Annotated in this window: 48 protein-coding genes and 1 pseudogene (1 of these 49 only partly in view); 28 read left to right on the top strand and 21 right to left on the bottom strand. The window is 65.7% G+C overall.

The genetic code is table 11. The features are described from left to right. Positions 1-51: 51 nt before the first annotated feature. The 10 genes from P3H15_RS13525 to P3H15_RS13480 all read right to left on the bottom strand — a co-directional run bounded on the left by P3H15_RS13525 (position 52) and on the right by P3H15_RS13480 (position 11,070). The gene (locus tag P3H15_RS13525) at positions 52-1,035 is read right to left on the bottom strand and encodes an MDR family oxidoreductase (RefSeq protein WP_276137705.1); all 984 of its coding nucleotides are present in this window, start codon (positions 1,033-1,035) and stop codon (positions 52-54) included. Positions 1,036-1,123: 88 nt separating this feature from the next. Then, a complete protein-coding gene (locus P3H15_RS13520) occupies positions 1,124-2,194 on the bottom strand; it encodes an L-idonate 5-dehydrogenase (protein WP_276137704.1) in 1,071 nt (356 codons plus the stop codon). Positions 2,195-2,229: 35 nt separating this feature from the next. Continuing rightward, on the bottom strand, positions 2,230-3,168 hold the full coding sequence (locus P3H15_RS13515; RefSeq protein WP_276137703.1) for a sugar kinase: 939 nt from the start codon (positions 3,166-3,168) through the stop codon (positions 2,230-2,232). Beyond that, positions 3,168-3,782: a bifunctional 4-hydroxy-2-oxoglutarate aldolase/2-dehydro-3-deoxy-phosphogluconate aldolase gene (locus P3H15_RS13510; protein WP_276137702.1), complete on the bottom strand. Its 615-nt coding sequence runs from the start codon at positions 3,780-3,782 to the stop codon at positions 3,168-3,170. The genes P3H15_RS13515 and P3H15_RS13510 overlap by 1 nt, the downstream gene beginning before the upstream one ends. Beyond that, the gene (locus P3H15_RS13505) at positions 3,779-5,158 is read right to left on the bottom strand and encodes an MFS transporter (RefSeq protein WP_276137701.1); all 1,380 of its coding nucleotides are present in this window, start codon (positions 5,156-5,158) and stop codon (positions 3,779-3,781) included. The genes P3H15_RS13510 and P3H15_RS13505 overlap by 4 nt, the downstream gene beginning before the upstream one ends. Positions 5,159-5,208: 50 nt before the next feature. Continuing rightward, entirely contained in the window at positions 5,209-6,741 is a 1,533-nt protein-coding gene (locus P3H15_RS13500; protein ID WP_276137700.1) for a mannitol dehydrogenase family protein, read from the bottom strand. Between the two features lie 5 nt (positions 6,742-6,746). Continuing rightward, positions 6,747-7,964: a D-mannonate dehydratase ManD gene (gene manD, locus P3H15_RS13495; RefSeq protein ID WP_276137699.1), complete on the bottom strand. Its 1,218-nt coding sequence runs from the start codon at positions 7,962-7,964 to the stop codon at positions 6,747-6,749. Continuing rightward, a complete protein-coding gene (locus P3H15_RS13490) occupies positions 7,961-8,965 on the bottom strand; it encodes a 2-hydroxyacid dehydrogenase (protein WP_276137698.1) in 1,005 nt (334 codons plus the stop codon). The genes manD and P3H15_RS13490 overlap by 4 nt, the downstream gene beginning before the upstream one ends. Continuing rightward, positions 8,966-9,982: a LacI family DNA-binding transcriptional regulator gene (locus P3H15_RS13485; RefSeq protein WP_072937191.1), complete on the bottom strand. Its 1,017-nt coding sequence runs from the start codon at positions 9,980-9,982 to the stop codon at positions 8,966-8,968. A 113-nt stretch (positions 9,983-10,095) separates the two neighbouring features. Continuing rightward, positions 10,096-11,070 carry an LLM class flavin-dependent oxidoreductase gene (locus tag P3H15_RS13480; protein WP_276137697.1) on the bottom strand — a complete coding sequence of 325 codons (975 nt, stop codon included), beginning with the start codon at positions 11,068-11,070 and terminating at the stop codon, positions 10,096-10,098. Positions 11,071-11,211: 141 nt separating this feature from the next. Here P3H15_RS13480 and P3H15_RS13475 point away from each other — a divergent pair, with 141 nt between their 5' ends. Continuing rightward, positions 11,212-12,336, top strand: a complete 1,125-nt coding sequence (locus P3H15_RS13475) for a nitric oxide synthase oxygenase (RefSeq protein WP_276137696.1) — start codon at positions 11,212-11,214, stop codon at positions 12,334-12,336. 24 nt (positions 12,337-12,360) lie between these two features. On the opposite strand, the gene P3H15_RS13470 is transcribed toward P3H15_RS13475, so the two are convergent. Beyond that, the gene (locus P3H15_RS13470; protein WP_276137695.1) at positions 12,361-12,831 is read right to left on the bottom strand and encodes a group II truncated hemoglobin; all 471 of its coding nucleotides are present in this window, start codon (positions 12,829-12,831) and stop codon (positions 12,361-12,363) included. 70 nt (positions 12,832-12,901) lie between these two features. On the opposite strand from P3H15_RS13470, the gene P3H15_RS13465 reads away from it, so the two are divergent. Beyond that, positions 12,902-13,480, top strand: a complete 579-nt coding sequence (locus P3H15_RS13465) for a TetR/AcrR family transcriptional regulator (protein WP_276137694.1) — start codon at positions 12,902-12,904, stop codon at positions 13,478-13,480. 8 nt (positions 13,481-13,488) lie between these two features. On the opposite strand, the gene P3H15_RS13460 is transcribed toward P3H15_RS13465, so the two are convergent. Together P3H15_RS13460 and P3H15_RS13455 are read right to left on the bottom strand one after the other, a co-directional pair. Continuing rightward, complete coding sequence (locus P3H15_RS13460) at positions 13,489-14,901, bottom strand: MFS transporter (RefSeq protein WP_276137693.1); 1,413 nt, start codon at positions 14,899-14,901, stop codon at positions 13,489-13,491. Then, positions 14,898-15,353, bottom strand: a complete 456-nt coding sequence (locus tag P3H15_RS13455; RefSeq protein ID WP_276137692.1) for a MarR family winged helix-turn-helix transcriptional regulator — start codon at positions 15,351-15,353, stop codon at positions 14,898-14,900. Before P3H15_RS13455 ends, P3H15_RS13460 begins: the two co-directional genes overlap by 4 nt. Positions 15,354-15,602: 249 nt before the next feature. On the opposite strand from P3H15_RS13455, the gene P3H15_RS13450 reads away from it, so the two are divergent. The 3 genes from P3H15_RS13450 (at position 15,603) to P3H15_RS13440 (ending at position 20,268) form a co-directional block, all read left to right on the top strand. Next, positions 15,603-16,799 (top strand): Ig-like domain-containing protein, encoded by a 1,197-nt coding sequence (locus P3H15_RS13450; protein ID WP_206016015.1) that lies wholly within the window; start codon positions 15,603-15,605, stop codon positions 16,797-16,799. A 9-nt stretch (positions 16,800-16,808) separates the two neighbouring features. Further along, positions 16,809-18,218 (top strand): FAD-binding oxidoreductase, encoded by a 1,410-nt coding sequence (locus tag P3H15_RS13445; protein WP_276137691.1) that lies wholly within the window; start codon positions 16,809-16,811, stop codon positions 18,216-18,218. A 505-nt stretch (positions 18,219-18,723) separates the two neighbouring features. Beyond that, positions 18,724-20,268 (top strand): CdaR family transcriptional regulator, encoded by a 1,545-nt coding sequence (locus tag P3H15_RS13440; protein WP_276137690.1) that lies wholly within the window; start codon positions 18,724-18,726, stop codon positions 20,266-20,268. On the opposite strand, the gene P3H15_RS13435 is transcribed toward P3H15_RS13440, so the two are convergent. Further along, the gene (locus P3H15_RS13435; RefSeq protein WP_276137709.1) at positions 20,212-21,387 is read right to left on the bottom strand and encodes an IS701 family transposase; all 1,176 of its coding nucleotides are present in this window, start codon (positions 21,385-21,387) and stop codon (positions 20,212-20,214) included. The genes P3H15_RS13440 and P3H15_RS13435 overlap by 57 nt on opposite strands. Before the next feature lie 402 nt (positions 21,388-21,789). Between P3H15_RS13435 and P3H15_RS13430 the strand changes: the two genes are divergently transcribed. The 5 genes from P3H15_RS13430 (at position 21,790) to P3H15_RS13410 (ending at position 27,798) form a co-directional block, all read left to right on the top strand. Then, positions 21,790-23,202, top strand: coding sequence for an MFS transporter (locus P3H15_RS13430; protein ID WP_276137689.1), 1,413 nt, complete (start codon positions 21,790-21,792; stop codon positions 23,200-23,202). A gap of 47 nt (positions 23,203-23,249) precedes the next feature. Beyond that, positions 23,250-24,239, top strand: a complete 990-nt coding sequence (locus P3H15_RS13425) for a hypothetical protein (RefSeq protein ID WP_276137688.1) — start codon at positions 23,250-23,252, stop codon at positions 24,237-24,239. 11 nt (positions 24,240-24,250) lie between these two features. Then, positions 24,251-25,471, top strand: a complete 1,221-nt coding sequence (locus P3H15_RS13420) for a phosphotransferase family protein (RefSeq protein ID WP_276137687.1) — start codon at positions 24,251-24,253, stop codon at positions 25,469-25,471. After that, the gene (locus P3H15_RS13415) at positions 25,471-26,013 is read left to right on the top strand and encodes a hypothetical protein (RefSeq protein WP_276137686.1); all 543 of its coding nucleotides are present in this window, start codon (positions 25,471-25,473) and stop codon (positions 26,011-26,013) included. Before P3H15_RS13420 ends, P3H15_RS13415 begins: the two co-directional genes overlap by 1 nt. A 327-nt stretch (positions 26,014-26,340) precedes the next feature. Beyond that, a complete protein-coding gene (locus P3H15_RS13410) occupies positions 26,341-27,798 on the top strand; it encodes an aldehyde dehydrogenase (RefSeq protein ID WP_276137685.1) in 1,458 nt (485 codons plus the stop codon). A gap of 75 nt (positions 27,799-27,873) precedes the next feature. Here P3H15_RS13410 and P3H15_RS13405 read toward each other — a convergent pair whose 3' ends face one another. After that, the gene (locus P3H15_RS13405; protein ID WP_276137684.1) at positions 27,874-28,095 is read right to left on the bottom strand and encodes a hypothetical protein; all 222 of its coding nucleotides are present in this window, start codon (positions 28,093-28,095) and stop codon (positions 27,874-27,876) included. A 405-nt stretch (positions 28,096-28,500) separates the two neighbouring features. On the opposite strand from P3H15_RS13405, the gene P3H15_RS13400 reads away from it, so the two are divergent. Both P3H15_RS13400 and P3H15_RS13395 read left to right on the top strand, forming a co-directional pair. Further along, positions 28,501-28,986, top strand: coding sequence for a helix-turn-helix transcriptional regulator (locus P3H15_RS13400; RefSeq protein WP_276137683.1), 486 nt, complete (start codon positions 28,501-28,503; stop codon positions 28,984-28,986). Positions 28,987-28,996: 10 nt separating this feature from the next. Next, positions 28,997-29,872: a helix-turn-helix transcriptional regulator gene (locus tag P3H15_RS13395; protein WP_276137682.1), complete on the top strand. Its 876-nt coding sequence runs from the start codon at positions 28,997-28,999 to the stop codon at positions 29,870-29,872. Positions 29,873-30,019: 147 nt separating this feature from the next. Here P3H15_RS13395 and P3H15_RS13390 read toward each other — a convergent pair whose 3' ends face one another. The 5 genes from P3H15_RS13390 to P3H15_RS13370 form a co-directional block, all read right to left on the bottom strand. Further along, positions 30,020-30,505, bottom strand: coding sequence for a hypothetical protein (locus P3H15_RS13390; protein ID WP_276137681.1), 486 nt, complete (start codon positions 30,503-30,505; stop codon positions 30,020-30,022). Positions 30,506-30,525: 20 nt separating this feature from the next. Further along, on the bottom strand, positions 30,526-31,557 hold the full coding sequence (locus P3H15_RS13385; RefSeq protein ID WP_276137680.1) for a phosphotransferase family protein: 1,032 nt from the start codon (positions 31,555-31,557) through the stop codon (positions 30,526-30,528). 137 nt (positions 31,558-31,694) lie between these two features. Further along, on the bottom strand, positions 31,695-32,846 hold the full coding sequence (locus tag P3H15_RS13380) for an NAD(P)-dependent alcohol dehydrogenase (protein ID WP_276137679.1): 1,152 nt from the start codon (positions 32,844-32,846) through the stop codon (positions 31,695-31,697). An 83-nt stretch (positions 32,847-32,929) separates the two neighbouring features. Further along, the gene (locus P3H15_RS13375) at positions 32,930-33,862 is read right to left on the bottom strand and encodes a hypothetical protein (protein WP_276137678.1); all 933 of its coding nucleotides are present in this window, start codon (positions 33,860-33,862) and stop codon (positions 32,930-32,932) included. Positions 33,863-34,318: 456 nt separating this feature from the next. Next, complete coding sequence (locus tag P3H15_RS13370) at positions 34,319-35,542, bottom strand: lipase family protein (protein ID WP_276137677.1); 1,224 nt, start codon at positions 35,540-35,542, stop codon at positions 34,319-34,321. A gap of 45 nt (positions 35,543-35,587) precedes the next feature. Between P3H15_RS13370 and P3H15_RS13365 the strand changes: the two genes are divergently transcribed. The 7 genes from P3H15_RS13365 to P3H15_RS13335 all read left to right on the top strand — a co-directional run bounded on the left by P3H15_RS13365 (position 35,588) and on the right by P3H15_RS13335 (position 41,646). Continuing rightward, entirely contained in the window at positions 35,588-36,568 is a 981-nt protein-coding gene (locus tag P3H15_RS13365) for a zinc-binding dehydrogenase (protein ID WP_276137676.1), read from the top strand. A gap of 54 nt (positions 36,569-36,622) precedes the next feature. Continuing rightward, on the top strand, positions 36,623-37,153 hold the full coding sequence (locus P3H15_RS13360; RefSeq protein ID WP_276137675.1) for a MarR family winged helix-turn-helix transcriptional regulator: 531 nt from the start codon (positions 36,623-36,625) through the stop codon (positions 37,151-37,153). Positions 37,154-37,376: 223 nt separating this feature from the next. Then, positions 37,377-38,531, top strand: coding sequence for an acyl-CoA dehydrogenase family protein (locus P3H15_RS13355; RefSeq protein WP_276137674.1), 1,155 nt, complete (start codon positions 37,377-37,379; stop codon positions 38,529-38,531). Between the two features lie 24 nt (positions 38,532-38,555). Next, on the top strand, positions 38,556-39,353 hold the full coding sequence (locus P3H15_RS13350; RefSeq protein ID WP_276137673.1) for an SDR family NAD(P)-dependent oxidoreductase: 798 nt from the start codon (positions 38,556-38,558) through the stop codon (positions 39,351-39,353). Positions 39,354-39,506: 153 nt separating this feature from the next. Then, positions 39,507-40,829 (top strand): cytochrome P450, encoded by a 1,323-nt coding sequence (locus tag P3H15_RS13345; protein ID WP_276137672.1) that lies wholly within the window; start codon positions 39,507-39,509, stop codon positions 40,827-40,829. A gap of 69 nt (positions 40,830-40,898) precedes the next feature. Next, positions 40,899-41,216, top strand: a complete 318-nt coding sequence (locus P3H15_RS13340) for a 2Fe-2S iron-sulfur cluster-binding protein (RefSeq protein WP_276137671.1) — start codon at positions 40,899-40,901, stop codon at positions 41,214-41,216. Between the two features lie 4 nt (positions 41,217-41,220). After that, a complete protein-coding gene (locus tag P3H15_RS13335; protein ID WP_276137670.1) occupies positions 41,221-41,646 on the top strand; it encodes a DUF2834 domain-containing protein in 426 nt (141 codons plus the stop codon). Here the strand turns inward: P3H15_RS13335 and P3H15_RS13330 are convergent. Further along, positions 41,617-42,068: pseudogene (locus P3H15_RS13330) on the bottom strand (NlpC/P60 family protein); the annotation flags it as partial. The gene P3H15_RS13335 and the pseudogene P3H15_RS13330 overlap by 30 nt on opposite strands. A 224-nt stretch (positions 42,069-42,292) precedes the next feature. On the opposite strand from P3H15_RS13330, the gene P3H15_RS13325 reads away from it, so the two are divergent. The 9 genes from P3H15_RS13325 to P3H15_RS13285 all read left to right on the top strand — a co-directional run. Beyond that, on the top strand, positions 42,293-43,399 hold the full coding sequence (locus P3H15_RS13325) for an NAD(P)-dependent alcohol dehydrogenase (protein WP_276137669.1): 1,107 nt from the start codon (positions 42,293-42,295) through the stop codon (positions 43,397-43,399). 49 nt (positions 43,400-43,448) lie between these two features. Further along, positions 43,449-44,243 carry an ABC transporter permease gene (locus P3H15_RS13320; RefSeq protein WP_276137668.1) on the top strand — a complete coding sequence of 265 codons (795 nt, stop codon included), beginning with the start codon at positions 43,449-43,451 and terminating at the stop codon, positions 44,241-44,243. 141 nt (positions 44,244-44,384) lie between these two features. Beyond that, positions 44,385-45,161, top strand: coding sequence for an ABC transporter permease (locus tag P3H15_RS13315; RefSeq protein ID WP_276137708.1), 777 nt, complete (start codon positions 44,385-44,387; stop codon positions 45,159-45,161). Position 45,162: 1 nt separating this feature from the next. Further along, the gene (locus P3H15_RS13310; protein WP_276137667.1) at positions 45,163-46,326 is read left to right on the top strand and encodes an MCE family protein; all 1,164 of its coding nucleotides are present in this window, start codon (positions 45,163-45,165) and stop codon (positions 46,324-46,326) included. Then, entirely contained in the window at positions 46,326-47,327 is a 1,002-nt protein-coding gene (locus tag P3H15_RS13305; protein ID WP_276137666.1) for an MCE family protein, read from the top strand. Before P3H15_RS13310 ends, P3H15_RS13305 begins: the two co-directional genes overlap by 1 nt. After that, the gene (locus tag P3H15_RS13300) at positions 47,327-48,328 is read left to right on the top strand and encodes an MCE family protein (protein ID WP_276137665.1); all 1,002 of its coding nucleotides are present in this window, start codon (positions 47,327-47,329) and stop codon (positions 48,326-48,328) included. Before P3H15_RS13305 ends, P3H15_RS13300 begins: the two co-directional genes overlap by 1 nt. After that, positions 48,328-49,536: an MCE family protein gene (locus P3H15_RS13295; protein ID WP_276137664.1), complete on the top strand. Its 1,209-nt coding sequence runs from the start codon at positions 48,328-48,330 to the stop codon at positions 49,534-49,536. Before P3H15_RS13300 ends, P3H15_RS13295 begins: the two co-directional genes overlap by 1 nt. After that, entirely contained in the window at positions 49,533-50,672 is a 1,140-nt protein-coding gene (locus P3H15_RS13290) for an MCE family protein (protein ID WP_276137663.1), read from the top strand. Before P3H15_RS13295 ends, P3H15_RS13290 begins: the two co-directional genes overlap by 4 nt. Beyond that, positions 50,672-50,766: the beginning of an MCE family protein gene (locus P3H15_RS13285; protein ID WP_276137662.1), read on the top strand. It continues 1,393 nt past the right edge of the window; 95 of the gene's 1,488 nt are visible here — the first part of the coding sequence; its start codon is at positions 50,672-50,674; its stop codon lies beyond the right edge, outside the window. The genes P3H15_RS13290 and P3H15_RS13285 overlap by 1 nt, the downstream gene beginning before the upstream one ends.

Below are 50,766 nucleotides of genomic sequence, written 5' to 3'. Positions count from 1 at the left end.
GCGGCTCCGCCGCCCGTGAGTACTTGTTAACCGCCGGACGTTAACAAGTACTCACAGGCGCGTCAGCGCACGACCCGACCACGTACCCGCCCGCACCTGATCGATCACCGAGACGACGTCGGCAATCGGGACCTCGTGCGTGATCGACTCGAGGCGGCTGGGTGCGAGGTCGGACGCGAGACGGCCCCACAGTCGGCGCCGCTGGTCGATCGGGTACTGCACCGAGTCGATGCCGAGCAGGCTGACCCCGCGCAGGATGAACGGCAGGACCGTGGTCTCCAACTTCGGTCCGCCGGTCAGTCCACTGGCCGCCACGGCACCGCCGTATTCGATGGTGCTGAGCACGTGGGCGAGGGTGGCGCCGCCGACGCAGTCGACCGCGGCAGCCCACTGCGCCTTGCCGAGGGGACGCGGTTTCGTGTCGGGTTCGGGGAGGCGTCCGATCACCTTGCTCGCGCCCAGCTGGGTGAGCAGTTCCGCCTTCTCCGGCTTTCCGCTCGACGCGACCACCTCGAAGCCGGCCGCTGACAGCAGGTCGACGGCGACGGTGCCGACTCCGCCGCTCGCCCCGGTCACCAGCACCGGACCGTGGCCCGGCTCGACGCCGCGAGACTGCAGTGCCTCCACACTCATCGCGGCCGTGAAACCGGCGGTCCCGATCGCGGCGGCGGTTCGGGTGGACATGCCGTCGAGTTTCACCACCCAGTCGGCCGGGACGCGGGCGAACTGCGCGTACCCGCCGTGCCGGGCGGTTCCGATGTCGTAACCATGGGCGACGACCTTGTCACCGACCGCGAACTCCGGCGACTGCGACTCGGCGACGATGCCCGCGACGTCGATGCCGGGCACGATGGGATATTCGCGCACCACTCCGCCCTTCGGCGTGAGCGCCAGCGCATCCTTGAAGTTCACGCTGGAGTATTCGACCCGGATCGTGACCTCGCCCTGTGGCAGGAACGATTCGTCGACCGTCTCCGCGGAGAGGCCGATGGCGCCCTCGTTCTCGCGAGCGATCCAGGCGGTGAATTCCTTCATCAGCTTGCTCTCCTGACCTCGGGGGTGCGTCGAGACCATCATGCGACAACTGCGCCGCGTCGACGATGCCGGGGCGAGGATCCCGGGATCAGAACCTGAGGAGAACCTTGCTCGACGACGACGCGTCCTTGGCCGACGCGAACGCGGTGAGCGCGTCGGCTACGTCGTACTCGGCCGTGATGATCGGATCGACCGCCAGCGAGCCGTCGGCGAGAGCGGCCACGACCTCGTCGATCTCGTCGTTGAAGCGGAACGAACCGATCAGGTCCAGTTCCCGGGTGATCGCGATCGAGACGGGTATCGGCTGATCACCGGAGGGGAGCAGCCCGACCATCACGACCCGGCCGCCGCGCGCGGTCCCGTGGATCGCCGACGACAGACCGCGGTGGTTGCCGGAGCATTCGATGGCCACGTCTGCTCCGACCGCCGAGACCGCGCCGGCGTCGGTGGCCGTGAGGGTCACGTCCGCGCCCACGTCGCGCGCGATCTTCAGTGGGTACTCGTGCATGTCCACGGCCATGATCTTCCCGGCGCCCGCTCGCTTCAGTACCGCCACGACGAGCGCGCCGATCGGCCCGGCACCGATGACCAGGACCGATCGGCCCGCCACGTCCCCGGCCCGCGCGACCGCGTGCCACGCCACGCTCGCCGGCTCGGCCAAGGAGGCGAGCCGCAGATCGAGCCCGGACGGGAGGACCCGCAGCATGCGGGTCGGGACGGCGACGTGGCTGACGAACAACCCGTCCGCGTGCGGAAAGTGCGCCGCACTGCCCAGGTACGTGCATCCGGGGGAAATGTTGGGGCGGTCGGCCGGATACGTCGCGCTGTCGCCGCCGGGTGTCGCGGGGTGGATGGTGACGGGTGCGCCGGGACGGGGACCGCTGCCGTCCGCCGCGCCGATCAGCACCGTTCCCGACGCCTCGTGCCCGAGCCGCATCGGTGCGCGGAGGATCGACTCGCCCGCGGCGCCGTGCTGCCAGTAGTGGAGGTCGGATCCGCAGATTCCGCCGTAGGCGATGCGGATCACCGCCTCGTCCGGCTTCGGTGCGGCGATCGGCACGTCCTCGACGCGCAGGTCGTTCGCGCCGTGGGCGACGACCGCCTGCGCATGCGTCGGAACCTCGATCGTTTCCGTGCCGATGGTCTCGGTGGTGTTCATCGGTGAAGTCCAGTTCTGTCGGAGGTGGGAGCTTGTCATCTGGTGACGGGTTCCGCGGTGGTGAGGAGTCCGAGTTCGTCCCTGCGCGGCATGCCCTCCCAGTCGCCGGACACGGTGCACGCGAAGGCCCCCACGGTCACAGCGGTCCTCAGTCGGTCGCCGGGTGACTCCCCCGCGAGGCGGTCCGCGATATATCCGGCGACGAAACCGTCTCCGGCCCCGACGGAGTCGACGACGGTCACCGGCACCGCCGGCAGGGAGAGCGTCTCGCCGTCGACCATCGCCAGGCACCCCTGGTCTCCCAGTTTCAGGATGCTTTCGCGGGGCCCCAGGTCGCGGACACGCGCGACGAGTTCTGCGGGGTCGCCGTCGCCCACCGCGATCGCGGCCTCGTCCTCACCGGCGAAGACGATGTCCGACAACGCGATCAGCTCGCGGAAGACGGGACCCGCTTCTTCCGGCGACCACAGCGCACGGCGGTAGTTGAGATCGAACGACACCGGAATGCCCAGTGCGCGTGCCCGTTCGACGCAGGACAGAGTGGTCTTCCTGGCGCTGTCGGACAGGGCCGGGGTGATGCCGGTGACATGCAGCAGCGACGCCGACTCGAGGCGGTCGTCCGCGATGTCCGACATCGTGAGCCGCGACCCTGCGCTGCCGGTCCGGTAGTACCAGACGCGGGTGGCGGTGGCGGTTCGCCGCTCCTTCACCATCAGTCCGGTCGGGGCGTCCGGATCGCGGATGACGTCGGCGGTGATTCCCTCGGCCCGGAGTTCACGCTCGACCAGGTCACCCAGGCTGTCCTGGCCGACGCGCCCGATCCAGGCGACGTCCACGCCGAGCCGTCGTAGCGCGATCGCGAAGTTCGTTTCGGCCCCGCCGATTCCCAGGTGCAGCGTCGAGGTGTGGGCGAGTGCACCGGTGTCCGCCGCTCGGGTGAGTGCCATGGTTTCGCCGAAGGTCAGTACCGTCATCACGCGACCGCCGGTTCTGCGACGACGCCCGCGAGGCGCCGGCATCGTTCGGCCAGCTGACCGAGGTCCCCGCCGCGGAGTGCGTCCCCGATCAGCGGGCCGCCGAGGCTGACCGCCGCCGCTCCGGCTGCGATCCACACGGGGACGTCCTCGATGCTCACCCCACCCGAGGGGACGACCTGGATGTCGGGGAAGGGCCCGCGCAGGTGCGCGATGTACTCCGGGCCGACCACCGATGCCGGGAACAACTTCACTGCGGTCGCACCCGCGTTCCATCCGTTCCACAGCTCGGTCGGGGTGAATCCGCCCGGGTAGATCGGGACACCCGCACGCACGGCCGTGTCGATGACGTCGAGGTTGGTGGTCGGTGTCACGAGGAAGTCGGCACCCACGTCGAGGGCGGCCCGAGCCTGGCCGACGGTGGTGACCGTCCCGACCCCGATCTCGACGCCGTCGGGTGCGTCGCGCCGGATGCTGCGCAGGGAATCGAGAGTGCCCGGCGTGCTCATCGTCAGCTCGACGGCACGCACCCCGTTCTCGGCGAGGACGGTCACCACCGAGGCGTAGAGGTCGGCGTGTGCGGCGCGCAGCACTGCGATCACGGAGAAGGTCATGCCGCCGTCACCTCACGATCGGTGGCGTTGGCGGCCAGCGTGAGGTCGCGGTCGCGGGTTTCCGGGGCCATCGTCGAGGCGATCAGGACGGTCAGGGCCATCACGATCATGTAGACGGCCACCGGGATCCACGAGCCGGAGAAGGCCGTGACGAGGGCCGCGCAAATCAGTGGCGCGACACCGCCGCCGAAGATCGACGCGAATTCACGGCCGAGAGTGACGCCGGCGTAGCGGTAGCGGGAGCCGAAGATCTCCGGGAAGTAGCTCATGGTGACGCCGACGGCGCCCTGGCAGGCGAGGATGAAGCCGACGATCATCGCCATCGTGATCAACAGGTGCGAGCCGGTGTTCAGGGCCAGGAAGGTCGGCACCGGCAGGATGATCAGCGCGATCACGATCGAGAGGTACACCGGCTTGCGGCCCACCCGATCCGACAGCCGACCGAACCCGTAGGCCGCGATGCCGCCGCAGATCGCCCCGACCAGCAGCACCTTGGGAATGAACGTGGGGTCGACATGCACGTCGTTCTTGAGGTACGACGCCATGAACACCTGGTACGTGTACGACTGCGCGCTGATGCCGATCGTCATGAACATGACGATGAACAGCGGCTTCTTGCCGTTCGCGAAGATCTCCTTCACGGGCGTCTTCGGAACGTGGTGCTGCTCCTTGAGTTCCTGGAACACCGGGCTCTCGTTGAGTTTGCGACGGATGACGAAGGCGGCGACAGTCACGAGCAGACTGCTGATGAAGACGAGCCGCCAGCCCCAGGACATGAGCTGCTCCTCCGGCAGGAGCTGCGCGGCGATCCACGCGACTGCGCCGAGTGCCGTGCCCAGCGCGGCCCCGGTCATCACCAGCGCGGCGAGCCGGCCTCTCCTGCCTATCTGCGCCGTCTCCGTCAGAAGGGTTGCACCACCGGACTGTTCGGCTCCCGCGCCGAATCCCTGGAAGAACCGGCATGCGACGAGGAGAGCCGGTGCGAGCAGCCCGACCTGACTGTAGGTGGGCAGCAGACCGATACCCAGTGTCGCGCCGCCCATCAGCATCAGCGTCGCGACGAGCACCCATTTACGGCCGAGACGCTCGCCGTAGCGCGAGAAGAACAGGCCGCCGAGCGGTCGGGCGAGGAACCCGACGGCGTAGGCGCTGAAGCTAGCGAGGATGCCCGCCGCGGGCGAGATGTTCGGAAAGAACAGTGTGTTGAAGATCAGCGCCGAGGCGGTGCCGTAGATGACGAAGTCGTACTGCTCGAGTGTGGTGCCGATGAGTCCCGCCCACGCCGCCCGGCGGACTGCGGCCGGGTCTGCCTGGGGTGTACCGCCTGCGCGGCCGGGTGTTTTCGGGTTCACCGTGGGGTCGAGTGTAGTGTCCATGGATTCCTCCATTGGTGGTTCCCGGAAATTCCGGGCAGGGGGTGAGAGAGTCAGAGGGTCGCCCTGGACTGCAGCGTGATCGCGCCGAGGTCCGGGACCGGGGCGGATGCTTCACCGGCGGCGACAGCCGGCCCGTGGCGGACGATGATGTCGACGAAGTCGGCAATCCGCGAGACGAACTCGGTGTGCGCAGCGAGAACGCTGGGAAACAGGCCTCCGTCGACGAAGACGGAACGAACGAATTCTGTAGTGGAAGCGGCGTTGTCGGCCATTCCTGCCAGGCGCGGTCGAGCGGGGTCGGTCATGGATCGTGCGTGTGGGCCGGGGTCGAAACCAGGCGGCGGGGCGATGCAGGCGAGATACGCCGCCACGGTCAGAGCCAGGAACTGCGGGACCTCACCGCGGCCGAGGTGTTCGAGCGCGGGGATCGGGATACGCTGCGCCAATTTGACCGATCCGTCGGAGCCGACCTGCGAGGTGCGGTGTCCCAGAGCGGTATTGGACCAACGTGAAAAGAGCTGCCGGATGTAGTGGTCCGTGTCGACCGCTTCGGGAACGGCGACTGTCGGCAGGTATTCGTCGCACAGGATGCGGCGCGCCGCGTCCTCGACGAACGGTCGTGCCACGGACTCGGGGATGGTGGCACACCCGTCGAGTGCGCCGAGATACGCGATGAGCGAATGCGTCCCGTTGAGCAGCCGGACCTTCATCAGCTCGTACGGCTCGACGTCGTCGGTGAACAGTGCGCCGCCGCGCTCCCAGGCGGGACGGCCGGCGGCGAACTTGTCCTCCATCACCCACATCGTGAACGGTTCGGCGGGGACGGCGATCGTGTCCCGCACGCCAAGGTGCGTCAGGGCCGTCTCGTTGTAACGGTCCGAACTCGAGGGCACGATGCGGTCCACCATCGAATTGGGGAACGTCACGGACGCATCCATCCAGGTCAGTACCTCCTCACGGAGGGGTGCCCCGAAGGTGCCGACGAACTCGCGCACGAGCCGTTCGGTCTGCCGCCCGTTTGCCAGCAGGTTGTCGCAGCTGAGGATGGTGATCGGGGTGCCGTGTGTGCTCGCCCGCAGGGCCAGTGCGCGGGCGATCTGTCCGATCGTCGTGCGCGGCGTCGAGGCCTCGGCGAGATCACGCCGGACGGCGTCGGAGTCGAGGTCGAGGGATCCGGTCTCGGGCGACACGGTATACCCGTGTTCGGTCACGGTGATCGTCACGATCTTCGTTGCCGGATCTGCGATCGCGTGAACGACGGACTCCGGATCCTGTTCGGCCACCAGGGTCCCGGTGTGGGAGCCGGGAACATTGACACGCGATCCACCGGGCGAGATCTCGACGACGCTGTAGAGCAGATCCTGCGCCGTCATCGCATCGGCGACGGCGCTCGACCGGCTCGCCACACCGAGGATCCCCCACGGCCCGGGTTCGCGTTCCATTGCGAGCGCGGTGTAGACGGCCTGGTGGGCACGGTGGAAGTTGCCGAGCCCCAGGTGCACGATCCCGGTGCCTACCGGCACCCGCCGGTGGATCAGTGCCGCAGCAGAAACGTTTCGGCGTGAGAGTGGGTGTTCGGTCACGCTCGTCACCAATCCGTCATGGAGCCGTCGCGGCGCCGGGCGACCGGGAGGTAGGCCTGTTCGTAGGGATACTTCGCCGCAAGTTCCTCGTTCATCGTCACTCCGACACCCGGTGCGTCACCCGGGGTGAGATGGCCGTCCGCGAACGACCACGCGTGCGGGAAGACCTCACTGACCAGCGGGTCGTAGCCCATGTATTCCTGAATTCCGAAGTTCGGCGTCGCCAGTCCGAGATGCAGGCTCGCGCCCAGGGAGATCGGCGAGACGTCCGACGGGCCGTGCGGTCCGCCTCGCACCTGATACACCTCGGCGAGCGCAAATATTTTGCGGACGTGGCTGATTCCGCCGGCGTGGACGATCGCCACGCGAATGAAGTCGATCAATTGCTCGGTGATCAGGTGCTGGCAATCCCAGATCGTGTTGAAGACCTCGCCGATCGCCAGCGGCGTCGTGGTGTGGTTGCGCACCAGACGCAACGCGTCCTGGTTCTCGGCCGGCGTGACGTCCTCGAGCCAGAACAGATTCACCGGCTCGAGCGATGTGCCGAGCCGCGCGGCCTGCTGCGGGGTGAGTCGATGGTGGGCGTCGTGCAGCAACTTGAGGTCGGGGCCGACGTGGTCCCGGACCGCCGCGAGGACCCCGGGCACATGATTGAGGTAGGCGTCCGTGTCCCACACCTCTTCGACCGGGAGTGCGCCGCGGCTCGCGGGCTCGTATCCCGCCGCCCCCTTGTGCACGCCGTAGACCGAATCGAGTCCGGGCACCCCGGACTGCACACGAATCGCCTGAAAGCCTTTCTCCCGCTGGGCGTCGACGGAGTCGAGCAGCGCGGGCACGTCCCACCCGGTGGCATGGGTGTACGACAGGACGCGGTCACGCACGGCACCGCCGAGCAACTGGTAGACGGGCTGGCCGAGCGTCTTGCCCTTGATGTCCCAGAGCGCCACGTCGACCGCGCCGATCGCGGCCATCGTGACAGGCCCGCGGCGCCAGTACACCCCACGGTAGAGGTACTGCCAGGTGTCCTCGATCCGCGTCGCGTCCCGTCCGATCAGTAAGGGAGCGACATGGTCTCGCAGATACGACGCGACGGACAGTTCGCGGCCGTTCAGTGTCGCGTCACCGTAACCGACGACGCCGTCGGCGGTGGTGATCTTCAGGGTGACGAAATTGCGGGTGGGGCTGCAGACAAGCACGTCCGCGGAGATGATCTTGTCGGTCATGCCCGTGATCCTTTCGCTCCGACCGCGGGAGCAACGACGTTGCGCAACTGCTCCCCGCGTGCGAGTCGGGTGATGTTGTCGGTGATGTCGTCGACGCGGCCGAGAAACGTCTGCCGCGACACCCCGGAAGAATGCGGCGTCATCATGATGTTGGGGAGTTCGGAGAACAGGAGGGCACTGGGCGCACCTCGACCGTCGGCTCCGGGATAGTCGTACCAGACGTCGATGGCCGCGGCCGCGATGGTCGACGAGGACAGAGCGTCGAACAGTGCCTGCTCCTGGACGAGAGGTCCGCGGCCCACGTTCACCAGCACACCGTCGCTGCCGAGCGCGCGCAATTCCTCGGCGCCGATCATGCCCCGTGTCCGGTCGTCGAGCGGTGCGGACACCACGACCACGTCGGACTCGGCGAGCAGGCGCTCGAGTTGGGACACATCGGCGGCCCAGTCCAACCCCTCACCCGTCGCATCGACGTTGCCACGGCCGGTCACGGCCGCTCCTGTCGCGCCGAATGCCCGGAACAGATTCCACGTGGCGTTGCCGATGTGGCCGAAACCCACGAAACCCACCCGCGCACCCTGCAGTGAATTCGACTGCGTGAGGCGGTCGTCGTAGACCGATGTCGCCCACACCCCGCGCCGCAGGGCCGCGTCCTGGGCGACGAAGCCGCGCCGAAGCATCACCGCGGCCGCCACGACGTATTCCGCGATCGACTTCTCGTGGTGGAAGGTATTCGCCACCAGCACGTCGGGGGCCAGGGCGCCGAACGAAATGTTGTCCGTGCCGGCGCCGGCAACGTGGACGAGCCGCAGCATGGTCGCGGACGACGCCATCGACGGCGTGAACTTTCCCCCGACGTACACGTCGGCGTCACGCAGATCCTCGATCAGGGCAGCCTCGTCGAAGCTGCCGTGCCAGGACAGTTGCGATCCTGCGGGAACCGCGGCATCGAACCGCGCCCGATGTGGGATCAGATTACTGTCGGCAACAACGATTTTCATCTAACGGCTCTCTTTTCCGGGGCGAAACACCCGATCGTGCGCCGGTCCGGCCGACGCACGGACGACAAGTTGTGTGGGGAGGTGAACTTCGCGGACGTCGGAATCCGGTTCGCCGGCGCGCTGGTACACCAGGTCGAGACTCAGCACGCCGGCTCTCGCCATGGGCACGTTGACACTCGTGAGCGCGGGGTTGGCGAGCTCGGCCAGCGGTGAGTCGTCGATGCCGACGACGCTCAGGTCGTCCGGAACCGAAAAGCCCATTGCGCGCACGCCGTTCATCACACCGATCGCCATCGGATCGTTGTGGGTGATCACGGCACTCGCACCGGTCGCGATCACGCTCGCGGCCGCGGCATGACCACCCGCGAGGGTCTCCTGCTGCCAGCCGAGCAGGCTCAGCTGCACATCGCGGGACTTGCAGAATTCCTCGACCGCGGCGACGCGACGCTGATTCGACCAGGACTGCGGCGAGCCCTGGACGTAGGCGAGGTGTTCGTGCCCGAGGGCGACGAGGTAGTCGATGGTCTGACGAAGACCATCCTCGGAATCCGCCACGATACAATCGCATTCGGGCGAAGACCGGTTGACGAGCACCAGTGGGGTGTCGCCGGCAAGCTGCACGATGTCGGAGGCGGGCAGTCGCGGCGCGCAGACGACGAGTGCGTCGACACGACCCTGCAATTCGCCGAGGACCTCGCGCTCACGATCCGCGCTGCCGTCCGTGTCGGTGAGGAGCACGGTCTGCCGCCGGTGCCACCCCTGAGCCTGCGCCGCCTTCACGAAACTCGCGAACACCGTGTGCGCGATGTCGGGCACCACGACAGCGACGGTGGTCGCCGTCGGCCTCACGGCGTCGTTGCGTGTCGGCGACGCCGCCCGGTAGCCGATCTCGTCGGCGACCGCGATGATCCGCGCGAGAGTGTCCGGTCCGATCCGGTCCGGGGCACTGAACGCCCGCGATGCGGTGGACAGGGATACCCCTGCGCGTTGAGCGACCTCGGTCAAGGTGGGTGCCACGGTGCTACCGCCTCGCTGTTGGTTGTGACTGCCGACACACACTATCCACCGCCTTGCGCAAGATTGTCAAGACTTGCGCAAGACTTGCGGCAACTGTTGTGCGTCGTGCGCGGTCACACGTCCAGGAGTGACAACAGCCGATCGGATTCGAACAGCGCGTCCCGGTCGAACGTGGACGTCGAGGCCAGGAGTTCGTCGGCGCCGGTGCGTGCCCTCAGCGCGTCGAGCGCGACCGTCACCTGTTCGGCGTCGCCGTGGATCGACGACGCGATCGTGGCGTCGACCTGTTCGCGCAGCCGCGGGGTCCAGGGCTGAGTGCGTATGTCCGCGACCGAGTCGAGCGGCGGAAACTCCCCGGTCCGGCTCGATTGCGCCAGCGCCCACGCCTCCGGGAGCAGCAATTCGCGGGCCCGGTCGTCGTTCTCGGCGATCATGACCTCGAGCGAGATCATCACGTACGGGGCCCGGTGAGCGGCGGACGGGACGAAGCTGTCGCGGTACCGGTCGAGTTCCTCCACGCGCGGGCCCGCCCCTTGCAGGATCGGCCCGCCGACCACCACCGGCAGACCGGCCTTCGCGGCGAAGTCGAGTCCGCGGCGAGTCGCGAGAACGAACATCGACGGGGGGTTCGCCACCCGGGGCCGGGCCGTCACCGCGCCCTTGCCCTCGAGGTAGCTCCGGACCTCGTCGAGGTCGTCCGCGAACGTGTCGGGGGCGTTGCGGTCGCGTCGCAGTGCCTCCCGCACCGGCTTCGTGAATCCCAGCGACCGTCCGACCCCCAGGTCGATCCGGCCCGGGTACATGGCCTGGAGCATCAGGAACTGTTCGGCCACCACCAACGGCTGGTGATTCGGCAGCATGACACCACCCGACCCCAACCGGATCCGGCTGGTGCGGGCGCCGAGGGCGGCGAGCAGCACGGGCGGCGACCCGCTCGCGATGCCCGGCACGGCGTGGTGCTCGGCCACCCAGAACCGCTCGAATCCGAGGTGTTCGGCGTGCACCGCCCGCTCGATCGTCCCGGTCAGCGCGGCAGAGTCGGGCGCACCCCGGCGCGTCCGGGACCGGTCGAGAATCGACAGCTTCATCTCCGGGGGAACCGCCGTCCTGCCGGCGGTATTTCCTCACCCCGTCCGCACTCGGTGGACGGGTGTGCCCGCTTCGCTGACATACTGACCGCCGCAGGATCCACGATCGCCGGGAGGTCAATGGTGAGCAGCACAGGGACTATGTCGTTCTCGCTGGACGTCACGTCGCGGTCCGCAGCGCAGATGCGGGAGTGCGCAGAGTTCTTCAGCGAGCCCGAGCTGGCCCACCTGCCCACCGCCCGCCTCGCGGACGCGCTGGAGTCGCTGGCCGAGACGGGCCGCTACGAGCACACCGTGGAGGAACTGGAAGTCGGCTCGCAGCTGGCCTGGCGCAATCACGCCCGCTGCGTCGGTCGCAAGCACTGGCGCACGCTGAAGCTTCTCGACGCCCGGCACGCCACCAGCGCCGACGAGATCGCGGAGGCGTGCTGGGAGCACCTGCGGGTCGCGACGAACGGCGGCGCCCTGCGCTCGGTCATCACGGTCGGTCCCCTACCGCTGGCGGACGGACGCGAGTACAAGATCGTCAGCCCGCAACTGATCCGGTACGCCGGCTACCGCCACGCGGACGGGACGGTGACCGGGGACCCCGCCCAGGTCGGAATCACCGAGGCCGTCACCAGGATGGGGTGGCGCGGCGCCGGAACACGTTTCGATGTGCTTCCCCTGCTGATCAGTACCCCGGACGAGCCACTGCGCTGGTACGACGTTCCCCCGGAGCTGGTGCTCGAGGTCGAGATCGAGCACCCCGACTACGCCTGGTTCGCCGATCTCGGTCTCAAATGGCATGCCGTGCCCGCCGTGTCGAACATGCACTTCTCGGTCGGCGGGCTGACCTACCCACTCGCCCCGTTCAGTGGCTGGTACGTGAGCACCGAGGTCGGGGCCCGCAACCTCAGCGACCAGGATCGCTACGACATGCTGCCCGCCATCGCCGAGAAGCTGTGCCTGGACACGTCCTCGGAACGGACGCTGTGGCGCGACCGGGCACTGGTCGAACTGAACCGCGCCGTGATCCACAGTTACCGGCAGTCCGGCGTGCACATGGTCGATCATCACACCGTCGCGAAGCAGTTCATCAGCCATGTCGAACGCGAGGAATCGCTGGGCCGGAAGTGCCCCACCGACTGGTCGTGGATCAACCCACCGATGTCGGCGGCACTCACCCCGACGTTCCACCGGCTCTACGACGCACCCGACATGGACCTCCGCCCCAACTTTCTCCCGGCGCCCGCAGGTTGTCCGATCACCGGCGGGAACCTGTAGGACGTCGGCCGACACGCTGCCCGGTCAGCCGCGGTAGGGCGGGGCGACGCCCCAACCCCAGTGCGGGACGGGTGCGTGCTCGACCACCTCGGCTCCCGGACTCGAATTCTGCAGGGCAAGCCTGGTCCCCCACTCGACGTATGCCATGAAGGCGGAGCGGAATTCGGGGTCGGACGGCAGGGCCGCGTCGTCGGCGGCGAGACTCATGGTCGCGGCGAAGCGGTGCCGCTGCTGCGGGCTGATGGCAAGACCGATGTGGTGCCGCAGCATGCGTTCGTAGCCGCCGAGGTGTTCGGTGTATCCCGGCGGGCCGCCGAACACCTCGCACCACCACAGGGTGACGTTGCGGCGATGCTCCTCGTGCACGCCGCCGGGGAACATCGGCGACAGCAGTTCGTCGCGCTCCACCCGGTCGTAGAAGGCGTCGATCAGCCGCCGGAACGACTGCTCACCGCCCGCCCAGTCGTACAGGGACGGTGTGTCCTGATCACTCATGCGAGCTCCCGATTTCCGTCGTCTCTCCATTACAATACACATCAGTATTGGATTGAAAGGAGGTTCGAGCATGAGTGTGGCCGGGCGCAGTCGCGACACCGACATCGATACCCGGGTCCTGAGAGTTGCGGGCCGGCAACTGTCCCGGGCCGGATACGACGCGATGTCGCTCGCCGCGATCGCGGCGGAGGCGGGCACCACCCGCCAGGCGCTGTACCGCCGGTGGGCGACGAAGGCGGAGTTGGCCGCAGCCGTCGTGGCGCAGTTGGCCGACGAGGAGACCGGCCGGTCGTCGGCGGACCCGTTCGGTGATCTCGTTCGGGAACTGGCCGACTTCCAGCGCGGTGTGTCGCGCACCGGCCGGCTGTCGCTGGTCGGGACGATGCTGCAGGACACGACTGACGGCGACGTCCGCGCGCAGTACCGCGCCCGGGTGGTGGCACCGCGCCGGCGTCGTATCCGCGCCATCCTGGATCGTGCCGCGGAGCTGGAGATGATCGACGCCGACGCCGATCTCGAGGTCGCCGTCACGATGACCACGGGCAGTTGGTACGGCCGCGCCCTGGCCGGCGATCCGCCCCCCGCGGACTGGGCGGCCCGGACCGCGGCGCTGACCTGGCGGGCGGTCGGAGGAACGGTTCCCTCCTGACGTGCCCCCTACGCAGCGGACCGGCGGTCGCCCATGTTCCGCGACATCAGGACCCCGGCGAGGAGGAGAACACCCGCGATCGCGATGAACCATCCCGTGCGGTGCAGTCCGTCGTCGCCGATGACGTGACCGGCAGTGGTCTGCAGCACGACGGCCGACAGGTTCGCCCCGATGTACTGCACGGTGCGGTACATCCCGATCGCCGTGCCCACTTCCTCGACGGACGTGACCGAGCTGATCAGATTCTGGTTGCCGATGTTGTTGAATCCGTTGGGGATTCCCAGCACCGCCGCCACCATGAGCAGCACGACGATCGGGGCGGTGCTGCTCTCCACCGAGGCCAGGAGCACCCCGCCGACCAGCAGCGCGCACGTCCCGACGGTGAGTGTTCGGCGCACCCCGTGCCGCCGGTACGTCCGGGACGCGAGCAGTGTGGAGCCGATCCCGACGACGGCGACGGGCAGCATCGTCAGCCCCGCCTCGGTGGCGCCCATCCCCCGGGAGTACTGCAACCACTGCGGGATTCCGAAGAAGACACAGTAGAAGGCCGTGTACGTGAGGAGGGTCCGCGCGAGGGTCGCGCTGAGCGCCCGGTTCCGGGCCAGCGCCCGAACGTCGATGAACGGTTCGTCCGCCCGACGTTCCCACTGGACGAACAGCGCCAGCACCAGTGCCCACACGGGGATCAGCCACCACACCGGGTCGGTGGTGACCGACAGCAGGAACAGCATCGTGGACGAGACGAGCGCGAGGAACAGCAGGACTCCCACGACGTCGAGCGCGTGCACCAGTTGCCGTCGGCTGACCGACATGCCGCCGACGAAGCCGACGTTCGCGAACTTCGTGACCGCCACCGCGCTGAACGCGACGATCGGAAGGTTGATCCACATGATCGACTGCCAGCCGAACGCACCCACCAGCAGTCCGCCGAGCGTCGGGCCGAGTGCCACGACTCCCTGGCTGCAGATCGCGAGGGTCGTGATCGCGGTGCGCGGTTGCGCACCGTGCCGTTCCGCGTAGCCGCGAATCATCGTCATCGCGTTGGGATACTGGGTGGCGGTTCCGATTCCGACGAGGATGCGGGAGAAGATCAGCCAGCCGACCGTGGGTGCGAGCAGACCGGCCACGGAGCCCAGCGCCACCAGGGCGAGGCCTCCGAGGTACACCTTCCGCGCCCCGAGGAGGGCGCCGAGCTTTCCCGCCATCGGCGCGGTGACGGCGGTGGCGATGTAGAGCGCGGAGATCACCCAGGTGATGCCGGACGAGGAGCCGAACTGGGCGGCGATGCCGACGATCGCCACCGCGATCATCGACGAGTTCAGGGGTTGGAGGATGCTCCCGGTGGCGACGGATCCGCTGACCCGGAACGGTACGGACGGCGACTTCTGCGCGACAGCGGTGTCGGCGACGGTCGCGGTCACGAGCTCATCAGTGACTCCCGCTGCGGCGCCGACTCGGGGGTTGCTGCGAGTCGGCGGAGTAGCCGTCCGGCGATGAAGAGGAGGTCGCGTTCGGCGTCGGTGCATTCGGCGGCGAGCGCCGCCGAGAGCCATTCGCTCCGCCGCGACCGGTCGGCGGTGAGGGTCTGCAATCCCAGCGCGGTGATCGCGACGATGCTCGCCCGGGCATCCTGGGGGTCCACGGTGCGGGATACCATCCCGGAGTCTTCGAGAATCGAGACGGTCCGCGCGATGGACTGCGGCGCCACCTGCTCGAGATCGGCGAGAGCACGGGCGCTCATCGGACCTTCCCGGTCGAGATGCGCCAGGGCCTGCAGCTGCGAGGGCGTGAGCAGGTGCCCGGAGCGCTGAGTCCGGATGCGCCGGGTGAACATGACGACGTCCTCACGGAGTCGATCAGCCTTCTCGTCCATGTATTCGCCTCTCGTTCGCCGGAGTAATTTCATTAGCCAGTCTAGCTGTTTTATTTCCCGAGGTCAATCGTCATGTTGCGTCGACTACGTGCGTCTACGGCTATACATATTGACAGCACAGCTGTCTAAAAAACCGTGGGTGGGCGGATTCACCCAGGTCGGGCGGGGTCGGCGAGTGTCTGACAGGAAACTCCGAGCCGATCGCTGGCAGTATGAGGACGGCGAACGCTGATCGAGATCCGAAAGAAGGTGGTCGTGACTCTCCGCACACGGACAGCCGGCATCGTTGCAGTGGTGGCCCTGACGTTCCTGGCCACGGCATGCACCATCGGAGACACCGGCACCTCGGAACCCCCGACCACCACCCAGGCCGCGCCCGCCTCGATCGCCGTTCCCGCGGCAGCAGGCGCGCCGATCAACCCGACCACCCCCATCGTGGTCACCGCCACGGGCGGCCGGCTGACCACCGTGACGGTCACCAATCCCGCGGATGCCGGCGCACCGGTCGCCGGCGCCCTCGCACCCGACGGCACGAGCTGGACGAGCACCGCACCCCTCGGATACGGGTCCACGTACACGGTCGTCGCCGACGCGGCGAACCCCGACGGAGCCCCCGTCGAGCAGACGTTCACGGTGACGACGATGACCCCCGATTCCACCGCGTACGCGAACGTCGTCCCGGCACCCGAGGTCGTCGCGGACACGGGCATCGGCGTCGGCCAGCCCATGGTGTTCCAGTTCACCGCTCCGGTCGCCAACAAGGCCGCGGTGCAGGAGCGACTGCACGTGACGACGACACCGCCGCAGCCCGGGGCCTGGTACTGGACCGACGATCAGAACGCGCACTATCGCGCCGCGAACTATTGGGCGCCGGGAACCAAGATCCACATCGAGGCGGACGTGTTCGGCGTCGACCTGGGCGACGGCGTCTTCGGCGCCGAGAACAATGCCGCCGACTACACCGTGCACGACTCGTGGGTCGCCAAGGCCGACGGGGCCAGCGAGGTGCTCACCGTATTCCACAACGGTGTCCAGGAGACCTCGATGCCGATGAGCCTCGGCTCTCCCGACCACCCCTCGCACGAGGGCCCGCACGTGGTCTCCGACAGGCAGCAGAGCATCATCATGGACTCCTGCACGTACGGCGTCTGTGCCGGCGACCCCGACTACTACCGCGAGAAGGTCGACCTGAACCTCCGCATCTCGAACGACGGCGAGTTCGTCCACTCGGCGCCGTGGTCGGTGGGCGATCAGGGCAACAGCAACGTCTCCCACGGCTGCGTGAACCTGGCTCCCGCCAACGCCCAGTGGATGTTCGACCACTTCGGTATCGGCGACGTCGTCGAGATCACCAACTCGGGCGGACCGATCCTGCCCGTGTGGGACACGTACGGGGACTGGGAAGTTCCGTGGGCCGAGTGGCAGGCAGGTAACGCAACCGGATAGGAGGCGCTCATGAGTTCACCATCCGCGGAATGTGTCGCGCAGCTGAAGGCGGTGCTCCCGCACCGGGTTCATCTGCCGGACACCGGCGACTACCGCGCGGCACTGGGCAGAGTGTTCTTTCCCGACGCCGCGAGACGCCGCCCGTCCTGCGTCGTCGAACCGGAGTCCGTGGAGGACGTCTCCACCGTCATGCGGGTTGCGCACCGGACGGGCGGCACCGTCACCGTCCGCGGCGGCGGGCTGAGTTCCAACTGCGTCGCCGACGACGCCGTCATGCTCGACTTGTCTGCCCAGATGAACACGGCGCGGCCCGAGGACGATCGAGTGGTCGTCGCCGGTGGCGCGACCGTGGGAACCATGCTGGACGCCCTCGCCCCCACCGGCCGGGTGGTGCCGGTCGGGATCGTCGGACATGCCGGCTTCGGACTCGTCACCCGCGGCGGCGTCGGCTACCTCACCCGCAGTCTCGGGCTGACCGTCGATCAACTGCTCGAGGTCGAACTCGTGCTGCCCTCCGGCGAAGTCGTCCACCTGTCCGATGCCAGTACCGGCGACGAGGCCGACCTGTGGTGGGCGGTCCGGGGTTGCGCCCCGTGCTTCGGTGTCGTCACGTCGGCGGTGCTGCGCACCCATCCGCAGGGCCCGGTGTGGGTCGATCGAATGGTGCTCGGACTCGACGCGCTCGCCACCTATTTCCGTGTCGCCCCGACGCTTCCGCGTGACACGACGATGGGCGCGGTGCTCGGTTACAGCGCGCTGTCCGCCGACGAACCCGTCCTGTTCGTGTACACCGCGTGCGCGAGCGACGACGCATCCGACATCGACCGCGCCCGGGCCGCCGCCACCTCGGTCGCCGCCGTGTCGGGTAGCGTGCTGTACCGGTCCGAGACGACGGGCAACTACCTCTCCGGGCTACCCGAATTCGCGCCACCCGGAGCCGACGGCGAAGAACCGGAACCGATCCGGCTGCCCCAACCGGGTGACCACAGGGGGTCGTTCTTCGGGAAGGCCGTCTTCACCGGACCGACCCTCGACTCCCACCTCGCCGAAGCCCTGGCCACCCAGATCCGCGGGGCGCCGACGCGGGAATGTCGAATCGACTTCCAGCACACCGGCGGTGCGCTCGCCGACGTGGGTGACGGCGACACCGCATTCTGGGGCCGGAGCGGCGAGTGGAACATCCCGATCAACGCGATCTGGTCCGACCCCTACGACGGCGCCGCCTGCCTGTCGTGGGCGGGCGGGACCCTCGACGCGCTCGCACCCCACACCACCGGCGTCTACAGCGTCGAAGTCCGGCCCGGATTCCCCGAGACCGGAGCCGAGATCGACGCTGCCTACGGCGGAAACCTGCGGCGACTGCGAGAACTGCGGCAGCGGCACGATCCGATGGGGGTGCTGACGCACTACCCGCTATAGCCCCCGCGATTCATAACTCCGATACGGCGGGCTCTACTCGCTGAGTACCGCCGCCGTGGGCCTGAGGTGGTCGCCCGACCTGCGGCAATCCGGGCCTTGCCAACCTTCCCGGGGATAGTTATGGTCAGACCTATGACATAAATTTTCGATCGTCCTTACCCCGACGAGACGAGTCGGCTATGCGCTGCGTTGCATCGCCGAGGTACACATGACTGCACCCTTGCCCGCGAACTCCCCGCATCTACGTCTACTCGACGACATTCTCATCCGCACTGCCGCGCAGGCCGGTTTTGAAACGGCGAGCATCCTGGTGAAAGACGGTGCTCGTGGAATATTTATCCCCCTCCCCCACAACGGGTCTCAGTTATTATCCCTTCGTGTGCTACCCGAAGACCCGCTTGTTCGGCGGGCGCTGGCATCCACCGAGCCGATCGTTGCTTCCGTTCGAGCCCTGACGCACGTTTCCCCGCACGAACCTGATTTTGCCCGGGTAGTTCTTCTTCGCGTGTCCGATCCCGGATCGTCGCCTATCCGGCTTCTTCTCCTCAGCGATTCACGGCCGGGAGCCAAATTCACCACCGAACACTCCACCGCGGTGCTCGCTCTCCGCACACTTGTCGATTCCGCAGCGCTCACCGTCCTCGACGCCGAGGAACAACGACGTCGCCGGCGGGACCTCGAACACGGCAGACTGCTCGCCGACGAACGTGCCGCGGTCGTCGAACGACTCGACGATGCCGTTGCCACCGCCGACACCATGTCCGCGATCGTCCGAGTCTGCGCGGAGTTGACGGGGAAAGCCGTAGTCTTGTTCGACCTGCGCGAGCGGATGATCACCGCCGCGGGCCCTCATTCCGCAGGACGGGTCTCGATGCCCTCGCTCGGAACAATCCTCCGTTCATACCCTCGGGACTCGACCGTGGGACCGAGACCCATCGTTTTGTCTGCCGGACCGGCCACAGATCTTGTCCGCCGCAAGATCGTCACCCCGATCGTGGAGCGTGGTGAGCTCTTCGGGTGGCTGGTGCTCGATGAGCATCCCACGCCGCTGCGCCCCACCGACGAGTACACCGCTGCTCGCAGTGCACGCCGTATCGGCTCCCAGTTCTTGATTCAACGGCGCATAGCTCGCGTCGCGTGGAACGCCAAATCTGCGCTTACCCGACAACTCGTCGATGGAACGGGTGTCCAAGAGGATCTCGCCGCGAGCGGCGAGTATCTGGGCGTGAACACGGAGGCCCGTCGCGTACTCGTTTTCGTACAGGTGCCGGACGGGGAGACCGAAGATCTCGACCATGCCATGGTCGAACATCTGGAGAATTCCCTTGGCGTCGAGGTGCTGTCGACTCGAGGGTCAGAGGGGCTGCTTCTGCTGGTGGAGTCCTCGGACGATGTCGGATCGGTAGTGGCCGTGTCGCGGGTCAAAACCGCGGTCGCACAGGCGGCTGCCGAATTGTGCCAGCCGCCGGGACTGATCGCCGGCGTGTCGTCGGTGTGCGAACCGGCTGCGTTCTCCCGTGCGCACCGTGAGGCACGCGAAGTCGTGAAATGTATGGACCGTTTCTCGGAACGGTCGACGCACCGAATTCTCTCGGTCGACGATCTTGGGCCGGCTCGCGTATTTCTGGCGAACGGTGACGTTGCGGCCCTGCGACATTACGCCGACGATGTCCTCGGCCCCATCCTGGGCGACGATCCCGGCTGCGCCGACTTACTGCGTACTCTGCAGTGCTGGTTCGACACCGGTCGCAGCCCACGCGGTGCCGCAAACCAGCTCGGCGTGCACGAGAACACGGTGCGGCTACGCCTCTCGCGCGTTCGGGCCATGATCGGCCTCGACGTCGTGGGAACTGCGGCGGACCAATTGAGCGTCCAGACCGCACTTCTCGTACTTCGTTTTCAGGGCCACCCCGCACTCGTCGTCCTCGACCGAAGCGAGGAGGGCGAGATGGGTCTCGACCACGCCGTCGTAGACCGCACTTGCACTGTCGTCTCACCACCAGGGTGCGACCGCGTTCGGCCGGGAGCGAACCGGCCGAATCTGGGATAAACCGTCTTCACCCCGATCCGCATTCGTTCCGCGCAGGATCAACAGGTACGCCGATGCCACCATCGCCAACGTGATGTGCCGGTACCACGGCCGGTACCCCCGGACTTGATAGTCCGAGAGCCCGGACTCGAGTCGTGCCGATCGAACGCATTCGTCGATTGCCCGCCGACCGTCTGCTATGCGAGCGAGCTCTGACAGGATGCTGCCGATCGGACCGAAGCACAGGTGATAGCTGACATCGGACGGATCGGTGATCGATCGACCCGCCAGCAGCCAGTTCCCATACTGCCGCCCCGATCTGTACAGGTCCACCGCCGCCCAGTCCCGGACCCGAAGACCTGCGACATCGTCGAGGTGACTGAGACGGTGCCACACCGATTCCGACAGTTCGTCGATCACCTCTGCCGCAGGACGGACCTGCAGGTTTGCAGTGGCAACCCGGCACTCTCCTGGAACCTCGACCACATGTGGCACGCCGCGTTCCTCCAGCCAACTCCGCAGCTGCTCCGACCGTCCATGGCAAACACCCGCCGTCACCCACCCGAACGGAACGTCCGCGTCGAGTGCCCGGCCGATCATCACCTGAGCCAGGTCTGACGGGCTCCGGTAGCCGACCGAGTCGTCGACACCAGCCCCGCGGCACCGACCCCGGTTGTCCGTCCACTCTTGCGGTAGGTAGAGCTCGCGGTCGATCAGGCCACATCCCGCTTCGGACGCGTACGCCAGGAAGACGCCGATCTGAGCGTTCTCGTGTCTCCCGGTTTCCTCCGCGATCCTGGTTGTCACCCCGGCGGATCGACGCCCTCGCTTCAGAAAAGGCGTCTGACCCACTATCAACCGCCCTTGCCAGATGTCGCCGATGGCCCCGACAACCACCTCACGCACGTCGTCACGAACGCCGTCTTCGTCCCACGTCGCTGCATTCAACAACCGCTGCATACCTTCCGGGCCGGCCTCACCCGCCGATTCGGCCTGGACCCACCCGTTCTTGCGTTCGCCGCCGCTCACCAACCCGTGGACGTAGGCCGACATTCGCCGACGCGGTTCGACACGGAGGAATCGGTGCGCGAAGCGGGCGCAGAAGACAGCGAGCCCCGGCGACAGATCGCGGCCCCCGATATCGGCGGCCGGTCTGGCTCGATTCCCGTTGATTGTCACAATATGTCGTTGTAGTACATCACGAGCAGTTCCGGAAGCCCCCCGTTTACAGTGACGGCGGTCACCGGTATGGGAGAAATTGTGGTCTCGCCCACCACTGGAATCGCGCAACACCCGCACTTCGGCAATCGTCGTCGGCCTACGAGCCAATTCCAACGCATGCTCTCTACCAGATCACCCGCTGATCAGCCAGCGCGCTTCAGCGCATCGCTGTCGGATCGGACAGTCTTCGCGCACCCGTGATGTCAGCCGCAACCTGGCACGTCATTGTCCTCCACCCCGGAGCGTTCTTATGGTTCGCGGTGACGTCGTCACTTCCCGCTGGGACACCAACCCTCCGCGATCCATCCTCAGAAGGTTCAGATGACCATGGATAAACATCGGCTGAACACCGCCGTGCAGACACCCGACTCGCCCACCGAGAACCTGGAATCCGCAGTTTCCCGAAAGATCGCGTTCCGGATCGTTCCCATGTTGTTCCTCGGAGCGCTCCTCAGCTACGTGGACCGCACGAACATCGGTGTTGCCAAACTCGAGATGCAGGCGGACCTTGGCCTCACCGAAGCCGCATTCGGTCTCGGCGCCGGCATCTTCTTCATCGCGTACGTGCTTTTCGAGGTCCCGAGCAACATCGCACTCCACCGAGTCGGCGCCCGGATCTGGATTGCCCGGATCATGGTGACCTGGGGCCTGATCACCGCATTGATGTCCTTGGTCGACAACCTCTGGATGTTCTATGGGATGCGGTTCCTCCTCGGCGCCGCCGAAGCAGGCCTACTCCCCGGCGTGGTCTACTACCTGACCCGGTGGGTACCGTCGGCGAACCGGGGACGAATCCTCGGGCTGTTCTTCCTCGCCATCCCGGTGGCCTCGGCCATCGGTTCCCCCCTCACCAGCACTCTCATGTCGTTCCACCCCTGGGGATTCACCGGATGGCAATTCATGTTCATCGCCGAAGGACTGCCCTGCCTGGTGCTCGCTGCCGTCATCCTCAAATTCCTTCCGAACGAGCCCGGCGACGCACGATGGCTCAATACCTCTGAGGTGCAGTGGATTACCGACACGATTCGCCGGGAGAGCCCCGATAGCACCGGGGACGGAACCGGCCGTTCCTCGTGGACGGACGGATTGAAAAACTACCGGGTGCTCATGCTCTCGGTCGTGTACTTCTCGATGGTCGTACCCATCTATCTCATGGGCTTCTTCCTTCCGTCGATCATCAAGGAGATGACCGGCGGCACCATCGGCACCATCGGCATCGGCTACATCGCGGCAGTACCGTACATCTTTACCGGAATCGCCATGGTCTTGATCTCCCGGAGCTCGGACCGAACCCAGGAACGCATGTGGCACTTCGCCGTTCCCACTCTGATCGGCGCGAGCGGATGGGTGGTCGCCGCCGCCACCGTATCGTCGAATCCGGTCGTCGCCGCCATCGCGATTTGCGTCGGCACCGTCGGCGCGATGGCCACCATTCCGACGTTCTGGACGACCGCACCGAAGGTCGTCTCCGGCGCGGCCGCCGCCTCTGGAATCGCGTTGATCAGCAGCATCGGCAACATCGGAGGATTCGTCTCGCCGTACATGTTCGGCATCATCCGCGATGCGTTCCCCGGCGATGCCGGCAATCGGCTGTCTTTCCTCGTCGGCGCGATCGTTCTGGGCATCGGGGGCATCCTCATGATCGCGATTTCGAAGACCCTTCCCCCGACCGCGAAGGATCTTCCCTCGACCACACCAACGAACACGAAAACCGCACAGCTACAACACGACTGAATTCACTGACCACATCAGACCCAACTGACTCCACACGAGGAAACACTGTGATCAACTACACCGACACCGAATTCCACCCCCGCGACCTCACCGATCGGACCTGGACCGAAACCACGGTCCTGATCATCTCCGTACCCGAAGCAGCAATCTTCGGCAACGCCTACGTGCTGGCCCGTCCGAATCTCGGTGTCACCCTGTCCTCGGTGATCCTGGGCCAGGGATTCTGCCGCCAACCCTACGAAGTCGACTTCACCGACCCCCAGATGCATCTCCCCTGCCCCGAGTCGTTCAGCAACTACTCCCTGGACAACGGATTGACCGTCTCCTCGGACGGTCCGCGCAACTACCGCATGCAATACAAGAACGCGCTCGGCGCGGCGAGTTTCGATCTCACCTTCGAAGGATTGCACGACCCGTTCGACCCACACGACCCCGATCAGAACCCACTCCTCGAGCATGACCGCGCCTCCTCGGACGACGCCCGCAAGGGTGACGAGTGGGAAAACGGCCATTTCGAGGTCAAGGGCCGGATCCGCGGCGAGCTGGAACTACGGGGGAAGACCTACCAGGTCGAGTCCTACGAGGGGATGGACCACAGCTGGGGCCCCCGCACCGAAATCGGCACCCGCTCGGTCTCCTGGGTCTCGATCAACTTCGGTGAGGACTTCGCAATGCACATGGCGGTGCCGATGCGGATCGAACGAGGCCAGGTGTTCTACGACAAGATCCGCTTCGGGTACGTCGTGGACCAGGGCGAGGTCCACGGCCTGGTCGACGGAACAATCCAGGCCGAGCGCGTCGACATGCTCGCGTTCAGCAATCACGTCACAGCCACCGACGTCCGCGGCAAGAAGTACGAGTTCTTCGGCAGCGCGATCGCCGGCCACCCGTGGTACACGTTCAACCCGTCCCACGTCTGCTACCAGTCGTTGTTCCGCTACGAGCGCGGCTCCGCCGTCGGTTACGGCGAGATGGGCGACATCTTCGGCCTGGACTACATGGCGGAGCGGATGTCCCGCCACGGCCGGTTGAAGTAGGAGCGAACCTCATGACCAGATCAACTCTTCCCCTGCCCGACCGGGACTGGGCCGACGACCCCACCGACACACAGATCGAACATCTGCGAAGGCTCTACCCGACCGAACCCGAAGTGGATCGGACACTGACACGCAAGATGAACCGGCGCGCACTCGGCCCCTACCGGCGGATGGACCTCGACGAGTTCGTTCGGTGCGTCGAGTCGTTCCTCTCCACTCGCGTCGATGGCCCCTTCCGAGTGTCGGACGCTCGATGGTTCACCGGTGGTGTGTCCAAGATCCAGATGGGCTTCACCCTTCACCGTAAGAAATCCGATACGTGGACGAGTGAGCGGATGGTGGTCCGGATGGACCCTGCCGAAGGGTCGAATGCCACCAGCCGGCTACGCGAGTTCGAACTCGTCGACGCCGTGCGGGACACAATTCCCGTCCCACGGCCGTACTTCATCGACATCGACGGAGAGTTTTTTCCCGAACCCGCACTGATCTACTCGTACGTCTCCGGGATCACCAAACCGTCGGCGACCGTCACCGGGAAGATCAGCGGACTTGGCACAAATTTCGGAGTCGACGCCCGCGAACCACTCGCCGAGCAGTTCCTGTCCTACCTGGCGGCCCTTCACACCTTCGATCTGTCCGCAGCGACGTTCACCAGCCTTGCGCAACCCCGGGTCGGGACCGACGACGCGGCACGATGGCTGCTCAACCAAGCCCGGCGCACGTGGGAAGAGGACCGGGCGACCGACCTGCCGCTGATGGACGTGGCCGAGCAATGGATGCGCCACCACTTGCCCGTCCTCGATCATGTCGGCATCGTTCACGGCGATTACCGCAGCGGAAACTTCCTCTACGACGAATCCACCCTCGAGATCACCGCCTGGCTCGACTGGGAACGCGGTCATCTCGGTGACCGGCACCGAGACCTTGCCTGGACCACGCAGTCCACGTTCGGTCACTTCGACGAACTCGACCGCTACCTTGTGTGCGGACTGATCCCTGAAGGTGACTTCTACCGACGGTACGAACAGGCCACCGGGCTCCCAGTGGATCCGGACAAGATCACCTTCTACAAGATTCTCAACGCCTACCAGATCGTCGTATCCACGCTGGCCTCGGCGCACCGTGTCGCCAAGCTCGGCAAATCCCATCAGGATGTCGTCCTGTGCCGGGTCAAGGGCATGGCCGCGGTCGCTGCGGACGAACTGAACACCCTACTGAGCGAGGTGCTCTAATGGACCACTCGAGCAATACTCTCGGTGCCCTGCGCAAGTCACTCCTCGACTCGGTCGCACCGGCCGTGGACCCGAATGACCCGCTCGCCTCCGAGCAACTGCCCCTCGTCGCCGACTACCTGGAATTCCTGCGTACGCGGATCTACCGGATCCACGAACGGTCCCGATTCGAACTGGGCGAATATCTCCAGATGGCCGAGGGTGTGCTGACGCGTCTCTCCGCAACAGTCGGTGCTGCGGTCGGCGACCTGCCCAAGCAGGTCGATGCTGCACGAGCTGCACGCGACGCCGCGTCCACGGGCACCACCGAACTCCTCGAGCAGGGTGCCGCACTCGCCGCCGCCGTAAGCGCCGTTGTACGGGACGAAACGGTTCCGGACGAGGTTCGCCAGGCGCTGGGCCGGTGGGTTGTCGAATCCTCGCGCGAGCTCCTCGCGTTCCAGCGATCGTGGTACGCACCGTTCGGGTTCGAATCCAGCCGAGATCGTCTCCGGAGCGTCGATGATTTCCTGGCAGGGAAATCCTGCGCAGCCGCGCAATAGAGCGGTCCTGGGCTCTTCATCCTCCGAATGCGGAGCCCAGGTTCGCCGTCCACATCGTGTCGGCTCACCGAGAGGGCGCCTCTTGCCAAAGGGTTAATATGGATTTAACATTAGACCAAACGGAAGCGGTGATACCCGACACTCCTCATCCGCGTCTGCAACGGTCCGTCCGGGCCGAATTGGGTGTCAGTGAGTACTCCTTCTGGGTGATCTTTGCCCGGAACCAAGGAAAATTGTTGATCCAAATGTCGCCGTCCAGCAAGGTTGCCCTGTCCCTCATTGAGAGGGTTTCTCCGCCGGTTCCGGCGGCTTCGCCCGAGGAGGACCATGAGCACAATCGACTACTCCGAGCTGTACATCGGTGGGGAGTGGGCAACCCCACGGTCCACTGAGACGATCACCGTGCACTCCCCAGCCGACGGCAGCACAGTCGGGTCCGTCCCACGGGCCGTGGAGACCGACATCGATGCCGCGGTCGCGGCCGCTCGCGTAGCCTTCGATGATCCGACCGGCTGGGCCGCTTGGGATCCCGCGGATCGCAGCAAGGTCCTCGAACGGTTCGCCGAGGAGCTCGAGTCCCGTGGCCCGGAGACGGCGCGGCGCGTATCCATGCAGAACGGCATGCCGATCTGGCTCGCCGACCAGTTCGAGGGCGGGTTCCCGTCCGTACTTGTGCGTTACTACGCCGGCCTGACCGCCGCCGAACCCGCCGAAGAGGTCCGCCCGGGAATGTTGGGTGGGTCGGCGATCGTGACCCGCGAAGCGGTCGGCGTCGTCGCAGCGATCGTGCCGTGGAACGTTCCCCAAGCCATCTCCTTCCTCAAAATCGCCCCCGCGCTGGCCGCCGGATGCACCGTCGTGCTCAAGCCGGCCGAGGAGACAGTGCTTGACGCCTTCCTCGTCGCGGAGGCCGCGCACGCTGCCGGGCTACCTGCCGGGGTGCTCAACATTGTCCCGGGCGGCCGGGATCTCGGCGCCTACCTTGTCTCGCATCCAGGCGTCGACAAGGTTTCGTTCACCGGTTCCACCGGCGCCGGCCGTGCCATTGCCGAAACGTGCGGACGTCTGTTGCGCCCGGTCACGCTCGAACTCGGCGGCAAGTCTGCGGCGGTTGTCCTCGACGACGCCGACCTGGCTTCGTCGATCGACGACTTCTTCGGCGTCACGTTCCTCAACAACGGCCAGATCTGCTGGCTCAACACTCGTGTTCTCGCGCCGCGCTCCCGGTACGGCGACATCGTCGACACCATCACCGACCTCGCACGATCTCTGTCGATCGGAGATCCGCTCGACCCGAGCACCAAGATCGGCCCGCTCGTATCTGAAAGGCAGCGTGACCGCGTAGAGGGCTACATTGCGAAGGGGATCGCCGAAGGGGCCCGTCTGACGACCGGCGGCGGGCGAATCGCAGGCCTCGATCAGGGATGGTTCGTCGAGCCCACGGTCTTCGCCGACGTCACCAACTCGGCGACGATTGCCCGCGAGGAAATCTTCGGCCCAGTGCTGACGGTTATTCCCTACGAGGACGAGGCCGAAGCGATCGCCATCGCGAACGACAGCGATTACGGACTCGGCGGCACAGTGTGGTCCGCCGACGTCGAACGAGCTGCCGCCGTAGCCCGTCGAATCCGCTCGGGCACGATCGGCGTCAACCACTACTCGAACGACCCGCACGCCCCATTCGGTGGTGTCAAAGCCAGCGGGCTGGGCCGTGAACTCGGCCCGGAGGGACTGGACGCGTTCCGCACACTCAAGACCGTCTACCTTCCCGCGGCACGCGCCTGATCGCACCGCCGCCCGGTGATCGTGAGGCCACGCGGTCGCGCGTGGCACAGGACCTGAGGAAATTCGATGACACACTCACACGATCACCGGCTCACCGTCTTGTTCGACCTGGCGGTCCGGAGCGGCGATAGCCGAGCCGCCGCACGGCTGACGGAGCAGGCCGCCGAGGATTCGCTCACCCTCGAGTGGACCCGCCAGGCCCTTCTCTCGCGTCTGCGTTCCGGAGGTGACGGTCACGAACTTCGCAGTGCTGCCGAGCTTCTCACCGAACTCGAGGCGATCCGGCGACGGCACCAAGCACGAAGAATCGCGCACCACAGGTCCCAGTTCACCGGGCTCCGGTCGCTGCTCGCGCACCTGCGCGGGGCGTCGTGGGCCGAGCGCCCCTACGTTGTGACCGATCGACTGTGCCAGGACTTGGGCTTCCGGAAATCTGTGTACTCCCCAGCCTCGAGCTCCGGGTGGTCGCCGACCACGATCGCAATTCACCCCGAGCTGGGAGACTCGTTCACCCCCTTACGCCGAGCGATTGAAACCCTATCCCTTCCGCCCGGAGCCGCGCCACGTGAGGAGGAGGTGATGCGAAGCGGACGCGCGATCGCTGTGGATTCGATCGACGTTTATCGGAACACCTACCGTCCGCTCGTCGAATTATCCCGTCCACAAGGCTATCTCGCAGTGCCGGTTGTTTCGGCTGGCCGTGTGACTGCACTGCTCCACGCGGATCACCATGACGTTGACGTCGACGAAACCGACATGATGACCTTGCGGGCCGCAGCCACTGTGTGCGGGCTGACCGAGGAGCACCAGACACTCAGATCAGCGATCGTGACCCGCAACCAGCGGGTCGCCGAGGAGATCACAGCGATGCGGACCGCGCTCGATGAGCTCGAGCAGACCCAGCTGAGCCTGGCTGAAGCACTCGACACCGAATCCGAACGACCCGATTGCTCGGACGGCCCGGTCCGAGCCCTGCACTGCACCGCACTGACTGCCCGCGAACATGAGATCTTCGAGTTCGTCGCCCACGGCGCCCCCTCCGCCGACATCGCGCGGGCACTGTTCGTCTCCGAAGGCACCGTGAAGTCTCATATTCAACGGATCTACCGCAAACTCGCTGTGTCCACCCGCGCCGAAGCAGCCGCGCTGTACAGGAAGTCGCACCGCCAGGGGCGGGGCCGGTGCTGAGGAGAAGCGAATGGCACCCCATGAAGCTATGACTGTCGAGATCGACCGCATCCTGGCCGAGCTCACCTCCGGTTCTACGGCCGATCCCCGTGAGGCCGGGATCCGGCTCGCCGAACTGATCGAGCGCCGCGACCGGACCCAGTCCGCCGAGCTCGACCGTGTGGAGACCGTAGCGAGGGCGTTCCATTCGGCCGCGACCATCCTGCAGCGAGCCGCTACCGTCGAGGATGTTGTCTGCGCGATCTGCCCTGGTGCCGCCGGTATCGCCGAGTGCGACAACGTAGTGTTCTCCGAACTCGACGGACTACACGCGACCCCTCTGCGCGCCGCGCCGGGTCTCCCGCTTCCCGCACCCTTCCGACTTCCATCCGCGTTCGCCGGTCCGGGGTCTGTCGGTATCCCCGCGGTATTTACTCGCGCGGAGTCCATGGTGTTTCGCGTCGACATCGACGGCAGACCCGCGGCCGTAATCCGCGTCGGGGCAACGCTCGCTGTCCCGGTCGTCGATGCCCTGATCTCCTACGCGGGACTGGTCGGCACTGCCTTCGAGTGCGCTGCCCTGGACCGGCGGCGCCACCGTCAGCGCGATCTCCTCCACATGCTTTGGGGCCGTGACAATTCAGCACCCGAGATGCCCTCTCCTCCCCTCGCGTCTACCCAGGTCCCGCCCTCGTCCGGGGTCCTCCAGGCCTTGACCATCCGAGAGCGCGAGATCCTCGAGTTGATGCTGACCGGTTCCTCGAACGCTGCGATTGCGACCGATCTGGTCGTCTCCGTGGAGACAGTGCGCTCTCACGTGAAAAAGGTTCTGCGTAAGTGCGGCGTCGCCAACCGGGCCGAACTCATCGCACGCTTTGATACCGACCCGCCGGTTCGAGAACAGTAATCCGCGCCCCATCACTTGCCCTACCCGACCGCCACCTCCACCGGGGATGGGCGCCGCAGTGGGAAGTCGGCGGATCCGACCGATCAGGCCGGATCCGCCGCTTTCGTCAAGTAGACGGTCCCATCGACTCTGCCGCCGGCGACGTGCTCAGGTCGCGACCACTTCGGAAATATTCGGCACCTCACCGCGGGGGAAGCCCGTCATCCGGCACCACGCAAGCTCCCGCGCCACCTGTTGCGCGGCAGCGTCAGCCAGTGTGCGGCGTGCCGCGGCCGCGAGGGGCGATCCGGCGGCAGCGAGTACCTGATAGCTTCGCGCGACTGCCTCTTTCAGTCGGCGCACCTGCGCCCGCATATGAGCCAGATCAGACGGAGAGGAAGCTGTCTCGATGAGCAATTCCTGGACCTGATCGGCGATCTGCGGATCCATATCGGCCAAGGCACTGAGTGTGTTCCGATTTTCTGTATGCTCTGCCCGCTCGTACGGGTACTCGAACTGGTGCACATCCAGCACCCAGTCCAGGCAAGCAAGCACGAGTCCGGCCTGCTCCGCGGCGAACGAGTCGTTCGGATCGAGCGCGGGCAGCACCGTCTTTGCGATCGTGGTTCTGACAGCGCCGATCTGCTGTGCCACAGTAGGAATCATGGGAGCTCCTAGTCCTTGCCGACGATGGTCAGCAACTGATCGAGATAGAACGCGCCGAGCCCGCCGAGGAACGTTTGCATCGCATCCAGGTGGGTCAGGCGCTCGGCCGCGTTTCTCGGCCCGGTGCCGATCAAAGCAACCGCGGCCCAGTACATGTTGACGACCGTGTAGTACTCCAGTCGTTCGGAATCCACCGACAGACCGGAAATCTGCTCGTACTCGGCGATCATCTCGTCCGGGGTCACCAACGCCGAACAGTAGAACTGTCCCGTCGCCGGATCGTGCTCACCCCACCCCTCCATCATCGCGTAGGCCAAATCATGATGGCGGTCACCGAGATAGGTGAGTTCCCAGTCCAGCAGCGCGGTGATCTCGCCGGAGTCCTCGTCGAAGAGGAAGTTGCCATTTCGGTAGTCACCATGAACCACCGAGACGTGATCGACGGCCGGCCGTCGATCCCACAGCCACTGCTGGGTCAGAGCGATCACCGGATGTGCCTCGAATGCGTCTTCTCGCCACGCACGATCGGTCGCCGCCAATCGCCAATCGATTGCGTCGGTCGACCCGACTCGTGGACGCTCGAAGGACGGAAGATCGTGGTCGCTCCAGTCGAACCGATGCAGTTGGGCCAGATGCCGAACGAACTGAGGTCCCAGGACCGGGCGCAATCGCGCCCCGTAGACCGTCCCGAGCCCGGAGGCCGTCTTCAACGCACCGGCCGCACTAGCGGATCCCGGAACATAGCCGCAGATCATCGATGGGGCTCCGAGCTCGGTCGCATCATCAGTAGCCCAGTACGCCCGGGGCACGGGGATGACACCGTCGAGCATGTGCAGAACCTCGAACTCCCGAAGCCGCGGTGTTTCCACCATCGACCCCGGCGGATCCATGCGCAACACCATCCGGTCCTGCACCCGCCGCCCGTTCTGTTCCCAGTCCAGGCCGAAGACGAACTGTTCCTTCGATGCACCCCCGGCGAGTCGGGCGATGCCGTCGATCCGGAAGTCGCCATCGATCCGGCGGGAGAGAAATTCGTGCAACCTCGCCGACACTGCGTCAATGACGGGCTGCTCGTGAGTTACCGTCCCCCGCCGTTCCATCTTTCGACGCAGCACGGAGTCGATCGTGGGCTCCACCCGTCCGGTGGAACGGCCAGAGTCTGTTGTTGCCACCATGGTCATGCTCCTGTCTCGTAGGTCGACGGCGTGGCCGCCGATCCGTTGTGCAGCAGGACCACCTTCGCCACGTCACCACGCTGCTGTGCCTGGACAGCGGACTCGATGTCGGCGAACGGAAACGTCGCGATGAGTCGGTCGAATGGGAATTGGCCTGCTTGATAGAGGTCGATCAGATAAGGGATGAAGGTGCGGGGATCGCTGTCACCCTCGGTGATGCCCCGCACGGTCAAGCCGGCCACCATGGCCGGGACGATGGGCAGCGACAGGGTGGCCGCCATGTCGTGGGGCACCCCTACCAAGCCGAGGGTCCCGAGCGGCGCGAGTGCCCCGAGTGCCTCCTCCACCACTGCGGGGATGCCGGTCGTGTCGAACGCGTAGTCCACTCCGGCGCCTTCGACAGCACGGACCTGTTCCATGAGTGGTCCGTCGGTGGGATCCAGCGTCGCGGTTGCGCCGAGGTCGGAGGCGAGTGAACGGCGCCGCGGATCGGGGTCCGAAACGATGATCGTTGCGCAATTGCGTACGACGGCCGCCATCACCGCAGCCAGACCGACGGGACCGGCACCGAGTACCAGCAGGGACTCGCCTTCTCTGCAGTCCATGCTGTTGAACACCGCGCCGGCTCCGGTCTGGATACCGCAACCGAGCGGACCGACGAGCTCAACGGGCACATCCGCGGCCACCTTGACGACATTGTGTTCGGACGTCAGCGCATGCGTTGCGAACGACGACTGCCCGAAGAACGCTGCGGTGAGTTGAGCACCGTTTCGGTTGATCGAGCTGGTGCCGTCCTCACGCAGTCCGGCGCCGTAGTTGCGCGCGCCGAACTCGACACAGTAGGCGGGTTGACCGTCGCTGCACGTACTGCAGCTTCCGCACGATGCGAACGAGAGGGCCACGTGGTCACCAGGCTCCACCGTGGTCACCTGCGCGCCGACCTCCACGACGACGCCGCTGCCCTCGTGCCCGAGGACCATCGGGTATTTCAGCCCGAAAATGCCGTCGCGTGCCGCGAGATCGGTATGGCACAAACCGATTCCACGAATTTCGACCACAACTTCCCGAGGCCCGGGGTCGGCGAGTTCTACTTCTTGAAGTGTGAATGGACCGCCGGGTTCGGTGACCACCGCGGCAGTGATGGAACGAGACATGGAGACAGGGGCCTTTCGTGACCGTCCGCAGCACAGGATGCCGCAACGGATCGAGTCGGGTGGATCGGCGGGAGGACCAAGGTTCAGGGACGGGTTCCGACGCGCAACCGGCCGTGACGAGACATCCGCTCTCCCAGAAATTCGAGGCCGAGGACATCCGTCGCCTCTGCGTAGCCAACCCGATTACCGACCTGGTAGCGAAACAAGCTCTGGCAGCTGACGTATGCGGGGCTGAAGCTGTACCACGGTGCGCCGCCGACGGCGGTTCCGAAGAACTCGTGCTTCTTGCCCCGGACGTCTACTGCCGTGACGTGGTTGGTCACCGCGACCAGGTCGACGCGGGCGGCCTCGACGGTCGCCTCGGTGATCCCGTATAGTTCGCCGTCCTCGACGACGTAGCCGAACCGCAGACCGTCGTAGACCACTTCGCCATCGCGGATGTCCAGGGCCATCCCCAGGTGGAGACCGAAGTCGGGCCCCAGCGTCACATGAATCCAGGCAGCACCACTGTGGCCGAGTTCGGCGCGAGGGCCCCAACTGCGATCCATGCCGTCGTAGCAATCGACCTGATACTCCTTGCCACGGAGTTCCAGTGATCCGGTGACATGCCCGATCATGTCGTAGTGCCCGTTCGCCCACACATCGCCGAGTCCCGTGTCGATGGGGCCTTTCGAACCGGCTACCAGTGGGTTCTGTGCGGCATCGTGAACGTCGAATGGTTCGTGTAGCCCTCTGAACTCGAGGTCGAAACGGCAAGCTCCGAGTGCGTGCTCATACGACACGCGGAAGTCACGGGGGGCGTTGGTTGCCTCGAGACTCAAGCCGCTCTCCAGGGTGAATTTGGAGAACGTCTTCGGAGCCGGAACATGCATCTGAGGGTCGGTGAAGTCGATCTGATGCGGGTGGGTGCAGAACCCGGAGTGCACGACCACCGAGGAAATCGTGGCACCGACATTCGGCCGGGACAGCACGTAGGCATTGCCCAGAATTCCGGCTTCCGGAACTGAAAAGACCAAGACTTGCGTTTCAGCCCACGTGTGGGCCGTCGGCTCACTTGGGTGGTAATCCACATCGGCAGCGGTAATCACAGCAGCTCCTCCGGTCATCGGGTTCTCGTCGAGTAAGGACGACCGTAGGCAGCGCAATGTGACCTACGCTACGAAGACGGGGCGAAATACCCCAGAAGGTTCCGTGATACATCCGTGAGGGTGAGGCGAGTGAGGGATTCCGACGGCCGTCGGTACTTACCGAGCGCGCGAACGTCAGTCAGTCGTCGAAACCCACATTCGACAGATCGGTCGTGAGACAAGCATCGAACTCTTCCCAAGGATGTGTTGAATGTTCCCGGGGCGGTACACAGGATCGGCTTGTCCGACCAAGTCGGCCCACGCGTGGGATCTCGACGCGATCGCACAGACCTACGCGGACCTCGCCCGACAACTTTCGCATTTCGCGCCGCGCACCGGCGGACGTCACCCGCAGTCGTCGACGGGCGCCTGTTCGGCGAAACATGCTGCGAGGAAGTCGATCGCCCCCGGCGCGCCGGAGACCAAGGTGGTGTTGTGACTCCCGCCGGGATACCGCACCACCTGTACTGGGCTGCCCGCGGCACAGGACCGTCGAACGAAGTCGTCGTGGACCGCGACGGGCACCAATTCGTCCCCGTCCGCGTGATAGCTGTAGATCGGCGCACCGGCAGTGCCCGGGGCCGGACTGTTCTCCGCGAGCGCGTCTCGCAATGCCGGAATGTCGAAGGGACGAGGGTCGACGGTGTAGTCGCGCAGCGATCGGAACGCGTACGTCGCGATCAGATCTACGGTGCATGCCGCGCTGCTCGCCTGCATGGCCGCCTGGCCGTCCGCGGTGAACAGCTCACTCAGCCGCATCTCGGGATACGCGCGATCGATGCCGGTCACGCCACCGAAGGTGAGGCCGAAACCGTACCCGCCGTCGACGTTCCGCATGGTCGCCTCGAGGTCTGCCGGCAACCCGCCCAACGCTATTGCGTCCAGTCCCAGCTCGGGAGCATGGGCCTGATGGAGGTGCGCGGCCCAGGCCGTGGCGAACGCGCCACCCGAATACCCCCAGAGGCCGGTCGGCACATGCGGGCTCAGTCCACTCGGCCCGAACTGCAGGGCAGCGCGGATTCCGTCGAGAACCGCGTAGCCGGCCTGTGGTCCGGCGAGGAACTCGGATTCCGGTCCTTCGTAGTCGGCGGTGACGACCGCCCAACCACGAGACAGCAGATACGCGATCATCAGGGACTCCGATGCGGCGTTCGACGTCGCGGCTCCGAGCCCCGCCGTCAGCGCGTAGGACGGTGCGCACCGAGATCCGAGACTGTCTTCCGCGGTCTGATACGAGACGAGGGGCCGGGGGCCGTCACCCGTCCATGGTGTTCTCGGGACGAGAACCGTCGCGACGTCCGCCACCGCTGCTCGGTGGGAGTCGAGCGACTTGTACAGCATCTGCCAGGAATCGACCGGGATCGGCACACTCAGTGCCGTCGCGGAGACCGGCCGTGATCGCAGAATAGTCCCGTCGGGCTGAGTCTCGTAGCCGGCAGGAGGTTGGTAGAACGCATCCTGGGACGGCGCCGGGATCTCGGCGACTGCAGGTCCGGCAACCGCGACCAGGCCTGCACTCACCGCCGTCACCGCCGCGACCAGAAGGGGCAACCACCGCCGAATACGCACGGAAAACATGCTACCGTGCGAATGGTACGACCGAAAGGACTTTCTGTGGACGCCGTCGTGTTGCGAGAATTCGGGGAGCCGGATGTCTTGAAGGTGGAGTCGATTTCCGACCCCGTGGCGAGCTCGGGTTGGGTCACCGTCCGCCTGAAGGCGGCCGCGCTCAACTGGCACGACGTCCTCGTCCGCCAGGGCAGGTATTCGTCACCGCTGCCGCACGTACTCGGCGCCGACGGCGCAGGTATTCGCACCGACACGGGCGAGGACGTTCTCGTCCTCCCGTCGCTGTGGTGGGGCGATCGCGACGCCGCGCCGAGCGCACAGTGGGAGATCCTCGGCGATCACCACCGAGGCACCTATGCCGAGCTGGTGCGCGTTCCCGCAGACTGCGTCGCACCCAAACCACGCGGGCTCAGCTGGGAGCAGGCCGCCGCACTGCCCCTCGTCGGACTCACCACCTACCGCGCCCTGTTCACGCGTGGCCGCCTCCGCGCCGGCGAGAACGTGCTCGTCCTGGGTGCAGGCGGCGGCGTCGCGACCATGGCCGTCATGCTGGCTTCCGCAGTAGGAGCGAACGTCACCGTCACGTCCTCCACGGCGGCCAAGATCGCGCAGGCACAGGAACTCGGCGCCGCGAACGGCGTGCTCTACACCGACCCCGAGTGGCCGGACGAGGCTCGCCGGCTCACCCCGGACGGTCGGGGATTCGACCTCGTCCTGGATTCGGTGGGGACGTGGGAGCAGTCCATCGCCGCACTGCGGCCGGGTGGCCGCCTGGTCGTGCTGGGCGCGTCACGCAGCGAGCTCGCCACCCTCGACGTCCGGCCCTTCTACTTCGGTCAGTACGAACTGATCGGGACCACGATGGGCAGTCCCCGGGACTTCGCGGGGCTACTGACACTGCTGGACACCGAAGCCGTCCCGCCCGTACCCATCAGCGCGATCTTCCCCCTCACCGAAGCAGCCGCCGCACACAAGCATCTCGAACAGGGAAGCGGGTTCGGGAAGGTGATTCTCTCGCACGGCTGACCGCGGTTCTATGATCTACCTCGACGCGGTTCGGTGACGACGAGAGGACGCCCAGTGGCGAGTGAACTCCCGACGCCGGCCGACGACGAGCGCCACGACGTGGTCGACTGGATGCGAGCCGAATGGTCCCAGCGGCGCGATTCGGCCGATCTGGAGTTCGGAACCACGATGGCATTGCTCCGCACGCACCAGTGGATCGTGCGCGCCATGGACCAGGAACTGCGTTCACTTCGACTGTCGCGCAACGCCTATCTCATTCTGACGTCATTGCAACTGTCGGAGCAGCGCACTCGCACGCTCGGCAAGTTGAGCAAGTACCTCATGGTCCACCCCACCACCGTGTCGATGGCGGTCGACCAACTCGTCAAGGCGGGCCTCGTCGAACGCAAAGCCCACGCGACGGATCGCCGCACCGTTCTCGCAACCCTCACCCCGGCCGGCCTGGAGGTGGTCGAGGATGCGAACGATCGCCTCGCCGCAGTGCGCTTCGGCCTGGCGCCCGTCGACACCGACACCCTGGAAGCGCTGATCGAACAACTGCAACAGGTACGTCGCGCCGTCGGTGACGTCGAAACCGGGCACTGAGAGGCGCCAGACGCCCTCCCGCGGTTGAGGTGTCGGACCCGGCCGCCGCATACCCCCGCAATACATCTACCCGACACCCCTTGCCCCATTAGCTTTGACGACCTACTATTCAAACCTAGAATAGTTCTCACGGGACGAGGAACGGGCCGTCCGGCCTCTCAGCGCACGACAACGCTCCCTCGCCGTGATCCCCCAGCCGAGTCACGCACAGGAGCGCACTCCGATGGTTTCATTCGCATTCACCGACGAACACGAAGAGTTCCGAAAGACGCTCGCCGCGTTCAGCGACCGAGTCCTACTCCCCGGCTACCGCGACCGAGCCGCGTCAACGGACTTCCCTTTCGACATTCTGAAGAGGATCGGCGACCTCGGATTGCTGGGCATCGGCCTGCCCGAACAGTACGGCGGCACGGGCGCCGAAGACCCCGTCCTCCTCGGGATCGCCACCGAGACCCTCGCCTATGGCGACGTGAACATGGCATCGGCACCCGTCCAGATCGGGTTGGTCGCCTCTCAACTGGCGCTGTGCCGAGACGAGATCCAGGAGCGCTACCTCCCTCCCCTCATCAACGGGGAGCAGACCATCGCCATCGCGTTGACCGAACCGGGCTCGGGCTCCGATGCGAGTGCACTGACCACCACCGCAACGGCGGTAGAGGGCGGATGGCGCCTCAACGGCGAGAAGACGGCCATCTCCTGGGCGATGAATGCCACTGCGGCACTTGTCTACGCGCGAGAGCCCGGATCCAGCCGTGCCCGGGGTGTCAGTTGCTTCGTCGTGCCGCTCGACGCGGACGGGGTCAGCGTCAGCCACATGCCCGGCATGGGCTGCCTGCCCTTGGGCTGGGGAAGCATTCACCTGTCCGACGTCTTCGTTCCCGAATCGCATCTCGTCGGTGAATTCGGCAAGGGCTTTCACTCGGTCATGGACCACTTCGACTTCAGCCGAGCTGCGCTCGGACTGATGTGCCTCGGCGCCGCGAAACAGAGCCTGGAGGAAGCCGCCGCGTACGCGCAGCAACGGGAGACGTTCGGGCAGCCGCTGTCCGAGCACCAGGGACTCGCGTTCCAATTCGCCGAGCACGCCACTTATCTGGAAGGCGCTCGCTGGATCTGCTACCGGGCGCTGTGGCTCCGGGAAACAGCCCAGCCGCACACCGCCCTGGCGTCGATGAGCAAGTGGTGGCCTCCCGTCGTGGCCAAGAACGCGATCGAGTTCGCCATGCGCGTACACGGAAACCTCGGGTACTCGACCGAATCTCCTCTGCAGCAACGCTACCGCGACGTCACCGCGTACCTCGTCGCGGACGGCACAGCCGAGATCCAGAAACGCATCATCGCGAAGGACATCTTCGCCCGCGGCACCGTATCTCTCTGACCCACCACCCTGAAGGAGCTCACCATGGGAACGCATGAAATCTCACCGCCAAAAGAACTGAAGGACAGCAGCGGGCTGATCGTCGGTGGCACGGCCGGGATCGGGCTCGCGACCGCCGTCGGCCTCGCTCACGCCGGCGCACCGCGCATCATGGTCGTCGGGCGCGGCACGGAACGAGGACACACTGCCGTCGAACGCATCTCGTCCGTCAACTCGACGTGTGAGGTGTCCTTCCTTTCCGCCGACGCGACCACCGCCGACGGCGCCGCCCATATCGCGTCCGAAGCCGAGCGGATTCTGGGCGGCGTCGACATCCTGGTATCCACGACAGCCGCCGACGTCCGGCCGGAACTGTTCGCGAACATTCCCACCGACGACATCGCGCGCATCTTCAACCAACTCGCGCTCCCGTGCATGTATCTCGCGAGCGAGATCGTCCCGCACATGACGGCGAGGAAGGGCGGAGTGATCATCAATCTCGCCTCGGATGCGGGCAAGACCGCTACGCCGGGCGAATCCGTGATCGGGGCAGCGAAGGCGGCGATCGTCATGTTCACCCGCACGCTGGCCATCGAAGCCAAGCGCAGCGGAATCCGCGTGAACGTCCTGACGCCGTCGCTGGTCAACGGCACCGCGTCGACCGAACGCATCACCTCCGACGGGTTCAGTGCCAAACTGTTCGCCAAGGCGGCACAGCAGGCTCACCTCGGCGTACCCGAATCCGAAGACCTCGCTGCGCTCGCCGTCTTCCTCGCGTCCCCCGCCGCCCGCCGGCTGACCGGACAGGCGATCAGCGTCAACGGGGGAATCTCGGCGGCCTGAGAACTGCCTCCGAATCGGGGGCGAAACCCCTCATCTGGGTGACGCATGGGTGCCGTTCATGCATGAGACTCGAGTCACAGCATGAACGGACACCGCGCGACAGCGCCGATACGTCCCGGCGCTGTTCAGCCCACACCAGAGAGCAGGTTGATCATGACGACGGTCGAATCCGCCAACACCACAACAATTCCCGATGAGATAGCACGGCAGATCGTTCTCGCCGAGGGACACACCGACGACGCGAAACTGTACGAGGCGTACCGATGGTTGCGCGAGAACCGGCCACTCGGGCAAGCACGCGTGGAGGGGTACGACCCTCTCTGGCTGGTCAGCAAGCACGCCGATCTGATGGAGATCGAGCGGCAGCCACAGATCTTCAGCGCCGGCGGCGGCGAGGACAAGGGCTCGCACAACCCCATTCTCGCCAACCAGGCCGGCGACGAGTTCACGAAGAAACTCACCGGCGGAAGTCTTCGCATCCTGGACGCGTTGCCCTACCTCGATCCCCCGGAGCACTCCACCGTCAAGGATGTTGCGTTCGACTGGTTCCGGCCGGCCAACCTCAAGAAATGGGAGGAACGCATCCGCGAGACGGCGAAGGAATCCGTCGATCGGCTCGTATCCGGGAGTCAGGACCTCGACGCCGTACAGGAATTCGCGGTGTTCTTCCCGCTGCACGTCATCATGTCGCTGTTCGGTGTGCCGGTCGAAGACGAGCCGCGCATGATGGCACTGACACAGGACCTGTTCGGGGTCGCCGACCCGGATGCGACACGTGAGGACATCGAGAGCCTGTCTCCCGATGCCGCCGCACAGCAGTGGGCAGCGGCGATCTCCGACTTCTACGCCTACTTCGATGTTCTCGTCGAAAGCAGGCGAGCAGAACCACGCGACGATCTGGCGACTCTCATCGCGGTCGCGAAGGATGCCGACGGCGAGTACTTCCCCAAGACGTTCGCCTACGGGTGGTTCGTCGCCATCGCCACCGCCGGCCACGACACCACGGCGAGCACCCTTGCTGGTTGCCTGCAGCAGTTGGCCGCACGTCCCGACATCCTCGAGCGAGTGCAGGGCGACCTCGATCTGGTTCCCCACCTGGTGAACGAAGCGTTGCGGATCGTGTCTCCGGTGAAACAGTTCACCCGAGTCGCACTCACCGATTACGAACTCCGTGGGAGTTCGATCAAGGCCGGCGACCGACTGATGCTGCTGTTCCAATCCGGTAACCGCGACGCCGACGTGTTCGACAACCCGGACACCTTCGACATCGACCGGCGTCCGAACAAGCAGATCGCGTTCGGCTACGGACCGCACATGTGCATCGGCCAGCATCTCGCCAAGCTCGAAATGAAGGTCATGCTCGAGGAACTGCTGCCCAAGCTTCGTCGCGTCGAGGTGACCGGCGAACCCAAGATGATCCAGACCAACTTCGTCGGCGGATTGCGGCACCTCCCCGTCCACCTGACGTTCGCCTGACCAGGTGGTGCGCCGAGACGAAGATGACACTCGGCGCACCACCTTCGAGTGAGAAAGTGCCCTCAGCGCATGACGAAAGTTACCTATCACCTGCCGGACGGGTCGACGGAGCACGTCGATGTCGAACCCGGTGAAACGCTCATGAACGCAGCGCTCCGCAACAACCTCCCCGGCATCGTTGCCGAATGCGGCGGCAGTTGCGCCTGCGCTACGTGTCACGTCCACCTCCCGAAGCAGTACACCCGCTTCTTCGCCGAACCGACGGACGAGGAGACGGATCTGATCGCCTATCTGGACGCCGCGGACGACGATTCTCGCCTGTCCTGCCAGCTCGTCGTCGCTGACGGCGAGGCCGAGATCCACGTTCGCGTCGCAGACAGCAGGTGACGTCGTGACCACGCAAATGCGCGGAAATACCGCAATGAATGCGCGCCACGCCTTCTACGTCGTCGCCGGGATCGCTGCGCTATTCCTGACCTGGCCATTCGCGTTCGACTGGATCGGCGACGGCGGAAACATCCTCAACCCGGTCGAATTCTTCGGAGACGGTATCGAGCCGGGCGGCACCGCCGCGTTCCTGAGCATCGACATGCTGATCGCCTGGACGGTCTTCATCGTCTGGGTGCTCACGGACACCGCACGGATCGGCATGGGCCGGAAGTGGGGCGTGGTCTTCGTGCTCTTGTCCTACATCGGCGTCTCCATGGCCTTTCCGTTCTATCTCGTTGCACGAGAGCGCTTCCTGGCGCGCGCGGCCAGCGGTCGACCCGACGCGAAGACACCGGAGAACCCGGCGTCCCCTGTCGGGCGCGGCTAGCAACCGACCGATCCGAACGACGTCGCCTGTCGTCGGCGCGTGCACCATCTGGCGGTTTCCCAGACAGATCGCGACGTGGCCGGGCCGTCCCGAGCCCCAGTTGCCGAACAGCAGATCGCCCGGCCTCGCGTCGTGCAGCGGGACCTCGACACCGACGTTCCATTGGGTGTCCGTGCAGAACCGACGCGAACCGCTCCGCCAACTCACGGACCTTCGCGACGCACGGCCGGGTCCGGTTCTCGTAGTCGTCGGTCCCTCTGGGCATTCCCCGAATTGGCGTACCGCTCCTATACCTGCGTTGTATCCGGCGAGAGTCAGGTCAAGGGTATCGCCGGATACGAGCCCCTCGGCCTTCCATTCACCGATCTGGCTGTACATCCGTTCTCGACGGAATACAGCGCTGCGAGAACGGGCGCGGAGACTGCCGCCCGTACGTCGCCTCCTGCACACGAGTCTCGACTCCACGTGGAGAAGTTTCACAGGAAGACAGGACCTCTCGGGTGCCGTAGTCCCATCGGGGGTGAAAGGGGGGAGATTGGAGCGAACTTGCCGCTCATCCCTGTTTCCACAGCTTGTGACCTACCTAACATCGCACCTACGCAAGTGATGCCCGTCCTCGGGCGAATACCTGAAATGAGGAGCAGTCGTGCAGATCACCGCCGCCGTAGTCCACGAAGTCGCGGGCGACTTCGCCATCGAGACCGTGTCTCTGAGCGAACCCACGGAACACGAAGTCCTCGTCGAGATCGCCGGCGTCGGTCTCTGCCACACCGATCTGGCCGTCAAGGAGGGCCATCTCCCGTTCCCCCTTCCGGGCGTCGTCGGCCACGAAGGTAGCGGGACGGTCGTGAGGGTCGGATCCGGAGTCACCAAGGTCGCTGCAGGCGACAAGGTCGCGATCAGCTTCAACAGTTGCGGCCAGTGTGCCCACTGTGGGAAGGGCGAGCCTGCGTACTGCCACAATTTCATGGCGTTCAACTTCGGTGGTGTGCGCCCGGACGGCAGTTCGGCACTCACCGCGGGGGACGCCTCGCTCGGCGGCAACTTCTTCGGCCAGTCCTCCCTCGCGACGCATGCCATCGCTCATGAACGCAACGTCGTGAAGGTCGCGGACGATGCCCCTCTCGAACTTGTCGGTCCACTCGGCTGTGGAATCCAGACCGGCGCAGGCGCGGTGTTGAATTCTCTCGACGCCGCTCCAGGATCTTCACTGGTCGTCGTCGGCGCGGGTTCGGTTGGCCTGGCGGCCGTGCTTGCCGCCGTGGTCCGCGAGGTCTGCGTGATCATCGTCGTCGAACCTCACGAGTCGCGGCGCGAGCTCGCGCTGTCTCTCGGCGCGACCCACGTGGTCGATCCTGCGGACGGTGACCTCTCCGAACAGATTCGGGCAGTGGTGCCCGACGGCGTCGACTACGCGATCGACACGACGGCCCTCTTGCCCGTGCTGGACCAGATCCTGCAGTCACTGGGTGTCCGGGGCACGCTCGGCCTGATCGGGGTCCCCGCCGACCCGACCGCCACAATCCCGATCGGCATGATGTCGACGCAGCTGTTCGGTCTGACGATCCGCGGCATCGTCGAGGGGGATGCCGACCCCGACACGTTCATTCCGTACCTTCTCGATCTGCACCGTCAGGGCAGGTTCCCGTTCGACAAGTTGATTACGACAATGCCGTTCTCACAGATCAACGAAGCTGTGGCCGTGCAGCATCGGGGCGAAGCGGTGAAGGTCGTCCTCGTCCACGAACGATGACCGACTCCGCCGTATCGGATACTCCGGAAACAGTGAGGAAGGCCGTTCGATGTCAGTAGGTCTGGAAGCCCGCCCGTCGAGGGCGAGCACTGTCAAGAAGGGCATTCAGGTCGCGCCCACTGCGGTGGGCGCGTTCTACGCGACGTCGATGGAGACGTTCCGATGCATGTTCAAGCGCCCCTTCCACGCTCGCGAGTTCGTTCAGCAGGCATGGTTCATTGCGGGTGTGTCGATCATGCCGGCGCTGCTGATGGCGATTCCCTTCTGCATGATGTTCGTCTACCAGATCAATATTCTGCTGGCCGAGATCGGTGCCGTCGACCTCAGCGGGGCCGGCGCCGGTGTCGCGATCATCCGGGAAATCGGTCCGGTGGTCACCGTTCTCGTGGTTGCCGGCGCCGGTTCGACCGCGATCTGCGCCGATCTGGGATCGCGCACGATTCGCGAGGAAATCGACGCGATGAAGGTGTTGGGAATCGACCCGATTCAGCGTTTGTGTGTGCCGAGGGTGCTGGCGTCGACTCTCATCGGAATGTTCCTCAACGGTCTGGTGTCTGCCGTTGGGTTGGTGGGCGGTTACTTCGCGACGGTCTACATGCAGGGTGCGTCGCCGGGGCAATACGTCACGGCCATCTCGATCCTCACGGGACTGCCCGATTTCCTTGTCAGTGAGGTGAAAGCGGCGGTGTTCGGCATGCTTGCCGGTCTCGTCGCGTGTCATCTGGGACTCAACGCGAAGGGCGGACCCAAGGGAGTGGGAGACGCCGTGAACCAGACCGTCGTATTCAGCTTCCTGCTGCTCTTCCTCGCGAACTCGGTTATCACCACTCTTGCGCTGCACTGACAGCGCTCAACACCTAGCCGCACAGTCGGCTGTCAACGGGAGAATTCTGTGTCGAAAGCTACTCGGACCACCCCGGCGAGACCGGACGTTGCCTGGCTCGCGCTCCGCGCGGTCGGTGCACCGGTTGGTCATCTGGAGGAGATGGGCAGGCAGCTCCACTTCTACAGCCACGCCGTCACCTCCATCCCGCACACGGTTCGGCGTTACCGCAAGGAGACGATCCGACTGCTCGCCGAGGTCAGCATGGGTACCGGCGCCCTTGCGGTGATCGGGGGAACCCTGGTGGTCATCTCTCTTCTCACCACTGCGGTCGGATACGAGGTGGGCCAGCAGGGAGCGACGTCGATGGGCCGCATCGGAATCGGTGCGCTGTCCGGATTCATCTCGGCATTCTTCAATACCCGCGAGGCGATTCCCGTCATCGCCGGCATCGCGCTGACCGCGACGGTCGGTGCGGGTTTCACCGCTCAACTCGGTGCGATGCGGGTGAGCGAGGAGATCGACGCGATGGAGACCATGTCGATCCCGTCGCTCCCCTATCTGGTGACCACTCGCGTCACCGCCGGGGTCATCGCGGTGATTCCGCTGTATGCCGTGGCGTTGTTCGTCGGGTACGTCGCCACGCAATTGGTCACCGAATATCTCGGTGAGGCGAGCGGAACGTACCAGCACTATTTCAACGTCTTCCTCGTGCCGAGTGATGTCGCGTGGTCGATGGTGAAGGTGCTCGCGATGTCGGTGGTGGTGATGTGTGTGCACTGCTACCACGGCTACAACGCGAAGGGCGGGCCGGCGGGAGTCGGTGTCGCGGTCGGACGTGCGGTACGCACGTCCCTGATCTCGATCATGGTCATCGACCTTCTCATCGGAATCGCCGTCTACGGTGGCTCCGCGGGCGCCGTGAAAGTGTCGGGCTGACATGGGTGGCCATATCGAAGAGCGGAGCCGCCGCGTCTACGCGCTCCTGGGTGTGTGTCTGATCGCGTTGATGGCAATCGCGACCGCAGCGTCGGTCGGCATCTACCGCGGATTGTTCCATGCGACCGTCCCGGTCACGCTGTACTCGACGCGGTCAGGGCTGATGCTCGAACCCGGCTCGGACATCAAGATGCGCGATGTCGTCGTCGGCCGGGTGTCGAAGGTACAACTGGTCGACGACCGGGCCGAGATCACCATGGACATCGACGAGAGCCGAACGTCGACGATCCCGGAGAATATCACGGCCGTGATCGATCCGACCACGTTGTTCGGACGCAAGTTCGTCACGCTCGTCCAGCCGGAACATCCCTCGAGCACAATGGTGTCGGCGGGCTCGGTGGTTCGGGGCACCGGCGTGGCCACCGAGGTGAACGATCTCCTCGATTCGCTGGTGACGGTGCTGCGGACCGTGGAACCGCAGAAGGTCAACGCGACGTTGAGTGCGTTGTCGACCTCGTTGCAGGGCCGCGGCGACCAACTCGGGGACATGATGGTCGAGCTCGACGCCTACTTGTCCGAGTTCAACGGCAGCCTTCCCACGTTGCAGCGGGATCTGGTCAAGGGTGCGGAGGTCTCCGATGTCCTCGCCGATGCCGCTCCGGAGCTGCTGCGGACCGTGGATCATGTGAGTACCACCGGGAACACGGTGACCGAACGGGAACAGCAGTTGAGCGCGTTCCTGCTCAGTTTCAGCGGTTTCGGCAACAGCGGGCGGAGCTTCTTCGAGGCTTCCGGTGACCCGTTGGAGAAGTCCCTCGATGCGCTGGAGCCGACGACGGCGCTGCTCGCCCAACATGCGCCGATGTACCCCTGCTTCCTGGCGAGCATGGATCAGACCAACAGGTACCTGGAGCGCACCGTCGGCGGTAGCGACCAGGCCGGGCTGAACATCCTCGGCACTCTGCTGATGGGCGATCCGCCTTACACGTACCCGGAGAACGCGCCGAAGAACGGTGCTGACGGCCCGCCGCGGTGCTACGACCCCGCGCAGGCACCCGGCCATACCGACTTCGACGACGGCAGCAAGGCCTACCAGCCCGCGCACGGAATCGAAGATCTGATCGGCAACCCGTTCGCGCAGTTCATGTTCGGAGGTGCACGCTGATGACGAAGGCACCGGGAATCAAGTTGCTGATCTTCGTCCTGGTCACCTCGTTGACCGGATTCGGTGTGGCGACGGTAGTGGGCAACATGCGCTTCGGCAGCACGAACACCTATCAGGCCGTGTTCTCGAATGCGTCCGGGCTGGGCCACGGGGAAGACGTCAAGGTCGGTGGTGTGCCGATGGGAAAGGTGACTGCGGTGGAGTTGGCCGGAGACGGCACGGCAGTGGTGTCGTTCTCCCTCTCCACCGAACGCCCCCTCACGGCGGGGACGACGGCGCGGATCAAGTACAAGAACCTGATCGGTGACCGTTACGTGGAGCTCTCGAACGGACCTGGCGCGATCGGAGCGCTCGACGGCCCGATCCCCCTCGAGCAGACGACGCCGGCGCTCGACCTCGACCAGGTGGTCAACGGATTCCGTCCTCTCCTACAGGGTCTCGACCCGGATCAGACCAATCAACTGTCCGCCTCCCTGATCGAGGTACTGAACGGTCAGGAGGCGAGTATCGGACGTCTGGTGGCCCAAATCGGAACCCTGAGCAACACATTGGCGGACCGGGATCACGCGATCGGTCAGGTGGTGAGCAATTTCAACACCGTGGTCGGGACCGTGAACAATCGCGGTGACCAGTTCTCGGCACTGATCGACCAACTCCAACGTCTGGTCGCGGGCCTCGACGGCGACCGTGACCTGATCACCAATTCCCTGGTGAACATCGACCATGTCACGGACAGTCTCGCAGGAGTTCTCGACCAGAATCGGCCGGCGATTGCGCAGGACGTGGTTGCGCTGGGCGATCTCGCGGGCAACCTCGACGCGAATACCGACACCCTGAACATGGTGCTGTCCACGCTGCCCGAGAACTACCGTCTCATCAGCCGCGTCGCGGGTTACGGAAGTTTCGTGAACTTCTTCGTCTGCGGTCTCGCTGTCAAGTACGCGCCCGGGCCCGGTGGACTCACGCCGATGTTCAAGGCGCCCGCAGAAAGGTGCCAGTGATGGCTCAGAAGTCCTTCCTCGAGCGCGATGCGTTCCGCATGGGCCTGATCGGAACAGCCGTGCTGATCGGAGTCCTGTTTCTTGCGCTCAACTTCAACTCGATTCCCGGTGTCAACAGGGCCACGACCTACCATGCCGAGTTCGTCGATGCCAGCGGCCTCGCAGTGGGTGATACCACGCAGATCGCCGGTGTGAAAGTCGGAGAGGTGAAGAAGCTTTCGATCGCCGATGGAAGAGTCGACGTGGAATTCGATGTGGACAGCGGCGCGGTCGTGCTCGGTGAGGACACGACGGCGGCGATCAAGGTCGAAACTGCGCTCGGTCGGCGGTACGTGGAGATCACTCCGGGACGCCATGGCGAGCTCGCCGACGACGCCACCATCCCGCTGGCCCACACCAGCTCCGGATACGACATCACCCGGGCGCTCGAGGAGGTCACCGACAAGGTGTCGGAGACCGACACCGTCAACCTGTCCGGCGCGCTCGAGCAGGTCTCCTCGGTCGAAGACGAGCTTCCGCCGGACCTGCGGCCCTCTCTCGACGGCCTGTCCCGTCTGTCCGAGACGGTATCGAGCCGGGACGAGGAACTGCGTCGGTTGCTCGCGGGGGCGGCGGACGTGTCCAAGATCCTCGCGGATCGAGACGGCCAGGTCTCCGCGCTGTTCGGCCAAGGCCAGTCGCTCTTCGCCGCGCTGAACAACCGGGCGGACACCATCCATCGCGTGCTCGTGCAGTCCCGTCAGGTGGCCGATGCGCTCACCGGGCTGTCCCGCGACAACGCGGCAACACTCGGACCCACTCTCGATCAGATGAAGACTCTGGTGGCCACATTGAACAGCAATTACGACAACATCAACGCATCGCTCACCGGCCTCGAACGGTTCGCAAGGCAGGTCGGTGAGGCGGTGGGCAGCGGACCGTTCTTCGGGGTGCTGCTGCACAACATCGTCCCGGCCAATCTGTCCGGGCAGCTTCCGGGAAGTTTCGGGGGGCCGCGCTGATGGCATCGGTACGCGAAATGGCACGGGAACTGCCGGCACGGCTGTTCGCCGTGATGATCGCCGTGGCCCTCGTCGGGTTGCTGACGGCCGCCTGGATCGAAAACCACTCCGTCAACCACGTCACGGCCTACTTCCGGAACACCACCGGCATGTACGTCGGAGACCGGGTGATGATTCTCGGTGTCGAGGTCGGCCGCATCACGACGATCGAACCGGACGGTGAACGGGTCCGGGTGGAGTTCGACTACGACAACGAGTACGACGTCCCCGCCGACGCGAAGGCGGCGGTCGTCGCCCCGACCCTGGTCACCGGCCGCTACATCCAGCTCGCACCGGCGTACTCGGGTGGACCGACCCTCGCGGACGGCGACGAGATCCCCCTCGACCGAACAGCCGTCCCGGTCGAGTTCGACGAGATCAAGAAGCAGGTGGTCAAGCTCAGCGAGGACGCCGGACGCACACCGGAGCATCCGGACGGTTCGCTCAATCGCTTCGTCAGCAGTACCGCTCGTACACTGGGCGGCACGGGCACAGCGCTCCACGACTCTCTCACCCACCTCTCGGACGCCGCCACCACCCTGAACGCGAGCGGCGAGGACCTGTTCGGCACTGTCGAGAACCTGCAGAAGTTCACCACCGCGCTCGCGGCCAGCGATCAGCAGATCCGGGCGTTCAGTGGCGAACTCGCGAACGTCTCGGGGCTGCTCAACGCCAACCGGACCGAACTCGACGCGGTACTGAGCAGCATGGTGACCACCTTTCAGGAAGTCACGAAGTTTATCGAGGACAACCGTGGGGCTCTGGTCGACAATGTCGGGCAGCTCGAAGAGATCACCCGGTTGCTCGTCGACCGCCAGGACACCCTGATGTCGATCCTGCACTCCGGACCGACGGCACTGTCCGACTTCTACAACATCTACGATCCCGACGCCAACTCGCTCACGGGCGCACTCGCGGTGCCCGAGATGCCGGACCCGCGCTCGCTCATCTGCGCACTCTTGACCACGGTCGATGCTCCGGGCGACGAATGCAACACGGCTGCCGGCGCTTTCGCGGCGCCCTTGGCCAACGCCGCGGTGCGGCAGGCGGCACCGATCACCGCCCCGCGTCCCCCGGGAATCACGCCGGGCACTCCCGCACCGAATGATCCCGTCGCCTCCATCACCCAAAGTCTGCAGAACCTCATTCTCCCGGAGGGACCACGATGACGAACTCTCTGCGAAGATCGGCGCTCACGGCAACCATGCTCGTCGGTGTCGTCGCCGCGGCGGCCGGGTGCCGATTCGACGGAATCAATTCGATCGGGCTGCCCGGCAACGCGGTCGGAGGCGACGCCCACGAGGTGACAGTCGAACTGGCGGACATCCAGAACCTGGTCGGCAACTCACCAGTGAAGGCCGGCAACGTCATCGTGGGAAACATCAGCCACATCACGGGCGACAACTGGGGCGCCAAGCTGACCCTCGAGCTCGACCCGGACGCCGAAATCCCCGCAAACGTCAGCGCCAAGCTCGCCCAAACCAGTGTGCTGGGCTCCCAGTACCTCGAGCTCACCGTGCCGCCCGGTACGGAGGGGGTCGGCAGACTCGCCGACGGCGACGTGATCCCCCTCGCCCGCACCAGCCAGTACCCGTCCACCGAGGAGGTGCTCTCGGCACTCGCACTCGTCCTCAACGGAAGTGGATTGCAACAGATCCGCACCGTGACCTCCGAGCTCAACCGCGTTCTGGGCGGCCGCGAGGAATCGCTGCGCAGCCTCTTCGGCAACCTCGAAAAGTTCGTCGGCGGTGTCGACCGACAGCGCGACGACATCGTCCGCGCGATCGACGGGCTCGACCGCCTCGGCGCGGAACTCGCCAGCCAGAATCAGACGATCGATCGGGGAATCACCTCGATCCAACCGGCCCTGCAGATCCTCGACGAACAGCAGAAACAACTCACCACGATGCTGAACGACGTGGGACGGTTCGGCGAGGTGGCCACCGAGGTACTCGAGAGCAGCCGCGACGACCTCGACGCCAATCTGCGGGCTTTGCAGCCGGTGTTGTCGCAGCTCGCCGCGGCCGGCGACCACCTCCCGGAAGCATTGAAGATCGCCGCAACGATCCCGTTCCCGGTGACGACCACCCAGCGCGCCGTCAGGGGTGACTACATGAATCTCTTCCTCACCCTCGACGTCAGCGCCGAGACGGTCGGCGGCAAGGTCCTCGGCAGCATCCCCCTCGACGAGCTGGCGGGGCTGAACCCTGCCCGCCAAGCCGTGGATCCCCTCCTGGCACCCACCGGTGCAACGACATCCGGCCGACCCGCGACGTCCGCACCGCAGAACGGAGCACCGCGCTGATGAGATCGAAACTCGTTCGCTTCCAACTCATCGTGTTCACCGTGGTGGCAGTTCTCGCCGTCGGCAACGCCGCGGTCAACTACCTCGGGTTGAA

The organism is Rhodococcus sp. T2V (genome assembly GCF_029269925.1).
Classification (GTDB): Bacteria; Actinomycetota; Actinomycetes; order Mycobacteriales; family Mycobacteriaceae; genus Rhodococcus_F; species Rhodococcus_F koreensis.
This window is presented reverse-complemented; position numbering and strand designations above follow the sequence as displayed.

Excerpts from the sequence above, each read along its gene's own strand:
- P3H15_RS13350 (WP_276137673.1), top strand. The coding sequence starts at position 38,556 with ATGGGAACGCATGAAATCTCACCGCCAAAAGAACTGAAGGACAGCAGC.
- P3H15_RS13430 (WP_276137689.1), top strand. The coding sequence starts at position 21,790 with ATGACCATGGATAAACATCGGCTGAACACCGCCGTGCAGACACCCGAC.
- P3H15_RS13320 (WP_276137668.1), top strand. The coding sequence starts at position 43,449 with ATGTCAGTAGGTCTGGAAGCCCGCCCGTCGAGGGCGAGCACTGTCAAG.
- P3H15_RS13295 (WP_276137664.1), top strand. The coding sequence starts at position 48,328 with ATGGCATCGGTACGCGAAATGGCACGGGAACTGCCGGCACGGCTGTTC.
- P3H15_RS13455 (WP_276137692.1), bottom strand. The coding sequence starts at position 15,353 with ATGGACGAGAAGGCTGATCGACTCCGTGAGGACGTCGTCATGTTCACC.
- P3H15_RS13380 (WP_276137679.1), bottom strand. The coding sequence starts at position 32,846 with ATGTCTCGTTCCATCACTGCCGCGGTGGTCACCGAACCCGGCGGTCCA.
- P3H15_RS13395 (WP_276137682.1), top strand. The coding sequence starts at position 28,997 with ATGGCACCCCATGAAGCTATGACTGTCGAGATCGACCGCATCCTGGCC.
- P3H15_RS13475 (WP_276137696.1), top strand. The coding sequence starts at position 11,212 with ATGTCGTTCTCGCTGGACGTCACGTCGCGGTCCGCAGCGCAGATGCGG.
- P3H15_RS13300 (WP_276137665.1), top strand. The coding sequence starts at position 47,327 with ATGGCTCAGAAGTCCTTCCTCGAGCGCGATGCGTTCCGCATGGGCCTG.
- P3H15_RS13290 (WP_276137663.1), top strand. The coding sequence starts at position 49,533 with ATGACGAACTCTCTGCGAAGATCGGCGCTCACGGCAACCATGCTCGTC.
- P3H15_RS13505 (WP_276137701.1), bottom strand. The coding sequence starts at position 5,158 with ATGGACACTACACTCGACCCCACGGTGAACCCGAAAACACCCGGCCGC.
- P3H15_RS13310 (WP_276137667.1), top strand. The coding sequence starts at position 45,163 with ATGGGTGGCCATATCGAAGAGCGGAGCCGCCGCGTCTACGCGCTCCTG.
- P3H15_RS13510 (WP_276137702.1), bottom strand. The coding sequence starts at position 3,782 with ATGACCTTCTCCGTGATCGCAGTGCTGCGCGCCGCACACGCCGACCTC.
- P3H15_RS13305 (WP_276137666.1), top strand. The coding sequence starts at position 46,326 with ATGACGAAGGCACCGGGAATCAAGTTGCTGATCTTCGTCCTGGTCACC.
- P3H15_RS13345 (WP_276137672.1), top strand. The coding sequence starts at position 39,507 with ATGACGACGGTCGAATCCGCCAACACCACAACAATTCCCGATGAGATA.
- P3H15_RS13445 (WP_276137691.1), top strand. The coding sequence starts at position 16,809 with ATGAGTTCACCATCCGCGGAATGTGTCGCGCAGCTGAAGGCGGTGCTC.
- P3H15_RS13490 (WP_276137698.1), bottom strand. The coding sequence starts at position 8,965 with ATGAAAATCGTTGTTGCCGACAGTAATCTGATCCCACATCGGGCGCGG.
- P3H15_RS13480 (WP_276137697.1), bottom strand. The coding sequence starts at position 11,070 with ATGAAGCTGTCGATTCTCGACCGGTCCCGGACGCGCCGGGGTGCGCCC.
- P3H15_RS13355 (WP_276137674.1), top strand. The coding sequence starts at position 37,377 with ATGGTTTCATTCGCATTCACCGACGAACACGAAGAGTTCCGAAAGACG.
- manD (WP_276137699.1), bottom strand. The coding sequence starts at position 7,964 with ATGACCGACAAGATCATCTCCGCGGACGTGCTTGTCTGCAGCCCCACC.
- P3H15_RS13520 (WP_276137704.1), bottom strand. The coding sequence starts at position 2,194 with ATGAACACCACCGAGACCATCGGCACGGAAACGATCGAGGTTCCGACG.
- P3H15_RS13410 (WP_276137685.1), top strand. The coding sequence starts at position 26,341 with ATGAGCACAATCGACTACTCCGAGCTGTACATCGGTGGGGAGTGGGCA.
- P3H15_RS13470 (WP_276137695.1), bottom strand. The coding sequence starts at position 12,831 with ATGAGTGATCAGGACACACCGTCCCTGTACGACTGGGCGGGCGGTGAG.
- P3H15_RS13340 (WP_276137671.1), top strand. The coding sequence starts at position 40,899 with ATGACGAAAGTTACCTATCACCTGCCGGACGGGTCGACGGAGCACGTC.
- P3H15_RS13415 (WP_276137686.1), top strand. The coding sequence starts at position 25,471 with ATGGACCACTCGAGCAATACTCTCGGTGCCCTGCGCAAGTCACTCCTC.
- P3H15_RS13525 (WP_276137705.1), bottom strand. The coding sequence starts at position 1,035 with ATGAAGGAATTCACCGCCTGGATCGCTCGCGAGAACGAGGGCGCCATC.
- P3H15_RS13420 (WP_276137687.1), top strand. The coding sequence starts at position 24,251 with ATGACCAGATCAACTCTTCCCCTGCCCGACCGGGACTGGGCCGACGAC.
- P3H15_RS13315 (WP_276137708.1), top strand. The coding sequence starts at position 44,385 with ATGGGCAGGCAGCTCCACTTCTACAGCCACGCCGTCACCTCCATCCCG.
- P3H15_RS13515 (WP_276137703.1), bottom strand. The coding sequence starts at position 3,168 with ATGACGGTACTGACCTTCGGCGAAACCATGGCACTCACCCGAGCGGCG.
- P3H15_RS13465 (WP_276137694.1), top strand. The coding sequence starts at position 12,902 with ATGAGTGTGGCCGGGCGCAGTCGCGACACCGACATCGATACCCGGGTC.